At 65.8% G+C, this 55833-nt stretch carries 53 protein-coding genes, 6 tRNA genes and 1 pseudogene (1 of these 60 only partly in view); 30 read left to right on the top strand and 30 right to left on the bottom strand.

The genetic code is table 11. The annotated features are described in order from the left end of the window. A protein-coding gene (zwf, locus tag MMB92_RS10095) for a glucose-6-phosphate dehydrogenase (RefSeq protein ID WP_006491174.1) crosses the window boundary here: on the bottom strand, positions 1–845 show its 5' portion. Its footprint begins 625 nt before the window's first position; the window shows 845 of its 1470 coding nt (coding positions 1–845); its start codon is at positions 843–845; the stop codon falls past the left edge of the window. Between the two features lie 431 nt (positions 846–1276). Here zwf and MMB92_RS10090 point away from each other — a divergent pair, with 431 nt between their 5' ends. The 4 genes from MMB92_RS10090 (at position 1277) to ugpC (ending at position 5679) form a co-directional block, all read left to right on the top strand. Continuing rightward, positions 1277–2524 (top strand): extracellular solute-binding protein, encoded by a 1248-nt coding sequence (locus MMB92_RS10090; RefSeq protein WP_006491170.1) that lies wholly within the window; start codon positions 1277–1279, stop codon positions 2522–2524. A gap of 138 nt (positions 2525–2662) precedes the next feature. Continuing rightward, a complete protein-coding gene (locus MMB92_RS10085; protein ID WP_011544827.1) occupies positions 2663–3601 on the top strand; it encodes a sugar ABC transporter permease in 939 nt (312 codons plus the stop codon). Continuing rightward, positions 3591–4448: a carbohydrate ABC transporter permease gene (locus tag MMB92_RS10080; RefSeq protein WP_006496594.1), complete on the top strand. Its 858-nt coding sequence runs from the start codon at positions 3591–3593 to the stop codon at positions 4446–4448. Before MMB92_RS10085 ends, MMB92_RS10080 begins: the two co-directional genes overlap by 11 nt. Before the next feature lie 112 nt (positions 4449–4560). Continuing rightward, on the top strand, positions 4561–5679 hold the full coding sequence (gene ugpC, locus MMB92_RS10075) for a sn-glycerol-3-phosphate ABC transporter ATP-binding protein UgpC (RefSeq protein ID WP_006496593.1): 1119 nt from the start codon (positions 4561–4563) through the stop codon (positions 5677–5679). Positions 5680–5775: 96 nt separating this feature from the next. On the opposite strand, the gene MMB92_RS10070 is transcribed toward ugpC, so the two are convergent. From MMB92_RS10070 to trxB, 3 genes are all read right to left on the bottom strand, one after another. After that, on the bottom strand, positions 5776–6399 hold the full coding sequence (locus tag MMB92_RS10070) for a trimeric intracellular cation channel family protein (protein ID WP_006491172.1): 624 nt from the start codon (positions 6397–6399) through the stop codon (positions 5776–5778). Further along, positions 6386–7165, bottom strand: a complete 780-nt coding sequence (locus MMB92_RS10065) for a Smr/MutS family protein (protein ID WP_006496592.1) — start codon at positions 7163–7165, stop codon at positions 6386–6388. Before MMB92_RS10065 ends, MMB92_RS10070 begins: the two co-directional genes overlap by 14 nt. A gap of 135 nt (positions 7166–7300) precedes the next feature. Continuing rightward, positions 7301–8263, bottom strand: coding sequence for a thioredoxin-disulfide reductase (trxB, locus tag MMB92_RS10060; protein WP_006491171.1), 963 nt, complete (start codon positions 8261–8263; stop codon positions 7301–7303). 388 nt (positions 8264–8651) lie between these two features. Between trxB and MMB92_RS10055 the strand changes: the two genes are divergently transcribed. The 3 genes from MMB92_RS10055 to MMB92_RS10045 all read left to right on the top strand — a co-directional run bounded on the left by MMB92_RS10055 (position 8652) and on the right by MMB92_RS10045 (position 13187). Beyond that, the gene (locus tag MMB92_RS10055; RefSeq protein ID WP_006486612.1) at positions 8652–10961 is read left to right on the top strand and encodes a DNA translocase FtsK; all 2310 of its coding nucleotides are present in this window, start codon (positions 8652–8654) and stop codon (positions 10959–10961) included. A 46-nt stretch (positions 10962–11007) separates the two neighbouring features. Further along, positions 11008–11697 carry an outer membrane lipoprotein chaperone LolA gene (lolA, locus tag MMB92_RS10050; RefSeq protein ID WP_006486626.1) on the top strand — a complete coding sequence of 230 codons (690 nt, stop codon included), beginning with the start codon at positions 11008–11010 and terminating at the stop codon, positions 11695–11697. 179 nt (positions 11698–11876) lie between these two features. Next, positions 11877–13187, top strand: a complete 1311-nt coding sequence (locus MMB92_RS10045; protein ID WP_006486630.1) for a replication-associated recombination protein A — start codon at positions 11877–11879, stop codon at positions 13185–13187. Between the two features lie 42 nt (positions 13188–13229). On the opposite strand, the pseudogene MMB92_RS10040 reads toward MMB92_RS10045, so the two are convergent. Beyond that, positions 13230–13497 (bottom strand): annotated as a pseudogene (locus tag MMB92_RS10040) (DUF2164 domain-containing protein). A 248-nt stretch (positions 13498–13745) separates the two neighbouring features. On the opposite strand from MMB92_RS10040, the gene serS reads away from it, so the two are divergent. Further along, entirely contained in the window at positions 13746–15047 is a 1302-nt protein-coding gene (serS, locus tag MMB92_RS10035; protein ID WP_006486625.1) for a serine--tRNA ligase, read from the top strand. A gap of 117 nt (positions 15048–15164) precedes the next feature. Then, positions 15165–15255, top strand: a tRNA-Ser gene (locus tag MMB92_RS10030). Positions 15256–15489: 234 nt separating this feature from the next. Here MMB92_RS10030 and MMB92_RS10025 read toward each other — a convergent pair. Continuing rightward, the gene (locus MMB92_RS10025) at positions 15490–16650 is read right to left on the bottom strand and encodes an alkane 1-monooxygenase (RefSeq protein WP_006496590.1); all 1161 of its coding nucleotides are present in this window, start codon (positions 16648–16650) and stop codon (positions 15490–15492) included. A gap of 557 nt (positions 16651–17207) precedes the next feature. Between MMB92_RS10025 and MMB92_RS10020 the strand changes: the two genes are divergently transcribed. The 5 genes from MMB92_RS10020 to MMB92_RS10000 all read left to right on the top strand — a co-directional run bounded on the left by MMB92_RS10020 (position 17208) and on the right by MMB92_RS10000 (position 20490). Next, a complete protein-coding gene (locus tag MMB92_RS10020; RefSeq protein ID WP_226244688.1) occupies positions 17208–17831 on the top strand; it encodes a GNAT family N-acetyltransferase in 624 nt (207 codons plus the stop codon). Positions 17832–17999: 168 nt separating this feature from the next. Then, the gene (minC, locus tag MMB92_RS10015) at positions 18000–18785 is read left to right on the top strand and encodes a septum site-determining protein MinC (RefSeq protein WP_006496586.1); all 786 of its coding nucleotides are present in this window, start codon (positions 18000–18002) and stop codon (positions 18783–18785) included. 59 nt (positions 18786–18844) lie between these two features. Next, positions 18845–19660 (top strand): septum site-determining protein MinD, encoded by an 816-nt coding sequence (minD, locus tag MMB92_RS10010; protein ID WP_006486674.1) that lies wholly within the window; start codon positions 18845–18847, stop codon positions 19658–19660. A 12-nt stretch (positions 19661–19672) separates the two neighbouring features. Further along, positions 19673–19927, top strand: coding sequence for a cell division topological specificity factor MinE (gene minE / locus MMB92_RS10005; RefSeq protein ID WP_006486661.1), 255 nt, complete (start codon positions 19673–19675; stop codon positions 19925–19927). Positions 19928–20088: 161 nt separating this feature from the next. Next, a complete protein-coding gene (locus tag MMB92_RS10000) occupies positions 20089–20490 on the top strand; it encodes a YXWGXW repeat-containing protein (protein WP_006486632.1) in 402 nt (133 codons plus the stop codon). A gap of 116 nt (positions 20491–20606) precedes the next feature. On the opposite strand, the gene MMB92_RS09995 is transcribed toward MMB92_RS10000, so the two are convergent. Then, on the bottom strand, positions 20607–22163 hold the full coding sequence (locus tag MMB92_RS09995) for a chloride channel protein (RefSeq protein WP_059721560.1): 1557 nt from the start codon (positions 22161–22163) through the stop codon (positions 20607–20609). A 191-nt stretch (positions 22164–22354) separates the two neighbouring features. On the opposite strand from MMB92_RS09995, the gene waaC reads away from it, so the two are divergent. Beyond that, complete coding sequence (gene waaC, locus MMB92_RS09990; RefSeq protein ID WP_212190609.1) at positions 22355–23350, top strand: lipopolysaccharide heptosyltransferase I; 996 nt, start codon at positions 22355–22357, stop codon at positions 23348–23350. A gap of 16 nt (positions 23351–23366) precedes the next feature. Here the strand turns inward: waaC and MMB92_RS09985 are convergent, their stop codons facing one another. From MMB92_RS09985 to MMB92_RS09965, 5 genes are all read right to left on the bottom strand, one after another. Continuing rightward, positions 23367–23546: a hypothetical protein gene (locus tag MMB92_RS09985; RefSeq protein ID WP_006486620.1), complete on the bottom strand. Its 180-nt coding sequence runs from the start codon at positions 23544–23546 to the stop codon at positions 23367–23369. Between the two features lie 104 nt (positions 23547–23650). Further along, entirely contained in the window at positions 23651–24961 is a 1311-nt protein-coding gene (locus MMB92_RS09980) for an MFS transporter (RefSeq protein WP_006486616.1), read from the bottom strand. 305 nt (positions 24962–25266) lie between these two features. After that, positions 25267–25758, bottom strand: coding sequence for an energy transducer TonB (locus tag MMB92_RS09975; protein WP_006486614.1), 492 nt, complete (start codon positions 25756–25758; stop codon positions 25267–25269). 297 nt (positions 25759–26055) lie between these two features. Further along, on the bottom strand, positions 26056–26349 hold the full coding sequence (locus tag MMB92_RS09970) for a hypothetical protein (protein WP_006486651.1): 294 nt from the start codon (positions 26347–26349) through the stop codon (positions 26056–26058). A 230-nt stretch (positions 26350–26579) separates the two neighbouring features. Next, on the bottom strand, positions 26580–26975 hold the full coding sequence (locus tag MMB92_RS09965; RefSeq protein ID WP_006486642.1) for a hypothetical protein: 396 nt from the start codon (positions 26973–26975) through the stop codon (positions 26580–26582). 184 nt (positions 26976–27159) lie between these two features. Between MMB92_RS09965 and MMB92_RS09960 the strand changes: the two genes are divergently transcribed. From MMB92_RS09960 to MMB92_RS09945, 4 genes are all read left to right on the top strand, one after another. Further along, positions 27160–29832: a type VI secretion system Vgr family protein gene (locus MMB92_RS09960; RefSeq protein ID WP_060266561.1), complete on the top strand. Its 2673-nt coding sequence runs from the start codon at positions 27160–27162 to the stop codon at positions 29830–29832. Between the two features lie 32 nt (positions 29833–29864). After that, complete coding sequence (locus tag MMB92_RS09955) at positions 29865–31037, top strand: hypothetical protein (RefSeq protein WP_034200877.1); 1173 nt, start codon at positions 29865–29867, stop codon at positions 31035–31037. Beyond that, positions 31037–31921, top strand: a complete 885-nt coding sequence (locus MMB92_RS09950; RefSeq protein WP_034200876.1) for a hypothetical protein — start codon at positions 31037–31039, stop codon at positions 31919–31921. Before MMB92_RS09955 ends, MMB92_RS09950 begins: the two co-directional genes overlap by 1 nt. A 68-nt stretch (positions 31922–31989) precedes the next feature. Next, complete coding sequence (locus tag MMB92_RS09945) at positions 31990–32241, top strand: PAAR domain-containing protein (protein WP_306172189.1); 252 nt, start codon at positions 31990–31992, stop codon at positions 32239–32241. 140 nt (positions 32242–32381) lie between these two features. On the opposite strand, the gene MMB92_RS09940 is transcribed toward MMB92_RS09945, so the two are convergent. The 4 genes from MMB92_RS09940 to rph form a co-directional block, all read right to left on the bottom strand. Next, positions 32382–32469: transfer RNA gene (locus MMB92_RS09940), tRNA-Ser, on the bottom strand. Between the two features lie 44 nt (positions 32470–32513). Continuing rightward, the gene (gene hemW / locus MMB92_RS09935) at positions 32514–33728 is read right to left on the bottom strand and encodes a radical SAM family heme chaperone HemW (RefSeq protein ID WP_034200875.1); all 1215 of its coding nucleotides are present in this window, start codon (positions 33726–33728) and stop codon (positions 32514–32516) included. 34 nt (positions 33729–33762) lie between these two features. Then, a complete protein-coding gene (rdgB, locus tag MMB92_RS09930) occupies positions 33763–34389 on the bottom strand; it encodes an RdgB/HAM1 family non-canonical purine NTP pyrophosphatase (protein WP_006496578.1) in 627 nt (208 codons plus the stop codon). Continuing rightward, positions 34382–35122 (bottom strand): ribonuclease PH, encoded by a 741-nt coding sequence (rph, locus tag MMB92_RS09925; protein ID WP_006496577.1) that lies wholly within the window; start codon positions 35120–35122, stop codon positions 34382–34384. The genes rdgB and rph overlap by 8 nt, the downstream gene beginning before the upstream one ends. A gap of 174 nt (positions 35123–35296) precedes the next feature. Between rph and MMB92_RS09920 the strand changes: the two genes are divergently transcribed. From MMB92_RS09920 to MMB92_RS09905, 4 genes are all read left to right on the top strand, one after another. After that, on the top strand, positions 35297–36220 hold the full coding sequence (locus MMB92_RS09920) for a YicC/YloC family endoribonuclease (RefSeq protein ID WP_006486665.1): 924 nt from the start codon (positions 35297–35299) through the stop codon (positions 36218–36220). A gap of 7 nt (positions 36221–36227) precedes the next feature. Then, a complete protein-coding gene (gmk, locus tag MMB92_RS09915) occupies positions 36228–36911 on the top strand; it encodes a guanylate kinase (RefSeq protein WP_006486663.1) in 684 nt (227 codons plus the stop codon). Between the two features lie 58 nt (positions 36912–36969). Further along, the gene (gene rpoZ / locus MMB92_RS09910) at positions 36970–37173 is read left to right on the top strand and encodes a DNA-directed RNA polymerase subunit omega (RefSeq protein ID WP_006025620.1); all 204 of its coding nucleotides are present in this window, start codon (positions 36970–36972) and stop codon (positions 37171–37173) included. A gap of 63 nt (positions 37174–37236) precedes the next feature. Then, the gene (locus tag MMB92_RS09905; protein ID WP_006496576.1) at positions 37237–39603 is read left to right on the top strand and encodes a bifunctional (p)ppGpp synthetase/guanosine-3',5'-bis(diphosphate) 3'-pyrophosphohydrolase; all 2367 of its coding nucleotides are present in this window, start codon (positions 37237–37239) and stop codon (positions 39601–39603) included. Positions 39604–39794: 191 nt separating this feature from the next. On the opposite strand, the gene MMB92_RS09900 is transcribed toward MMB92_RS09905, so the two are convergent. The 3 genes from MMB92_RS09900 to MMB92_RS09890 all read right to left on the bottom strand — a co-directional run bounded on the left by MMB92_RS09900 (position 39795) and on the right by MMB92_RS09890 (position 40152). Further along, positions 39795–39871 (bottom strand) — tRNA-Arg (locus MMB92_RS09900). Between the two features lie 61 nt (positions 39872–39932). Further along, positions 39933–40009: transfer RNA gene (locus tag MMB92_RS09895), tRNA-Arg, on the bottom strand. Positions 40010–40075: 66 nt separating this feature from the next. Further along, a tRNA-Arg gene (locus tag MMB92_RS09890) sits at positions 40076–40152 on the bottom strand. A 129-nt stretch (positions 40153–40281) separates the two neighbouring features. On the opposite strand from MMB92_RS09890, the gene greB reads away from it, so the two are divergent. Further along, on the top strand, positions 40282–40845 hold the full coding sequence (greB, locus tag MMB92_RS09885) for a transcription elongation factor GreB (RefSeq protein ID WP_006486618.1): 564 nt from the start codon (positions 40282–40284) through the stop codon (positions 40843–40845). A gap of 82 nt (positions 40846–40927) precedes the next feature. On the opposite strand, the gene MMB92_RS09880 is transcribed toward greB, so the two are convergent. Together MMB92_RS09880 and MMB92_RS09875 are read right to left on the bottom strand one after the other, a co-directional pair. Continuing rightward, positions 40928–42079, bottom strand: coding sequence for a porin (locus MMB92_RS09880; RefSeq protein WP_277562690.1), 1152 nt, complete (start codon positions 42077–42079; stop codon positions 40928–40930). 502 nt (positions 42080–42581) lie between these two features. Next, entirely contained in the window at positions 42582–42848 is a 267-nt protein-coding gene (locus tag MMB92_RS09875; protein WP_006486644.1) for a hypothetical protein, read from the bottom strand. Positions 42849–43241: 393 nt separating this feature from the next. Here MMB92_RS09875 and MMB92_RS09870 point away from each other — a divergent pair, with 393 nt between their 5' ends. Next, positions 43242–43445, top strand: coding sequence for a cold-shock protein (locus MMB92_RS09870; protein WP_006476615.1), 204 nt, complete (start codon positions 43242–43244; stop codon positions 43443–43445). Between the two features lie 141 nt (positions 43446–43586). Beyond that, positions 43587–44714, top strand: coding sequence for an exonuclease domain-containing protein (locus tag MMB92_RS09865; protein ID WP_006496574.1), 1128 nt, complete (start codon positions 43587–43589; stop codon positions 44712–44714). Between the two features lie 13 nt (positions 44715–44727). On the opposite strand, the gene MMB92_RS09860 is transcribed toward MMB92_RS09865, so the two are convergent. Continuing rightward, positions 44728–45321 carry a chorismate mutase gene (locus MMB92_RS09860; RefSeq protein ID WP_006486628.1) on the bottom strand — a complete coding sequence of 198 codons (594 nt, stop codon included), beginning with the start codon at positions 45319–45321 and terminating at the stop codon, positions 44728–44730. A 223-nt stretch (positions 45322–45544) separates the two neighbouring features. Next, positions 45545–45649 (bottom strand): chorismate mutase, encoded by a 105-nt coding sequence (locus MMB92_RS09855; protein ID WP_162484450.1) that lies wholly within the window; start codon positions 45647–45649, stop codon positions 45545–45547. A gap of 240 nt (positions 45650–45889) precedes the next feature. On the opposite strand from MMB92_RS09855, the gene MMB92_RS09850 reads away from it, so the two are divergent. The 4 genes from MMB92_RS09850 (at position 45890) to MMB92_RS09835 (ending at position 50509) form a co-directional block, all read left to right on the top strand. Then, entirely contained in the window at positions 45890–46279 is a 390-nt protein-coding gene (locus MMB92_RS09850) for a DUF2946 domain-containing protein (RefSeq protein WP_006496571.1), read from the top strand. 128 nt (positions 46280–46407) lie between these two features. Then, positions 46408–48771, top strand: coding sequence for a TonB-dependent receptor (locus MMB92_RS09845; protein ID WP_006494161.1), 2364 nt, complete (start codon positions 46408–46410; stop codon positions 48769–48771). Further along, positions 48759–50027, top strand: a complete 1269-nt coding sequence (locus MMB92_RS09840; RefSeq protein WP_277562676.1) for a sialidase family protein — start codon at positions 48759–48761, stop codon at positions 50025–50027. Before MMB92_RS09845 ends, MMB92_RS09840 begins: the two co-directional genes overlap by 13 nt. Then, positions 50024–50509, top strand: coding sequence for a TlpA disulfide reductase family protein (locus tag MMB92_RS09835; protein ID WP_058902076.1), 486 nt, complete (start codon positions 50024–50026; stop codon positions 50507–50509). Before MMB92_RS09840 ends, MMB92_RS09835 begins: the two co-directional genes overlap by 4 nt. Positions 50510–50588: 79 nt before the next feature. Here MMB92_RS09835 and MMB92_RS09830 read toward each other — a convergent pair whose 3' ends face one another. From MMB92_RS09830 to MMB92_RS09800, 7 genes are all read right to left on the bottom strand, one after another. Then, on the bottom strand, positions 50589–50843 hold the full coding sequence (locus tag MMB92_RS09830; RefSeq protein WP_006476609.1) for a GlsB/YeaQ/YmgE family stress response membrane protein: 255 nt from the start codon (positions 50841–50843) through the stop codon (positions 50589–50591). Between the two features lie 263 nt (positions 50844–51106). Next, positions 51107–51319, bottom strand: coding sequence for a hypothetical protein (locus MMB92_RS09825; RefSeq protein WP_060213678.1), 213 nt, complete (start codon positions 51317–51319; stop codon positions 51107–51109). Then, positions 51316–53058, bottom strand: coding sequence for an FAD-dependent oxidoreductase (locus MMB92_RS09820; protein WP_277562675.1), 1743 nt, complete (start codon positions 53056–53058; stop codon positions 51316–51318). The genes MMB92_RS09825 and MMB92_RS09820 overlap by 4 nt, the downstream gene beginning before the upstream one ends. Before the next feature lie 153 nt (positions 53059–53211). After that, positions 53212–54021 (bottom strand): LuxR C-terminal-related transcriptional regulator, encoded by an 810-nt coding sequence (locus MMB92_RS09815; RefSeq protein ID WP_006485728.1) that lies wholly within the window; start codon positions 54019–54021, stop codon positions 53212–53214. Between the two features lie 169 nt (positions 54022–54190). Continuing rightward, positions 54191–54266, bottom strand: a tRNA-Thr gene (locus MMB92_RS09810). Positions 54267–54472: 206 nt separating this feature from the next. Next, positions 54473–55486, bottom strand: a complete 1014-nt coding sequence (locus MMB92_RS09805) for a class 1 fructose-bisphosphatase (protein ID WP_080323305.1) — start codon at positions 55484–55486, stop codon at positions 54473–54475. A gap of 223 nt (positions 55487–55709) precedes the next feature. After that, positions 55710–55833 (bottom strand): transposase (locus tag MMB92_RS09800; RefSeq protein ID WP_143329487.1); only part of this gene is annotated, 124 nt, incomplete at its 5' end.

Raw genomic sequence — 55833 nt, 5'->3', positions numbered from 1 at the left:
ACCTTGCCGATGTCGCGCGGATCGACCGGCTTCAGCGCGCGCAGCACGCGCAGCTTCTCGTCACGCACCGAGTCGGAATCCATCGAGTGCGGCGGCTCCATCGCGACGATCGACAGCAGCTGCAGCAGGTGGTTCTGCACCATGTCGCGCAGCGCGCCCGTATTGTCGTAGAAATCGCCGCGCGCCTCGACGCCGAGCTCTTCCGCGATCGTGATCTGGATGCTCTCGACCCATTCGCGGCGCCACAGCGGCTCGAACAGCGCGTTGCCGAAGCGCAGCGCGAGCAGGTTCTGTACCGGCTCCTTGCCGAGGTAGTGGTCGATCCGGTAGATCTGGCCTTCCGCGAAGATCTCGCCGACCGCGTCGTTGATCGCGTTCGACGACTTCAGGTCGTAGCCGAGCGGCTTCTCGAGCACGATGCGCGAGCCTTCGTTCAGGCCGACCGACGCGAGCGCCTTGCAGATGGGCACGAACAGCGACGGGCCGGTCGCGAGATAGAACACGCGGATGCCGGGCAGCGATGCGATCGCGTCGCGCAGCACGACGTAGTCCTCCGCACGGCCGAGATCGAGCTTCACGTATTCGATGCGCTCGAGAAACGACTTCCATGCCGCGTCGTCGAACGCGTTGCCGGCCGCCTTCGCCGCATGCGGCTTCACGTGCGTATCGACCCATTCGAGATAGCCTGCCCGATCCGATTCGTGCCGCGCGACGGCCACGATCCGGCCGCCGTCCGCCAGCATGTTCGCGCGGTGCGCTTCGAACAGCGCGGGCAGGATCTTGCGCATCGACAAATCGCCGGTGCCGCCGAAAAGTACGAAGGTAAAGCTGGAATCGGTATGCATGTGTCTCCGCCGTGTTGGGGGTGCTGGGAAGCGATCCGTAGTGCGATAAAAATATTTTTGACACTGAATTGTAGTTTAACTACAATCCGCCGCAAGGGGTAGCACCTGGGTGAAGAAAAAAAGAAGTGCGGTCGATGAACTGCGCGAGCTTCGCCTTCGGGAACGCCTTGTGCCGAATGGTATCGGACATTGACGGAGCGCATCATCGCGCGCCGTCGCCCCCGGGCTCGCGCCGCGGCATCGCGGTGGGCCAGAAACACAAAGAGGAGACACGCCGTTGAATCTCGATTCACGCTTTCTGTAAGAGCCCGGCCGGTCATCGGCCCCGTACGCTGCATGCGTCCCGCGGCTCGATTTCCCCGTCGTTTATCAAGAAGCCGGTTCCCCGTCGGGGAACCTCACGAGTTGATTCAGTCTGGAGGAGATAAGTAATGAAAGTTCGCTCGATCATGGGCGCGCTCTGCGCCGCGGGTCTGATGGCTGGCGCCGTGGCGGCGCAGGCAGCCGAGAACGTAACCGTGCTGCACTGGTGGACCTCGGGCGGCGAGTCGAAGGCCGTCGGCGTGCTGAAGGACGACCTGCAGAAGCAGGGCTACGTGTGGAAGGACTTCGCGGTCGCGGGCGGCGCCGGCGCCGCGGCGATGACCGCGCTGAAGACCAAGGTGATCAGCGGCGATTCCCCGTCGGCCGCGCAGATCAAGGGCCCGCTGATCCAGGACTGGGCCGACCAGGGCGTGCTCGTCAACATCGATTCGGCCGCCGGCGACTGGAAGCAGAACCTGCCGCCGGAAATCGACAAGATCATCAAGTACAAGGGCCATACGGTCGCCGCGCCGTTCTCGGTGCACCGCGTCAACTGGCTGTACATCAACAAGGCCGCGCTCGACAAGGTCGGCGCGAAGGTGCCGACCACCTGGCCCGAATTCTTCGCGGTGGCCGACAAGCTGAAGGCCGCGGGCATCCAGCCGGTCGCGATGGGCGGCCAGCCGTGGCAGGACCTGACGCTGTGGGAAGACGTCGTGCTGTCGCAGGGCCCGGCGTTCTACAAGAAGGCGCTGGTCGACCTCGACCAGGCGACGCTGACGTCGCCGCAGATGCTGTCGGTGTTCGACACGGTGCGCAAGATCCAGGGCTACTTCGACACCGGCCGTAACGGCCGCGACTGGAACCTCGCGACCGCGATGGTCATCAACGGCAAGGCCGGCATGCAGTTCATGGGCGACTGGGCGAAGGGCGAATTCGAGAACGCCGGCAAGAAGGCGGGCAAGGACTACGTCTGCGCGCCGGTGCCGGGCACCGCGAATTCGTACACGTTCAACGTCGATTCGTTCGTGTTCTTCCAGCAGAAGGGCGAGAAGAACGCGACGCCGGGCCAGCTCGCGCTCGCGAAGACGATCATGACGCCGGACTTCCAGGAGCAGTTCAGCCTGCTGAAGGGCTCGGTGCCGGTGCGTCTCGGCGTGAAGATGGACAAGTTCGACGACTGCGCGAAGAAGTCGTATGCCGACGAGCAGACCGCGATCAAGTCGGGCGGCTTCGTGCCGTCGCTCGCGCACGGCATGGCGCAAGGCGACGCGACCGCCGGCGCGATCACCGACGTCGTGACGAAGTTCATGAACTCGCAGCAGGATTCGAAGAGCGCGGTCGCCGCGCTCGCGAAGGCCGCGAAGGTCAAGTAACGCGCGCCAGGCGCCCGGCCGGACACGCTTCATCGGCCGGGCGTTTTTGCATGTGTAGCAAACGGGCTCGCCCGCGGGTCCGTGCCGTACCCGGCGCCGGCCCGGCCTGCGCCGCCCTCGTTCCAGGAGTCGAATCAAGTGGCTGCCCCTCTTAGCGGAAACGGATCCGGCGCTGCCGCCGCACGGCGTACGTCGCCGATGTCGGCCTTCGCCGATCGCTGGATCCCGAAGCTCGTGCTCGCGCCGAGCGTCGCGATCGCCGTGGTGTTCATCTACGGCTTCATCCTGATTACCGGCTATCTGTCGCTGACCCGTTCGCGGCTGTTGCCCAACTACGAATTCGACGGCTTCGGCCGTTACACGGACCTGTTCCAGAACGACGTGTGGTGGACCTCCGCCGCGAACCTCGGCTGGTTCGGGATTCCGTTCATCGCGATCTGCGTCGGGCTCGGGCTGTTCCTCGCGATCCTGCTCGACCAGCGGATCCGCAACGAAGGCGCGCTGCGCGCGATCTTCCTGTACCCGATGGCGCTGTCGTTCATCGTCACCGGCACCGCGTGGCAGTGGATCCTGAACCCGGGCCTCGGCCTCGAGAAGGTGATGCACGACTGGGGCTGGACGAGCTTCTCGTTCGGCTGGCTCGACGATCCGGACAAGGCGATCTTCTGCGTGGTGATCGCGGCCGTGTGGCAGTCGACCGGCTTCGTGATGGCGCTGTTCCTCGCGGGGCTGCGCGGCGTCGACGGCGAGATCTTCAAGGCCGCGCAGGTCGACGGCGCGACGCTGCCCACCATCTACCGCAAGATCGTGATCCCGAGCATGCGCCCGGTGTTCTTCTCGGTGCTGCTGATCCTTTGCCACATCACGATCAAGACCTTCGACCTCGTCGTCGCGCTGACCGCGGGCGGCCCGGGCACGTCGTCGTCGCTGCCGGCCATGTTCATGTACACGTTTTCGTTCAACCGCGGCCAGCTCGGGCTCGGCGCGGCGTCCTCGGTGATGATGCTCGCGACCGTGGTCGCGGTGCTGGTGCCGCTGATGTATATGGAATCGAGGAGCACCCGCAATGCAGCCTAAGATGACGATCAGCCGGGCAGTGATCTATGCGGCACTGATCCTGTTCGCGCTGTATTTCCTGTTCCCGATCTACGTGATGCTGTCGACGTCGTTCAAGGACCTCGACCAGCTGCGCACCGGCAACCTGCTGACGCCGCCCACCACGTGGACCGTCGAGCCGTGGGTGAAGGCCTGGAGCGGCGCCTGTACCGGCGTGCGCTGCGACGGGATGAAGCCGTTCTTCCTGAACTCGCTGCAGATGGTGATCCCGGCCGTGCTGATCTCGTCGCTGATCGGCGCGTTCAACGGCTACGTGCTCACGCACTGGCGCTTTCGCGGCGCGGACGCGCTGTTCACGATGATGCTGGTCGGCTGCTTCATTCCGTTCCAGGTGATCCTGCTGCCGATGGCGCGCCTGCAGGGGATGCTCGGCCTCGCCAACACGATTCCGGGCCTCGTGTTCGTGCACGTCGTGTACGGGATCGCGTTCACGACGATGTTCTTCCGCAACTTCTACGTGAGCGTGCCGGCCGAACTCGTGAAGGCCGCGCGCATCGACGGCGCGGGCTTCTTCACGATCTTCACGAAGATCCTGCTGCCGGTGTCGCTGCCGATCTTCATGGTGTGCCTGATCTGGCAATTCACGCAGATCTGGAACGACTTCCTGTTCGGGATCGTGTTCTCCGGCGTCGATTCGATGCCGATCACGGTCGCGCTGAACAACCTCGTCAACACGTCGACGGGCGTGAAGGAATACAACGTCGACATGGCCGGCGCGATCATCGCCGCGCTGCCGACGCTGCTCGTCTACATCGTCGCCGGCCGCTACTTCGTGCGCGGGCTGACGGCAGGCGCGGTGAAGGGGTAAGCGCGGCTTCATCCGATACGACGAACCGGCCGCGCAGGACGCGCGGCGCATCGAAACGAACCCGACGCGGCGCCCGAGCGCGCCGCGCGAGACGAGACAGAGGATTCACAGCATGGCAAGCCTTTCCATCCGTGACGTGTACAAGACCTACCCGAACGGGGTGCCGGTCCTGAAGGGTGTCGACATCGAGATCGAGGACGGACAGTTCCTGATTCTGGTCGGCGGCTCGGGCTGCGGGAAATCGACGCTGCTCAACATGATCGCCGGGCTCGAGACCGTCACGAGCGGCGAGATCTGCATCGACGGCAAGGTCGTCAACGACCTGTCGCCGAAGGATCGCGACATCGCGATGGTGTTCCAGTCGTACGCGCTGTATCCGTCGATGACGGTGCGCGAGAACATTTCGTTCGGGCTGAACATCCGCAAGGTGCCGAAGAGCGAGCAGCAGCAGATCGTCGACCGCGTGTCGGCGATGCTGCAGATCCAGCACCTGCTCGACCGCAAGCCGGGCCAGCTGTCGGGCGGCCAGCGGCAGCGCGTCGCGATGGGCCGCGCGCTCGCGCGCGATCCGTCGCTGTTCCTGTTCGACGAACCGCTGTCGAACCTCGACGCGAAGCTGCGCATCGAGATGCGCGCGGAAATCAAGCTGCTGCACCAGCGTCTCGGCACGACGATCGTCTACGTGACGCACGACCAGATCGAGGCGATGACGCTCGGCGACCGGATCGCGGTGATGAAGGACGGCGTGGTCCAGCAGTTCGGCGCGCCGCAGGAGATCTACGATTCGCCGTCGAACCTGTTCGTCGCGGGCTTCATCGGCGCGCCGCCGATGAACTTCATCAACGGCAAGCTGGTCGAGCAGGGCGGCGGAATCGCGCTCGAGATCGACACGGGCCTCGCGCGCAGCGCGCTGATCCTGCCGTTCGACGCGGCGAAGCTGAAGTCGCACGTCGGCCGCGAGGTGATCCTGGGCCTGCGTCCGGAACGCATCACCGACGCACGCAACGCGCACAACGGCGAGGCATCGAACCTGCAGCCGATCGACGTGCGCGTCGACGTGACCGAGCCGACCGGGCCGGACACGCACGTGTTCGCGCAGGTGAACGGCAAGCGGATCGTGAGCCGCGTGCATCCGGCCGCGAACCCGCAGCCGGGGCAGACGCAGTCGCTGCTGTTCGACGTGTCGAAGGCCGTGCTGTTCGATCCGGCATCGGAAGAGCGGATCGCGTGACGCGGCGCTTGCGTTGAACGAAACAGAAAGGGGCCGTATCGAACGGCCCCTTTTTTCGTTTCGGCGCTGCGGCTGACGCGTCCGCGGACGCGTCGGTCAATGCGGCAACCGCACGTCGAACTTGAACGTCGCGAGCCGCGCGACGAGGATGAAGCCGGTCGCGAGCAGCACGCTGTACACCGAGTCGAACTGCAGCCACACGAGCAGCAGGTAGAACCAGCAACCGACGAACGCGCAGGTCGCGTACGGCCGCGAATCGCGCAGGATCAGCGGAATGTCGTTGCACAGCACGTCGCGGACGATCCCGCCGACCACACCGGTAATCACGCCCATCATCACCGCGATGAAGCGCGGCATCTCGGCGTCGAGCGCGATCGCCGTGCCCGAGATGCTGAAGATGCCGAGCCCGATCGCATCGGCGATCAGCAGCAGCCGTTCGGCCGACAGCCGCGACAGCATGCGCAGCACGAACGGCGCGAACAGCGCGAGCACGAAGATAGCGATCACGTAGTCGTCGTGCACGACCCAGTAGAACGGCCGGCGCTCGAGCAGGATGTCGCGCAGCGTGCCGCCGCCGAACGCGGTCGCGAGCGCGACGACGAACGTGCCGACCGAATCGAGACGGTTCTTGCGCGCCTCGATGAACCCCGAAATCGCGAAGGCCAGCGTGGCGATCGCCTCCAGTACCGCGATCGCGAGCGTCAGCCTAGGATGCGGCACGCGGCCCCCGGTCGGCCGGCGCCGCGTGCGGCTGCAGCAGCACGAGCACCGCGCCCGCGCCGCCGTCGTGGCCGCGCGCCTCGCAGAATGCGATCACTTCTTCCTTCTGCACGAGCCATGCGCGCACCTTGCCCTTCAGCACGGGTTCCTTGCCGATCGAGCCGAGCCCCTTGCCATGGATCACGCGCAGGCAGCGCAGCCCTTTCTTGCCGGCTTCGCGGATGAATTCGGCGAGCGCATCGCGCGCCTCGTCGCGCCGCATCCCGTGCAGATCGATCTGCGCCTGCACGATCCACGCACCGCTTCTCAGCTTGCGCACGACGTCGCGGCTGATGCCGGGGCGGTGGTAATACAGCGAGTCGTCGCTGTCGAGCAGCGTCTCGGGATCGAATTCGTCGGACAGCGTCGCGTTCAGCACGGCTTCCTCGTCGCGCTGCGTCTGTTTCGGCACCGGGTCGGGCGGCATGCGGCCGGACGACGCGCGTGGCGGCGCGTTCAGCGGCCGGATCGTGCCGATTTCGTTGCGGAACAGGTTTGCGTCGGCTTCCGCCTTGCGCTCGGCCTGCGCGGCTTCGATGCGCGCGCGTTCGCGACGGTCGGCTTCGCCTTGCAGCGACTTGCGCAACGCGCCGAGGCCCGCGAGGCCCTGGCCGCGCAACGCGGCCGCATCGAGGGCGGGCGGCGGCGCCTCGGGCGCCGGGGTCACGGGACGGGCAGCGATCTTCCGCTTCGCGGGATCGCTCGGATGGGGCTGGTTCTTCGCCATGATTCGATAACAGGGCAGGCGCGTTCGGGCGCGCGGGCACAAAAAAGCCGCTGCGCGGCGGCAGCGGCTTTCCGGTCGAGCCCGCTTCGCGGCAGCGGACGCCATTGTAGCGCCCGCCGCGAAAAGGCTTCCGGCTTACTTCTTGTCGTGCAGGCTTTCGAGGTAGCGCTGCGCGTCGAGCGCGGCCATGCAGCCCGTGCCCGCGCTGGTGATCGCCTGGCGGTACACGTTGTCCTGCACGTCGCCCGCGGCGAACACGCCCGGCACGCTCGTCGACGTCGCATTGCCCTGCAGGCCGCTCTTCGTCAGGATGTAGCCGTCCTTCATCTCCAGCTGGCCCTGGAACAGGTCGGTGTTCGGCTTGTGGCCGATCGCGACGAACACGCCCTGCACCTGCAGGTCTTCCGTCGCGCCGGTCTTCACGTTCTTGATGCGCAGGCCCGTGACGCCCGACTCCTCGCCCGTCACCTCGTCGAGCACGTGATCCCACTTGATGTCGACGACGCCTTCCTTTTGCTTCTCCAGCAGGCGGTCGATCAGGATCGGCTCCGCGCGGAACTTGTCGCGGCGGTGGATCACGGTGACCTTCTTCGCGATGCCGGTGAGGTAAAGCGCTTCCTCGACGGCCGTATTGCCGCCGCCGATCACCGCGACTTCCTGGTTGCGATAGAAGAAGCCGTCGCAGGTCGCGCAGGCCGACACGCCCTTGCCCATGAACGCTTCCTCGGACGGCAGGCCGAGATACTGGGCGGACGCGCCGGTCGCGATGATCAGCGAATCGCACGTGTACTCGCCCGAGTCGCCGATCAGGCGGATCGGCTTTTCGTGCAGTTTCGCGGTGTGGATGTGGTCGAAGACGATTTCGGTGTTGAAGCGCTCGGCGTGCTCCTGGAAGCGCGCCATCAGCTCCGGACCCTGCACGCCTTTCGCGTCGGCCGGCCAGTTTTCGACGTCGGTCGTGGTCATCAGCTGGCCGCCCTGCGCGATGCCGGTGATCAGCACCGGGGACAGGTTGGCGCGTGCCGCGTAGACGGCAGCCGTGTAGCCGGCGGGGCCGGAACCGAGAATCAGGACTTTGGCGTGTTTGGGCGTGGACATGTGCGAATCCGTAAAAGGCGGCCGCGGCGGGCGGGGTGGGGCTCGCCGTACGATCCGGGATTGACCGGGATGCCGTCATAGATGGGTATCAGACGCGCATTATAAAGGCCCCGTTGCTGCGCTGCCGAACGAGAGTTTCAATCGTGCCGATAGCGTTTCGCGGCGCCTCGCCCATACGGGGCCGCGGGCCGGACGGCAGGCGGCCGGGGTGGCGGCGCGTTGCCGCACGCGCGGACATCCGCCCGGCTTGCGGCCGTCGGCGGCGCCGGTTCGGCGCTCCGTCCCCGTGATGTAACCGTCATTTACACTTGGCGGCGCGGTGCAGCGTTTACAATAAGCGCGATCGAACGACAGGCGGGCGCACGGCCCGTCCTCTTTATACGGATTCATGGCAAAAGCTCCTTATTCCGCCCAGGCACAGGCGTTGCCGCACCGGATGTCGAAGCTCCTCACGGAGATCCGCTGGATTCTCCAGGTCGCGCTCTGCGCCTTTCTGGTGATGGCCCTGCTGAGCTACAGCCGGCGCGATCCGAGCTGGACGCACGCCGCCCAGGTCGATCACATCTCGAACTGGGCCGGCCGCGTCGGCGCGTGGACGGCCGACATCATCCTGCTGCTGTTCGGCCTGTCGGCCTACTGGCTGATCGTGCCGCTCGGGCGGCGCATCGCCGTCAACTACCGCCGCATCACGCGCCACGAGGCGATTCCGGACGAACCGGAGCGGCCGATCGGCTGGCTCACCGAAATCTTTGCGTTCGTGCTGGTCGTGCTCGCGTGCGACGGCATCGAGGCGCTGCGCATGTGGTCGCTGAAGGTGCAGTTGCCGCGTGCGCCGGGCGGCGTCGTCGGCGAAGCCGTCGCGGGCGCGATGTCGCATGCGTTCGGCTTCACGGGCGGCACGCTGTTGCTGCTGATCGCGCTCGCGATCGGCCTGTCGCTGTATTTCCGCTTCTCGTGGCTGTCGGTCGCCGAGCGCGTCGGCGGGGCGATCCTGTCCGCCGTCAACGTCGCGAAGCTGCGCCGCGAGGCCGAGCGCGACCGCAAGCTCGGCGAGGCCGCGGCGGTGCGCCGCGAAGGCAAGGTCGAAGAGGAGCGCGTGCGCATCGAGGACCACGAGCCGGTGACGATCGTGCCGCCGGTCGTCACGCCGGCGAAGTCCGAGCGCGTCGAGCGCGAGCGCCAGGTGCCGCTGTTTACCGACCTGCCGGGCGATTCGACGCTGCCGCCGGTGTCGCTGCTCGACCCCGCGCCGAAGACGCAGGAAGCGATTTCCGCCGATACGCTCGAATTCACGTCGCGCCTGATCGAGAAGAAGCTGAAGGACTTCGGCGTCGAGGCGAGCGTCGTCGCCGCGTATCCGGGCCCGGTCGTCACGCGCTACGAGATCGAGCCGGCCACCGGCGTGAAGGGCAGCCAGATCGTCAACCTCGCGAAGGATCTCGCGCGTTCGCTGTCGCTCGTGTCGATCCGCGTCGTCGAGACGATTCCCGGCAAGAACTACATGGCGCTCGAGCTGCCGAACCAGCGCCGCCAGACGGTGCACCTGTCCGAGATCATCGGCTCCGAGGTGTATGCGGCCGCGTCGTCGGCGCTGACGCTGAGCCTCGGCAAGGACATCGGCGGCAAGCCGGTGTGCGCGGATCTCGCGAAGATGCCGCACCTGCTGGTGGCCGGTACGACCGGCTCGGGCAAGTCGGTCGGGATCAACGCGATGATCCTGTCGCTGCTGTACAAGGCCACCGCCGAACAGGTGCGCCTGATCCTGATCGATCCGAAGATGCTCGAAATGAGCGTCTACGAAGGCATTCCGCACCTGCTGTGCCCGGTCGTCACCGACATGCGCCAGGCCGGCCATGCGCTGAACTGGACCGTCGCGGAGATGGAGCGCCGCTACAAGCTGATGAGCAAGCTCGGCGTGCGCAACCTCGCGGGCTACAACAACAAGATCGACGACGCGGCGAAGCGCGAGGAGAAGATCCCGAACCCGTTCAGCCTGACGCCGGAAGATCCCGAGCCGCTCGGCCGCCTGCCGAACATCGTCGTCGTGATCGACGAGCTGGCCGACCTGATGATGGTCGTCGGCAAGAAGGTCGAGGAACTGATCGCGCGGATCGCGCAGAAGGCACGTGCGGCCGGCATCCACCTGATCCTCGCGACCCAGCGTCCGTCGGTCGACGTGATTACCGGCCTGATCAAGGCGAACGTGCCGACGCGGATCGCGTTCCAGGTGTCGTCGAAGATCGACTCGCGCACGATTCTCGACCAGATGGGCGCCGAATCGCTGCTCGGGATGGGCGACATGCTGTACCTGCCGCCGGGCACCGGGCTGCCGGTGCGCGTGCATGGCGCGTTCGTCGCCGACGACGAAGTGCATCGCGTCGTCGAGAAGCTCAAGGAGCAGGGCGAGCCGAACTACGTCGAGGGCCTGCTCGAAGGCGGCACCGCCGACGGCGACGAGGGCTCGGCCGGCGCGGGAACCGGCGAAGGCGGCGGCGAGTCTGATCCGCTGTACGACCAGGCGGTCGAGATCGTCATCAAGAACCGCCGCGCGTCGATCTCGCTCGTGCAGCGTCACCTGCGGATCGGCTACAACCGCGCGGCGCGGCTGCTCGAGCAGATGGAGCAGTCGGGGCTCGTGTCGGCGATGTCGTCGAGCGGCAACCGCGAAATTCTTGTGCCGGCGCGCGACGCGGAATGAGTCCGCGGCGCCCGCAGCGCCGTCCACCCAGGGAGAAAACCGCAATATGCAGCAACTTTCGTTCGTCCCTTTCCTTCGTTCGACGCGGCGCTGGCTCGGCGCGGCGCTCGCCGGCGCATCGCTGATGCTCGCGGCGACGCACGCGTTCGCGGGCGGCACCGAGCAACTGAAGGCCTTCGTGTCGCAGGTGCGTTCGGCGAAGGGCGATTTCACGCAGCAGATCGTCAAGGCGCCGGCCAAGGGCGCGAGCGCCGCACAGGCCGCACCGAAGCCCACCGACAATTCGAGCGGCACGTTCGTGTTCGCGCGTCCGGGCAAGTTCATCTGGACGTACCAGAAGCCGTACCAGCAGGTGCTGCAGGCCGACGGCGACAAGCTCTACGTGTACGACCGCGACCTGAACCAGGTCACCGAGCGCAAGCTGAACGGCGCGCTGGGCGCGAGCCCCGCCGCGATCCTGTTCGGCAGCAACGATCTCGACAAGAACTACACGCTGCGCGATGCCGGCGAGAAGGGCGGCATCGAGTGGCTCGAGATGCTGCCGAAGGCGCAGGACACGCAGTTCCAGCGGATCGGCATCGGCTTCCGCAACGGCACGCTCGCCGCGATGGAGCTGCACGACGTGTTCGGCAACGTCACGCTCTTGACCTTCACGAACATCCAGACGAACCCGGCGCTGAAGGGCGATACGTTCAAGTTCGTCGTGCCGAAGGGCGCGGACGTGATCAACGGCTGACCGGCGCCGCGCGCCGTTCTCCTGCAACGGGCCTGCCGGCGACGGCAGGCCCGTGTCGTTTCCGGGCGCGGGTAACAGGCGTGGGCACCCCCGGGCCCGGCGGCGCGCTCGCGCGGCTGTCATAATGTCGGGTCCGGCGGCCGGTTCGGCCGCTATCGTTTGATGTGGAGCGAGGGTTCATGTCCGACCTGTTTCAAGTCGAGCCGCGCCGCCCGCTCGCCGAGGCGCTGCGGCCCAAAACGCTCGCCGAGGTGATCGGCCAGACGCATTTGCTGGGCGAAGGCAAGCCGCTGCGGCTCGCGTTCGAATCGGGCAAGCCGCATTCGATGATCCTGTGGGGGCCACCCGGCGTCGGCAAGACGACGCTCGCACGGCTCACCGCGCTCGCGTTCGACTGCGAGTTCATCGCGCTGTCCGCGGTGCTCGGCGGCGTGAAGGACATCCGCGAGTCGATGGAGCAGGCGAAGGACACGCTGAACCGCACCGGTCGCCACACGATCCTGTTCGTCGACGAGATCCACCGGTTCAACAAGGGGCAGCAGGACGCGCTGCTGCCGTTCGTCGAATCGGGTCTCGTCACCTTCATCGGCGCGACGACCGAAAACCCGAGTTTCGAAGTCAATTCGGCGTTGCTGTCGCGCGCGCAGGTGTACGTGCTGAAATCGTTGAACGACGACGAGATGCGTCAGTTGCTCAAGCGCGCGCAGGAAATCGCGCTCGACGGCCTCGCGTTCGACGACAAGGCGATCGACACGCTGGTCGGCTACGCGGACGGCGACGCGCGCCGCTTTCTGAACCTGCTCGAACAGGCGCAGACGGCGGCGACGTCGGCCGGGGTCGCGACGATCGATGCCGATTTCGTCAGCAGCGCGATGACGCTGAACGCGCGGCGCTTCGACAAGGGCGGCGACAACTTCTACGACCAGATTTCGGCGCTGCACAAGTCGGTCCGCGGCTCGAGCCCGGACGGCGCGCTGTACTGGTTCTGCCGGATGATCGACGGCGGCGCGGATCCGAAGTATCTCGCGCGGCGCATCGTGCGGATGGCGTGGGAAGACATCGGGCTGGCCGACCCGCGCGCGTTGCAGGTGGCGAACGACGCGGCCGAGACCTACGAACGGCTCGGCTCGCCGGAAGGCGAACTTGCGCTCGGGCAGGCCGTGATCTATCTCGCGTGCGCGGCGAAGAGCAACGCCGGCTACAACGCGTTCAACCAGGCGATGGCGTTCGTGAAGCAGGACAAGTCGCGCGAGGTGCCCGTGCACCTGCGCAATGCGCCGACCAAGCTGATGAAGGAACTCGGCTACGGCCACGCGTATCGTTACGCGCACGACGAGCCGAACGCGTACGCGGCCGGCGAGACGTACCTGCCGGACGGGATGCGCGAGCCGCGCTGGTATCAGCCGGTGCCGCGCGGGCTCGAATCGAAGATCGCCGAGAAGCTCGCCTGGCTGCGCGAGCTCGATCGCGAAGCCGGCAAGAAGGACTGACGAGGCCGCGCGGGCCGGTTCGGCCTGCGCCTCGCGGACGCGTCAGCGCTTGCGGCCCGGCTGCTGCTTCCAGTATTCGAACGGTTCTTCGTGGCATTCGATGTCGAGTTCGGCGATCCCGCGCGTGCAGGCGCTCCTGCGCGTCGGCGATCGCGAGGTTGTAGATCGCCGGCGCGATTTCCTGGACGAAGAAATGCAGCAGCGCGCCGGCCTGGATGTTGCCGATCGGCTCGTCCATGTTTTCTGTGAAATAACGTTGCAGCGACGCGATCGCACGGTCGCGTACATCCTTGTCGAGTTCGATGGTCATCGGATTCCCTGGCGTGCTGTGATACGGAGCCGGCGCGCCGCCTGAATCGGTTGGCGCCAGCCGGCGCGGGCGGTTTGCGATCCGCCATGGCGCGTCGCGCGGCAATTCGCCGGCCGCCGACGCGCAGACCGGCAATGCGATACTGCCATGCTCGCCCCATTTGCGGCATTGTCCGTCCGGACGGTGCCGTGGCGGCCGCGCGGTGCGTTAGAATTCCCGTCTTACACAACGATTTTCCAAGTCCTCCCATGCTCGACATCCAGTTGCTGCGCAAAGACCTCGACGGCGTCGCCAAGCGCCTCGCCGATCGCGGCTACACCCTCGACGTCGCCGCGTTCTCCGCACTCGAAGCGGAACGCCGCGCGATCCAGACCCACACCGAAGAGCTCCAGGCGCGCCGCAACAGCCTGTCGAAGCAGATCGGCGCGATGAAGGGGAAGGGCGAGGACACGTCGGCCGTGATGGCCGAAGTCAGCGGGATCGGCGACGACATGAAGGCGTCGGAAGCCAAGCTCGGCGAGATCCAGGCGCGCCTGTCCGACCTGATGCTGGGCATGCCGAACGTCGCGCACGAAAGCGTGCCGGTCGGCAAGGACGAAGCCGACAACGTCGAGGTGCGCCGCTGGGGCACGCCGCGCCAGTTCGACTTCGAGGTGAAGGATCACGTCGACGTCGGCACGCCGCTCGGCCTCGATTTCGAGACGGGCGCGAAGCTCGCCGGTGCGCGCTTCACGATGCTGCGCGGCCCGATCGCGCGCCTGCACCGCGCCCTCGCGCAGTTCATGATCGACACGCACACGCAGCAGCACGGCTATACCGAAACGTACACGCCGTACATCGTGAACCCGGAGATCCTGTACGGCACGGGCCAGTTGCCGAAGTTCGCGGACGACATGTTCCGCGTCGAGAAGGGCGGCGCGGAAAACACGGTCACGCAATACCTGATCTCCACGTCCGAGATTTCGCTGACGAACACCGTGCGCGAGTCGATCGTCGACGGCGCCGCGCTGCCGATCAAGCTCACCGCGCATTCTCCGTGCTTCCGCTCGGAAGCCGGTTCGTACGGCCGCGACACGCGCGGGATGATCCGTCAGCACCAGTTCGACAAGGTCGAGATGGTGCAGGTCGTCGCGCCGGAAACGTCGTACGCGGCGCTCGACGAGATGGTCGGCCACGCGGAAGCGATCCTGCAGAAGCTCGGCCTGCCGTACCGCGTGATCACGCTGTGCACGGGCGACATGGGCTTCTCGGCCGCGAAGACGTTCGACCTCGAGGTGTGGCTGCCCGCGCAGAACACCTATCGCGAGATCTCGAGCTGCTCGAACACCGAGGCGTTCCAGGCGCGCCGGATGCAGGCGCGCTTCCGCAACGCGCAGGGCAAGCCGGAGCTCGTGCATACGCTGAACGGTTCGGGTCTGGCGGTCGGCCGCACGCTCGTCGCGGTGCTGGAGAATTACCAGAACGCGGACGGCTCGGTCACGGTGCCGGAAGTACTGCGTCCGTACATGGGCGGCATGGAGCGGATCGACGCGCCGGCACAGACGTCGTAACGCGGGTCTTTCGAAGCCCTCGCAAAAAAATTTGCAGAAAGGGCTTGTCAGCCGCGAAGTGATCGTCTTATAATCTTTTTCTCGCGGAAACGACCAGCCGCGAAATGCAGTAAGGAAGGAGAGGTGGCAGAGTGGTCGAATGTACCTGACTCGAAATCAGGCGTACGGTTTCCCCGTACCGTGGGTTCGAATCCCACCCTCTCCGCCAAAATACGAAGCCCCTTGATCCGGCAGGATCAAGGGGTTTTTCGTTTTGGGCCGGCGGCGCGCCCGGATCGGGTCGCATCTTCGATGCAGCCCGGCTGCATGATGAACACCATCGCCCCGTGACGAACCGGTCGTCGGAAGTCCTGACAGTCGTTGCATGGCTGCCGCACCGCGCACGCGTGCAAAACCGGCAGCCGGTGCGCCGACCAGTTTCTACGCAGCCCTCACAGAACCATCACGCCGCCGCCGGATACTGCGCCAGCACCCTGTCGCGGATCGACGGCTTGATATTCGACTGCGCCATGTCGCCGCGATAGTGGGCGACGACGCGCGGGTTCATCACGCGATACCAGAGCGGCGGCACGTACGCGAACAGGATCATCGTCGCGTAGCCGGCCGGCAATTGCGGCGCATCGTCGAAGTGGCGCAGCGCCTGGTACGAGCGCGTCGGATTCGCGTGATGGTCGGCGTGTCGCTGCAACTGGTACAGGAACAGGTTCGTGACGACGTGATTGCTGTTCCACGAATGCTGCGGCGTGCAGCGTTCGTAGCGGCCGCTCGGCAGCTTGCGACGGCCCAGCCCGTAGTGCTCGACGTAGTTCACGACTTCGAGCAGCGACGCGCCGTAGACGGCCTGGATCACGAGGAACGGAATCACGACCTTGCCGGCCATCGCGATCGCGATGCCCCACACGACGGCGGTCATCGCCCACGCGTGCAGCACTTCGTTGCGCCAGGTCCACGGCGACTGCCCGAGCCGTTCGAGGCGCGCCTTTTCGAGCCGCCACGCCGAGCGGATGCTGCCGGTCACCGTGCGCGGCAGGAACGCCCAGAACGACTCGCCGTAGCGCGCGCTCGCCGGATCCTCGGCCGTCGCGACGCGCACGTGATGGCCGCGGTTGTGCTCGACGTAGAAGTGGCCGTACGCGACCGGCGCGAGCGTGATCTTCGCGAGCCAGCGTTCGAAGCGGTCGGTCTTGTGCCCGAGTTCGTGCGCGGTATTGATCGAGATCCCGGTCGCGGCGCCGAGCGACAGCGCGAAGCCGACATAGTCGTACCACGCGAGCGCATGCGTGCCGACGATCCACACGCACATGAAGAACGCGACGTATTCGACGAAGGTCGCGAGATAGACGATGTACCGGTAATAGCGCTCGCGTTCGAGATGCGGCACGACGGCCTCGGGCGGATTGTCGCGATCGTCGCCGATCAGCGTGTCGAGGATCGGGATCACGCCGAACGCGAACAGCGGGCCGAACCACCAGAACACATGCAGGCCCGTCGACAGCGCGAGCTGTGCAGCGAGGATCGGCAGCGTGATCGTCAGCGCGCCGAGCAGCCACAGGTAACGCTTGCCATCCGACCAGCCCGAAGCCGATTCGTCGGTCATTGCCATTGTCTCCCTCCAGTCGGCCGGCCCGCGGGCGGCCGCATGCAAGATTGTTCGAATCCTCGTGGTCCGCGACGTGCGCGGCGGCCTCCGGATCGTCGCCCGGTTCTGCCTGTTATACGACCGGTGCGCGCGCTTGCCAAACCCCGGCGCTAGGCGCGGCGCTCCAAACGGCGGGGTGCGCGCACCGCGCGCCGGGAAGGGCCGACACGCGCCGATTGAAACATGCAGGCGAGGGCGGATCGACCCGCACGGAGCGTCGCGTTCGTCGGATGAATGGCCCGGCGCGCGGCGAGCGCATGCCGGGTGATGGGGGCTGCAACAAATGTTGCGTCGCAATAAAGACGGTGACGAAGGATTGGCGCAGCGTGTTTTTCGTTTGCTTATATTACGCAGCATTACGGCCGCCGCGCGGCCATTCAGCGCGACTTGAAACCGGGTGGCCATGCATGGCAAGGAGAACGGGGCGATGCGCCAAATGAGGACGGCACGTTCACCGTCCGACCGCCTGCGTCGATGCACCGATGCTGCACCTGCACACCGATCGGCGCGTGTCGTCGCTGATGACACTTGCTGCCTTTCGATCCGCGCCGCCATTTGAAAATTACGATTTGACTCATGCCCCGCTTTCGGTTGAAGCTAATAGCTTGCTGTCCGAAGGGGGCTGTGCCTGCATGAGTTCGACCTTGACCGTTCGTCGTATCGCTGCCGATCAGGGCGGCGTGTATCGCGAACTCCGCGCTGCATCGCTGCGTGAGCCCTACGCGCCCGGCGAAGCGCCGGAGGCCGAATTGCTGACCGTCGAAGCGGACGCAGCGTCGGCGATCGCCGCGCAGCGCGCCGTGTCCGACGAGTCGACGACTTTCCTGCTGTACACCGAAGGCCATCCGGCCGGCATGATCGGCGCGTATTTCGACAACACGCCCGATCGGCGCGCGTTCGTCAGCGAACTGTGGGTCGCGCACGCGGTGCGTCACCTGCGCGGCGGCGTGCTGCTGCTGGAGACGGCCACCGCGTGGCTCGCCGAGCGCGGCGCCACCGACGTCTACGCATGGATCGCCGATGCGAACCGCAACGCGATCCGCTTCTACGAGCGCGCGGGTTTCGGCAACACCGGCGAACATGCGCCGATCGCCCGGATGCCCGGCGCGATGAAATCGCTGTTCGTATCGCAGGTGAAGCACTGACGCGACGGCGAAACGCCAGCCGCGCGGCGCGATGACAGCCCGGTCGCCCGCCTGCCTGCCCCCTGCCGGTCGCGCGTCCGCCCGGGCCGCCGCGACCCCGAGTCCCAAAAATAATGGCTGCACGCGTGGACGCCTGTAAAATACGCAAAAATTTTTTGCAGAGTGTCCATGTCGCTTAAAAAATCGCCATTCTTCGAGCTGCGCAGCGGATCGGTCGATACGTTGCTGTTCACCGTGAAGACGACCGATCTCGATGCGTTGCGTACCGAACTGGTCAAGCGCTTCGAAGCGACTCCCGAGTTTTTCGCCGACGATGTCGTCGCGATCGACGTCCGCCGCCTGGCTGACGGCGAACGCGTCGCGCTCGCGGACATCCGCCAGATGCTGAACGACGTGCGGATGCGTCCGGTGGGCGTCGTCGCACTGGCAACGCAGGGCTGGGCGGGGGAAGCCGGCCTGCCGTTGCTGGAGGCGCGCGATCGCCGCGCGCCGGCCGCGAAACCTGCGGACGAAGCGGAACCGGCGGCTGTGCCAGCCGTCGAGGCCGCCGCCGCTCCGGCAGCCGCAGCGGCGCCCGAACAGTCGTCGGATCCCGCGCCGACGCTCTTGCAGGCCGGTGGCCAGACGCTGGTGATCGATCGGCCGTTGCGTTCGGGGCAGCAGATTTACGCGAAAGGAGACCTCGTGGTGCTCGCGCCGGTCAGTCACGGCGCGGAAATCATCGCGGAAGGCAATATCCACATCTACGCGCCGTTGCGCGGCCGCGCCCTCGCGGGCGTGCACGGCAATCACGACGCGCGCATTTTCTGCACGTGTCTCGAACCGGAACTGATTTCGATCGCGGGTATCTATCGAACGACCGAGAACCCGCTGCCCGCCGACGTACTGGGCAAATCGGTGCAGATCCGGCTCGAAGAGGAAAAACTGATGATCGAACCGCTGCGCCTGACGTGATTCACGCGGTGCGCTCCGGATCGGTCGGCTCTCATTGACGAACACAGGGTATTGGGTAAATGGCAAAAATCATCGTGGTGACCTCGGGCAAGGGCGGCGTGGGCAAGACGACGACGAGCGCGAGCTTCGCGTCGGGTCTCGCGCTGCGCGGCCACAAGACGGCCGTGATCGACTTCGACGTCGGCCTGCGCAACCTCGATCTCATCATGGGCTGCGAGCGTCGCGTCGTGTATGACCTCGTGAACGTGATCCAGGGCGAAGCGAACCTGAACCAGGCGCTGATCAAAGACAAGAAGTGCGAGAACCTGTTCATCCTGCCGGCGTCGCAGACGCGCGACAAGGATGCGCTGACGCGCGACGGCGTCGAGAAGGTGCTGAACGACCTCGTCGCGATGGACTTCGAATACATCGTCTGCGATTCGCCGGCCGGTATCGAGGCCGGCGCGCTGCACGCGATGTACTTCGCCGATGAAGCGCTGATCGTCACGAACCCGGAAGTGTCGTCGGTGCGCGACTCGGACCGCATTCTCGGCATCCTGTCGTCGAAGACGAAACGCGCGACGGAAGGCAAGGAGCCGATCAAGGAACACCTGCTGATCACGCGTTACAGCCCGAAGCGCGTGAGCGAAGGCGAGATGCTGTCGCTCGAGGACATCAGCGAGATCCTGCGCATCAAGCTGATCGGCGTGGTGCCCGAGTCGGAAGCCGTGCTGCACGCGTCGAACCAGGGTCTGCCGGCCGTGCATATCGACGGCACCGACGTCGCGGAAGCGTACAAGGACGTCGTCTCGCGCTTCCTCGGCGAGGACAAGCCGCTGCGCTTCACCGATTACCAGAAGCCGGGCCTGCTGCAGCGCCTCTTCGGCAGCAAGTAACGGAGGCCGCCCATGTCCATCCTTTCGTTTCTCCTCGGCGAGAAGAAGAAGTCCGCATCGGTCGCGAAGGAGCGCCTGCAGCTCATCATCGCGCACGAGCGGGTCGGCGGCCGGCCGCCGGCCGATTACCTGCCGGCGCTGCAGAAAGAGCTGGTCGCGGTCATCTCGAAGTACGTCCATATTTCGAACGATGACATCCGCGTGAGCCTCGAGCGCCAGGACGATCTCGAAGTCCTCGAAGTGAAGATCGAGATCCCGCAAGCCTGACGCTTGGCGCGTGTCCCTCCGCACGGCGGCGTCCGCCGCCGTGCGCGTCTTACGCCCTGTTGCACTTTCGGGCACGCCGTAACACGGCGCCTGTCGGCCGTAATCGACCTTCCCGCATTGAACGAATACGCTCGCGTGACTTGTTCAACCAGGAGGTTCCGATGGCTGTCCCTACCGTTTCCCGTCGTATCGTTTCGCTCGCGCTGTTCGCCGCGGGCCTGTCGGCCGTCGTCGCCCCGTTTGCCGCGCAGGCCGACGAGATTCTCGTCGGCACGCCCGTGGTCGCGCCGCAGGGCCGCATGGTGATCGCGGAGCCGGTCGCCGTGCGCACCGAGGAAATCGTCGTCGTCGCGCCGAATGCGCCACCGCCCGTGCGCTACGAGGTCGTACCGGCCATGCGCGTGGGCTATGTGTGGGAGCGCGGACACTGGCGCTGGGATCATGGCCGCTACGTATGGATCGGCGGCCACTGGGAAACCGAGCGCGTCGGCATGCAATGGGTGCCGGGGCATTGGGACCAGCGCGGTCCGAACTGGTTCTGGACGCGTGGCCACTGGGCCTGATGGAGGCGCGCGATGAAAAGAACCGCAATCGCCATCGTGCTCGTCGCGATCACGCTGGCCGGGTGCATCGTCGTGCCGGCGCGGCCGGTCTACTACCGGCCGGCGCCCGTCGTGATCTATTGAGCGTCGCGCGGGCCGTGCTGTTGCGCCGGACCGTTCGCGTCGGTCGCAGCCGGTCCGGCATCGTGCGGCGCCGGCGCATGCGCGGCGCTGTCGGCTGCCGCAGCGGCGGCCGGCTCGCTGCCATCTTCGTCGCGCAGCGTGTCGAGCGGATCGGCAGGGGCCGCGTTCGCGTCCTGGGGTTCGGTCACATCGGTCACGTTGCTCGCAGCGGCCGCCGCGGTTGCCGCGGCCGGTGCGGCGGCCGCGACGGGCGGCGCGAGATAGCGCTGCGCGAGCGTTTCGTAGAGCGGCGGCGCGAAAAAGCGCGAGACGCGGCTTGATACCAGTGCGGTCGCCATCAGCGAAATCACCAGCGCATGACCGTTGATCATTTCCATCACGATCACGAACGACGTGATCGGCGACTGCGTGACGGCGGCCAGATAGCCGACCATCGCGAGCGCGATCAGCATCGGCAGGCTCATGTTGGTGAACACCGCATGCAGCAGATTGCCGAAGCCGGCGCCGATCGACAGCGACGGCGCGAAGATCCCGCCCGGGATGCCCGGCAGATACGACGCGACCATCGACACCATCTTCAGGAACGGATAGAACACCGACAGCTGCTGGCTGCCGTCGAGCAGGCCGCGCGCTTCGGCGTAGCCGCTGCCGAACGTCGTGCCGCCGGACACGAGCCCCACGACGGCGATCGCGAAGCCGCACAGCGCGGCGAACGTGACCGGCCGCTCGCGATACAGGCCCAGCAGTTGCGCGGGCAGCCAACGCCCCGTGTTGAGCAGCAGCCAGCAGAACAGGCCGCCCGCGATGCCCGTCACGATCGCGGTGACCAGCACCGCGACCGCCAGCAGTTTCGGGAAATGGAGGCCCGTGTCGATCGTGCCGAAATACGTGTAGTTGCCGTTCAGGCCGAGCGCGACCACGCCGGCGAGGATGATCGCGGTGATCAATACGCCGCTGGCGCGCGCGGAGAAGCTGCGGGTCAGCTCCTCGATCGCGAACACGATGCCGGCGAGCGGCGTATTGAATGCGGCCGACAGCCCGGCCGCCGCGCCGGCCAGCACCAGCTGGCGTTCGATCTGCGCGTTCGAGCGCGGGTAGAAGCGCCGCAGGTTGAACATCAGCGCCGCGCCGACCTGTACCGTCGGCCCTTCGCGACCGATCGTGAAGCCGCCGAGGATGCCGAGGAACGAGATCAGTACCTTGCCGAACAGGATGCGCAGCGTCAGCAGCCGGGCGCCGAATGCGCTCGGGCGCGCATGCAGCGTCGCGATCACCTGCGGGATGCCGCTGCCCTCGGCGCCGCGGAAGAAACGGCGCGTGACCCACACCGACATCGCGGCGATCGCCGGCGTCAGCAGCAGCGGCAGCCAGACGGCGTGATCGCGCATCGCGCGGAAAGTCTCGTAGCCCCAGTCGATCAACCGGGCGTACAGTACGGCGGCGAGGCCGACGACGATCGCGCCGAGCCAGAAAACACCATATTGGCGCCAGATTCGCAGCGAGCGGCGGGTGAGGGCGGGGAACAGCGAGGGAAGGGCGGGGCGCGGCATTGGCTCGGGCCGGAGGCAAAGAATGAATTATAAAAAGAACCGGATGCCAGCGGGGACGACAAACGCCCGCAAGGCGCGACAAAAATTCACAAAAGAGATGCAATTTGTTGCAAATGTAATGTTGACGTAATGTATGCGCACCGCAACCGTCGTTAGCATGCCGAATGGCCAGTCAGGAATACCCGCACATCGTGAAACGCATTCTTATCGTAAAAGTGACGTCGCTCGGCGACGTCGTCGAGACGCTGCCCGTCGTCGCCGACCTGCATCGCGCCTTTCCCGGCGTGTCGGTCGACTGGGCCGTGGACGAATCGTGTGCGGAGATCGTGCGCTGGCATCCGGGAGTGAGCACCGTCCTGTGCGCGCCGCTGCGTCGCTTCAAGAAAATGCGCAACGCCGGCGACCTGAAGGCGATCTCGGCCTCGATCGGTGCGCTGCGTGCGCACCGCTACGACGCGGTCATCGATCTGCACGGCGTCTACAAGAGCGCGATCATTGCGGCGCTGGCGCGCGCCGGGCGCCGCGTCGGTTACCGGACCCCGGATCTCGGCGAGACAGGGGCGCGTTTCGTGTATTCGCATCGTTTTGGCCCGAAGCCTGCATGCGATGCGTGGCACGGCATGCGCATCAGCGCGGGCGAAGCGCTCGGCTATGCGCCCGAGGGTATCGCCTCGTACGGGATCGAACCGCCCGACGTCACGTTGCCGCCCGCAGTTACCGAGGGTGCGCCGTTCATGCTGCTGTTCCACGCGACGTCGAATTCCGACAAGAAATGGCCGACCGGCCATTGGGTTGAACTGGCTACCCGGATGATGGCGCGCGGCTTGCGCGTGCTGCTGCCATGGGGCTCGTCGTCCGAGCATCGCGACGCGCAGGAGATCGCGATGCAGGCGCCTGGCGCGGTCGTGCTGCCGGCCATGTCGCTGGGCGAACTCGCCGCGACGATGAGCCGGGCGGCGCTGGTCATCGGTGTTGATACGGGGATGGTGCATCTGTCGCACGCGCTGCGGCGTCCGACGGTGATGATTTTCGTGGCCACCTCGCGCGCCCACTTCGGCATCGGCGGCGCACCGCACGCGCTGTCGATCGGTGAGTCCGGCGCCGCGCCGAGCGTGGACGACGCGATGAAGGCAATCGATACCGTGGGACCGGTCTACGACGTGTTGCCGGTGCGGGCGGTAGCCTGACGGCTGCCGGGCGGAGTTACGCCAGCAGCGCCTCGACCGTGACGACGGCGGCGATCGCCGCGAGATTCGCCAGCAGCGCCTCGAACACGAGGCCGCGCCAGGTCTTTGGCCGGAACCGCAGCGCGAGCAGCAACGCGCCACCCAGCGCGAGCGCGAGGATCAGGACGAGGTCGGCATTGGCGAGGCGGATATTCATCGCGGCGGCTCCTGTCGGGGCGGAATCCCCGGGCGCGCAACGACGCGCCCAGAATCGAGTATAGAGAGCCGCCGCCGCTGCACAACCCGGGTCGCCCCGGAGGGTCAGACGAGCGATGCGTCGCGCGTTTCGCGCATCAGCAGTACGCCGATCAGGCTGATCGCCGCCGCGACCGACACGTAACCGCCGACCCACGACAGGCCGCCGCGCGCAGCCAGCAGTTGCGCGATATACGGTGCGATCGACGCGCCGAGAATCCCGCCGAGGTTGTACGCGACGCCCGCGCCCGTATAGCGGACGTTGGTCGGGAACAGTTCCGGCAGCAGCGCGCCCATCGGTGCGAACGTCACGCCCATCAGGAACAGCTCGATCGTCAGGAACAGCGCAACGAGCGGCATCGACCCGCTGCCGAGCAGCGGCTCCATCGCGAACCCCGACAGCAGCGCGGCGATCGCGCCGACGACCAGCACCGGCTTGCGGCCGAAGCGGTCCGACGCCCATGCGGACAGCGGCGTCGCGAGCCCCATGAAGACGACCGCGAAACACAGCAGGCCGAGGAAGCTCTGGCGCGGAATATGCAGCGCCGACACGCCGTACGACAGCGAGAACACCGTCGAGATGTAGAACAGCGTGTAGCAGACGACCATCGCGAGCGCACCGAGCAGCGTCGGCTGCCAGTGCTGCGTGACGAGCGTCGCGACCGGCACGCGCACGCGCTCGTTGCGCTCGAGGGCCGCCTGGAACGCGGGCGTTTCGGTGATCTTGAGCCGCACGTACAGCCCGAGCGCGACGAGCACCGCGCTGACGAGGAACGGAATGCGCCAGCCCCAGCTGCGGAACTGCTCGTCGGACAGCGACAGCGCGAGCGCGAAGAACAGCCCGTTCGACATCAGGAAGCCGACCGACGGCCCCAGTTGCGGGAACATCCCGAACCAGCCGCGCTTGCCCTGCGGCGCATGCTCGGTCGCGAGCAGCGCCGCGCCGCCCCATTCGCCGCCCAGGCCGATCCCCTGACCGAAGCGCAGCACGCACAGCAGCACCGGCGCGAGCGCGCCGATCGCGTCGTAGCCGGGCACGAAGCCGATTGCGGTGGTGGACACGCCCATCACGAGCAGCGAGGCGACGAGCGTCGACTTGCGGCCGATACGGTCGCCGAAGTGCCCGAACAGGAACGAGCCGATCGGGCGTGCGATGAACGCGATGCCGAACGTGACGAATGCGGACAGCGCCTGCGCCGTCGCGGAGCCGTGCGGGAAGAACACGGGGCCGATGACGAGCGCGGCGGCCGTCGCGTACACGTAGAAGTCGTAGAACTCGATCGCGGTGCCGATGAAGCTCGCGAACACGATGCGCCGGTGGCTGACGGCGCCGGCCGAACCGGTTGCGTGTGCAACGGCCGGGGGGGATGCGGACATGGATGTCTCCGTTTTGTCGTTGGGGCGGTCGGCTGAGCGTGCGTTCGGGCAGGCGACGGCCTGCCGGGTGCAGCCGAGCAGAGGATGATGCGGATGACGCGGTGGCGGCGTGGACGCGCGCCGTGGCGCGGACGTCACCCGCCGGTCGACGATGGAGACGGGTACGTCGCCGCCGCCCGGTGCCGGCGTGGTCGGCTCGCTTGCCGGGTGGGGCGCGCGAACGCACGCGCGGCGTGATGGCCGCGCGAGTGCGGAAAATTATAGCCAGCGCCGCCGCTCACCGGCAATCGGGCTGCGGCGGCGCGTCAATCGATCGATTGCGCCTGCGCGGAGGCGGTGCTTTGCAGCTGGAAGTGGCCGTCGTCGTTGAAGAGCCAGCCTTCCATCAGTTCGAGCCGGCCGTTGCCGTCGAGCAGCCGCGACGGCGGGGCCGGCAGCGGTGCCGAGCGGCGCAGCGACGCGAGCGCGAGCGCTTCCGCTTCGCTGTCGCCGTTGCTGCGGTAGACGGATGCGTTCACCACGCGGCCGCTGCCATCGACGGTGAAGGCGACGACGACGAGCGAACGCAGCATCGCCTGCGGTGTGCCGTGCAGCATGCCGGACGGATTGCGTTCGGCGACACGATGGGCAACCTCGACGCGATACTGGTCGAGGCTGCCGCTGCGGGTGACCGACGGAATCGTCAGGACCGAGCGTAGCGACGAGGGCGGCGTGATCGTGCACGCGGCAAGCAGGGCGACGACGGCCAGCGTCGCAACACGAAGCCGCGCGACGCGCGGACGGAGAAGGGGGCGCATGAGGTGATGGCCAGGAGGGACGATAAAAAAATGATAGGCGTACCGGCGCGCGGCGATATGGGGAGAAACGCATAGCGCGCGGGACCGGTCGCTGCTATCGCTGATGATGACGGCCGGGTGCCGCGTCGTGCCGTGTACATCGCGATGTGACGCGACAGGTGACAGCGTGCGCGGTGGACGCGCCTGTTGGAGGGTTGAAAGCGATGGCGTGCAGCGTTCGTCCGGCCGGGCGACGCGGTCATCTGATGCGGCAACCTCGGCTTGCCGCGCGCACGCTGGCAAGCGATGCCGGCCGGCTCAGAAGCCGTGCGTGACGAGCGACAGTACCGACAGGTCGGGATGCGTGCCGTCGATGATGCTCTTGCCGATGTGCACGGCTTCGCGGGTGGCCTCGTCGAGGCTCGCGAAGCTTTCCTCGCCGTCCGCGTGGAACGGCACCGCATGGCCGGGCAGCGCGGGATTCACGCCCGGATGGCACACGTAGCCGGTGTAGGTATAGCGCGTGTCGCTGCCGGGCATCGCGGCCGGCACGACATGGATCTCGAAGCCTTCGTAATCGACGGGTTCCGTCGCGCTCGACAGGTCGGTCATGGCGATCTCCGTGTGCCGCGCGCAGGGTGGCGCGTGCGGCATCGAATACGCGGCGGCGTTCGTGTCGCCGTGTTGAACGAATTCTAGGCGATGGCGGGGCGGGCCGGGAGGCGTCCGGCGCGGTGTGACGCAACGACGGGCCGCTGCCGGGCCCGTGGCTCAGATGCCGCGCGAGGTTCGGCACGAACGCGCGTGCCGTTCCGATTGACGGATTCGCGCGCCGCGCTGCGTCATTGTTTGCAGCGCGCGTTCTTGCGCTGCACGACGATGATCACCGGGTATTTCTGGCCATGATCGAGCTCCACGCGCGCCACGACCGTCAGCGTCGCTGGATCGGAATCGTCGTACACGCTGACCTGTTCGTTGCGCAGATAGGTCACGCCGGTACAGTTCGACGTGCGTCCGTCGTCGCCGACCTTGCACTGGAGGTCGTTGTCCTTCAGGTAGTTGTAGGGCGACGGGCTCGCGAGGTATTCGCTCAGGCCGCGCGGCGAGCCGCCGACGCCGGTCACGTACGCAATCGCGCACGACGCCTGCGCGTCGCTGCCGGAGGCGGTGTCGGCCGCTGCATGCATGCTGGCGGCGGCCAGCACGGCGACGAGCGACGAGACGAGGAAGGGCTTCATGACGTGGATTTCCCGTTTCGCGAATCGGAGCGCCGGATTGTAACGGCATCCGGCGGGGCGCGTCGGGAAGTGCGGGGCACGGCCACGGGGCTGGTCGACGATTTGACTGTAGAATCGCGGCCTGAGAGCGCCAGCCATCATCTGGTGAAAAAACGACGGCAAAAGAAACAATAGAGGGATTGGAATGAGTGCGCAGGACATCGTGCGGGCGTTTCAAGGAGGCTTGATCCAGCAGGACCGCCTGCTGAAACTCGACACTCCGCTCGGGCCCGATGTGTTGTTGCCGCAGCGTGCGGCGGGACTTTCGCGCATCGGCCGGCATTACGACTTCACGCTCGATGTGCTGTCGACACGCAGCGACGTCAAGCTGAAGAGCCTGATTGGACAGCCCGTTACCCTGTGGATCCAGCAGCCGAAACAGTCGTATCTGCCCCGACACGGTTATGTCTATATGGTGCGACGGCTCGGATCGGAAGGTGGTCTGACCAGCTACCAGCTCGCCTTCGCGTCATGGATGCATTTCCTCAAGTTTCGCCGCGATCAGCGTATCTGGCAGGACAAGCCGGTCGACGAAATCCTGCGGGACGTGTTCAATGCGCACCCGCAGGCGAAAGGCCGATTCGAGTTCGCGCTGTCGAAGCCGCTGTCGCCTCGATCGTATTGCACCCAGTACGAGGACGACTGGCGATTCGCGCACCGGCTGATGGAGGAAGAAGGCCTGTTCGGCATCTGGAAGCAGGCCGACGACGGCCAGTCCCATACCTTGATCGTGACGGACAGCGTGGATACTTGCGCGCCGCTTGCCGCGAGGACCGTACAATTTTCCCATTATGGCGCGAACAGCGAGGTCGATGCGCTGGTTCGATGGTCCGACTGGCGCATGCTGCATAGTGCCGCGCTTACTACGCGTACCTTCGACTACAAGAGGCCGTCACCCCTTGCGAATCCGAAGGGCACGCACATTCCAACCGTATCGCACGAACTGCCCGAGCAGCTCGAGATGTATGAGTATACGGGCCCGTACACTTATCTGAAGCAGGAGCGTGGCGATCACCTGACCAAGGTGCGGATGGAAGAGTGGGAATCGCGTGCCAAGCGGTTCTACGGAGCGGGTGGCTTACGCGGCATCGATGCGGGCGTTTGGTTCGAACTCGTGGGGCACCCCGAGCACGACCGGGAATCAGCCGACCGGCGACAGTTCGTCGTCGTTGAGACGGCTTGGCTGATCCAGAACAACCTGCCAGGCTCGAGCCATCACGCGAACTGCGCACACAGCCTGCGGCACCGGATCGACGAAGCGGTCGCGGAGCATGGTGGAGAGCCAGTCGGGGCGAGCGTGCCACATCACGACGGTTCCGAGGGCTTCTTCCTGACGGAAATCGAGGCGCAGCGCAAATCCGTTCCATATCGCAGTCCGTTCGAACACCGCAAACCGGTCATGCAGATGCAGACGGCTACCGTGGTGGGCCAGAAGGGCAACGCAATCCATACGGACGAGATGGGACGCGTCAAGGTGCAGTTCCACTGGGACCGCGTCGGCCAGCGCGACGAGCGCAGCTCGTGCTGGATGCGTGTCAGCCAGCCATGGGGCGGCCAGGGATTCGGGATGATTCATGTGCCGCGGATCGGGGACGAAGTCATTGTTTCGTTCCTGGACGGATGCCCGGACCGACCCGTCATCACGGGCCGCGTGACCAACGGCATCAACGTCGTACAGTGGAAGCTGCCGGACAACCAGGCACTGTCGGGCCTGCGATCGCGCGATCTCGGCGGTGTGCAGGCGAACCAAGTCGTGGCTGACGATACGCCGGGCCGGTTGCAGGTGCAGGTGTCGAGCGACCACGAACAGTCGCGCCTCGTGGTCGGTTACAACACGCGTATCGACGGCCATGCGGGGCGCGCGAGTGGGCGCGGGACCGGATGGGAGCTGGCCACCGACGCATGGGGCGTGCTGCGTGCGAATCGTGGCATGCTGGTGACGACCGAGGCGCGTACCGGCGCGAGCGCTCCGGTGAAGGACCTTGGCGAGACGGTGCAGCGTCTGGTGCAGGCGCGCGAGTTGCACGACACGCTTGCCAGGGCGGCGATCCAGGCCCAGGCCCAGGACGGGCAGGATCAGCCTGCGGTGATCGATGCGCTTCGGAAACAAGGTGACGAAATCAGCGGGCAGGGCGGCGGAGATTACCCGGAGCTGTCGAAGCCGCATCTGGTCATTGCGTCGCCGGCCGGAATCGAAGCGACCACGGCGGGCAGTACGCACATTTCGAGCGCCGAGCATACGGCGCTCACCGGCGGCGGCCATGTCAGCGTGAGCAGCGGCAGCAGCCTGCTGGCCACCGCCCGCAACGCGATCCGTCTCTTCGCCTACAAGTTTGGCATCCGGATGATCTCCTATGCCGGCGACATCGACATCAAGGCGCTGCAGAAGAACCTGAATCTGCTGGCGAAGCTGGATATCACGCAGAGCGCGAACCGGATCACGATCCGCGCGACCGAGGAGGTGATGCTTCACGGTGGCGACAGCTATATCAGCCTGAAGAGCGGCAAGATCACGGTCGGCGGCGAGTTGTACGAGGTCAATGCCCAGGCGCAAAACATGCCGCCGAAACCCATGGGCGTGAGCCCGAACGGGTTACCTGACGTTCAGGCGAACGATCAGCGGTTCAGGGTGCTGTCTCCGACTGGCAAGCCGCTTCCCGGAGTCGACTATCGGCTTACGACGCCGTCCGGCGGCCACATCTTCACGACGGACGGTCTGGGGCGCTCGCCGATGGTGAATACTGCAGAACAGGAAAATGCGGAGTTCCAGTTGCACTGGGACGACTTTGCAGCGGCGTCCGACCGCGCAGGTGCGTAACGGAACACGGGAACCCGACTAGGGGGAAGGCTTTGGCAGACAATCTGAAGGCAACAGCGCAGACCAACCCGGAATCGAAGGTCTGCGTGGACGCGCAGTGCAATTGCAACATCATCTGGTCGCTCGCGCAGCAGTTCTCCATGCGGCAGATTGTGACGAATGCGCGTTCGCACAATCACATGCCCGATTATCGTGAAGGCGAAGGGCACGTGTCAGGGCAGCAAATCGAGACGCAGGCGCCGGCATTCGTCAGCGACCCGGAGGTCAGGGCGCGCCGTATCGCCGCCGCCTATGCGCGGGTGTTTCTCGAACAGTTCCACCTCGGCGATACCAGCAAGATCGGCCGCTTTTACTGGCTGGGACTCGGTGCGTTCGCATCGAAGCAGGTCGCCGCGACGCTCGCGCTGTGGCAGGTGCGATATGCCGGGCGCTGGACCGAATTGCGGGCTGGGCTAGGCCGCGGCAATCTCTGGCTCTTCAACGACGTGCTGGCGTGGTTCTACGCGTATGCCGCCGGGTCTGATACGTTCGACAAGTGCGTGCAATCGCGTGACAGCACCCAGTTCGTCAAGCAGGTCGCGGTCAACTTTACTCGGCAGGTTGGATACGACGAAGCGATCGACAAGGTACCGTTCGAAATCGACGGAGAAACCGGCGCCAAGAAAAAGCAACTGGGCTATCTCAAGTCCACGCCGATTATTGTTGCCGGATTCAACAAGGTAAAGCAGTGGGAAGCGGGCGATGAGCAAAGCCGGGCGATCTGGGCTTTCCAGCATCTGATTTTGATTGCGCAACACGAGCAGGGCGAGGTGTTGCAGGGGCTGATTTACGAAAACAAGAAGTTCAAGCGATGGCTTGGCGTGCAGCGTGGCGCACTGGCGTCTTCGGACGATACGGCGATCAACAACTCGGTCCAGTCGATGCAGCACGGCCTGTCGGACGGTTCCGAGATTGCGCTGGCGCCGGTCATTCGCGCGCTGGTTCCCAGCCTTCAACTCGTGCTCACGGCCGATGATAAGACTGACAGCATCGAATTCAGATCGGACGCGCCGGACCGTCTGGTTCTGGAGGACTATCAGAAGCGCATGGACTGGATCCAGACGGCAGCAACGAAGTACGACGGGTTGATGCAGGGACCCAGGAGGCAAGTCATGCTCGATTATCTCGGAACGATCAAAAGCTGGGGCGACAGACCCGATACCTGATGAAAAAGACTCATTTCCTTGTACTGATTCTCGGGGCGTTCCTGCTCGGCGTCGTGCTCTCATCGCACAACGGGAATGCCCGCTCAACCCTCGACAACCGCAACGGCATGAATCCATCACTTACAGTTATCCGGCTCGGCGATCCCAAGGACTCTGATCTCAACGGTCCGGGCGCGTCTGTCGACACTCATCCGTCCGGCACGAGCTTTTATCAGCATGAGTGGATGCGCGGCAATCTCGGCACGGTGAAGTTCGTGCAGGGAACGCATGGTTTCGTGCTGGACAACGTGCTGTCCGCGGTGGGTTCCGCGGACAAGGACGTGCCGGGCGGCATCTACACGTGGAATATCAATTTCGGCGTCAGTCCCGAGCAGGCCGACACGCACGAGGCCGCACTGGCGCGCATGACGAAACTGTTTCAGGATCTGCGCGCGAACGGCTGGGTCCGGTACATCGACGTCAGCAATCCGCGCCTGACCGGCAAGCAGGCGTGGGACTACATGAAAACGTATTCGATCTATTCCCTCGATTCTGGCTACACGCCGACGATCGAGGAGTGGAAGGCCGCCGTGAAGGAAATGCCGAGATGGGTTTTTTATGCAGATGGCGCCTATCTGGAGATTTCACTGTCGGAGCGAAACATGGGCGGCTTTGTCGGGAAGACGACCTATCTTCTGACGGCTCGCATTAGGAACGAGTATGCGTTCTACGGGCTGGGGTATTTCCCCGGGAACGCTGAAAAAATTCGTAACTGGAAGGCGTTGTTGCCCGCGGAACTGCAGAAGTACCATGCGAAGCGCATTGCTACCGAGGCTGCCCTGAAGGGGCAGGGCTATACGATCGACACGGCCTATCAGGATCCGCCGATCCAGGCGTTGAAGTGACGTGTCCGCCCATTCGTGACGAGGTGATGCAGGTGAGGCGAGCGACAGTAGGCGGGAAGGCGCAGATCGTGGTCGGCGACACGACCAGTCATGGCGGGCGGGTGATTTCCGGCAGCCCTTCTTCGACGTGGGGACGCGACGCAATTCCGATCGCGCGCAAAGGCGACAAGGTGACCTGTCCGATTTGCGCACCTCATGTCTTCGAGATCGCGGAGGGTTGTTCGATCAGTCTGGATTTTGGTGCACCGGTCGCGCTGGAAGGGCACACGACGACGTGCGGCGCGGTGCTGCTGGCCGAGTCCGGCGGTGCCGAGTCGTGAACGGAATCGTTGATCGCCGCGTGACCACGCACGCGAACCGCGTCGACGACGCGCCGTGAGTGGCGCAGGCGGATGTGCTCAGCACCGGATAACTGTCGGAAACGAAAAACGGGCCAAGCGGCCCGTTTCCTTTGAAACCCTGGCGGAAGCGGTGAGATTCGAACTCACGGACAGTTTCCCGTCGCTGGTTTTCAAGACCAGTGCCTTAAACCGCTCGGCCACGCTTCCACACGAGGCGGCATTGTAACCGAAATGCCGCCTCGTTCATTCGTTCAGTCGTCGCGCAGGAACAATTCCTGCAGGTCGTTGAGGAAACGCTGGCCGAGCGGCGTCGGCGCGATTTGCGTGAAATCGCGCGTGATCAGTCCGCGCCGCTCCGCTTCCTTCAGCGCCGGCTCGATCGTGCTCATCGGCAGGCCGGTGCGTTCCGCGAAGCTGTGCACGGGGAAGCCCTCGACGAGCCGCAGCGTGTTCAGCATGAATTCGAACGGCAGGTCGCGCGCGCCGACTTCGCGCTCTTCCTGCACGGCCGCGCCGGCCTTCGCCCGCTCGATGAAGGTCGCCGGATGCTTGTAGCGTGCCTGCCGCAGGATCCGGTTCGGGAACGACAGCTTCGTATGGGCGCCCGCGCCGATGCCGAGATAGTCGCCGAAGCGCCAGTAGTTCAGGTTGTGCTTGCACTGATGATTCGGCTTCGCGTACGCGGACACTTCGTAGCGCCCGTAGCCGGCTTCGGCCGTGCGCGCATGGATCCATTCCTGCATGTCGGCCGACGCGTCGTCGTCGGGGACCACCGGCGGGAACTTCGCGAACAGCGTATTCGGCTCGAGCGTCAGGTGATACAGCGACAGGTGCGGCGGCGCGAACGACAGCGCGGTCTCGATGTCGGTGCGGCATTCGTCGAGCGTCTGGTTCGGCAATGCGAACATCAGGTCGAGGTTGAAGTTGTCGAAGTTCTTCGCAGCGATCTCGACGGCCGCGCGTGCCTGCGCGGTGTCGTGAATCCGGCCGAGCGCCTTCAGGTGCCCCTCGTTGAAGCTCTGGATGCCGACCGACAGGCGGTTCACGCCGCTTGCGCGGAACTGCGCGAACTTCGCGGCTTCGAACGTGCCCGGATTCGCCTCGAGCGTGATCTCGGCATCGGCGTCGAGCGGCAAGAGCGCGCGCACGTCGGACAGCATCCGGTCGAGACCGGCCGCCGACAGCAGGCTCGGCGTGCCGCCGCCGATGAACACGGTATGCACCTGCCGGCCCCACACGAGCGGCAGCGCCTGCTCGAGATCGGCGCGCAACGCGTCGAGATACTCGGTTTCCGGAAACCGCTCGCCTTTCCATTCGTGCGAGTTGAAATCGCAGTACGGGCACTTGCGCACGCACCACGGGAAATGCACGTACAGCGCGAGCGGCGGCAGCGACGTGAGGCGCACCTGGCCGGGCGACGTGAAGGTCGCGACGACGCGCGCGCCGGTTTCCGCGGCCTGGCTCATGCGACCTCCCGCAGCGAATGGGTGTCGGGTACGGTCATGCTTCCTCCGCGAGCCGCGCGAGCAACGCCTTCAGCGCCAGCGCGCGATGGCTGTGCGTGTTCTTCACGGCGGGCTCGAGTTCGGCGGCCGTCGCGCCGAGCGACGGCAGGTAGAAATACGGGTCGTAGCCGAATCCGTGTTCGCCGCGCGGCGTGTCGACGATCTCGCCGGCCCAGCGACCTTCGGCGAACAGCGGCTCCGGGTCGTCCGCATGGCGGACGAGCGCGAGCACGCAACAGTAGTATGCGCGCCGGTCGTCGATGCCGCGCAGTTGCTCGACGAGATACGCGTTGTTCGCCGCGTCGCCCTTGTCGCGGCCCGCGCGCTGCGCGTAGCGGGCCGAATAGACGCCCGGCGCGCCGCGCAGCACGCGCACGCACAGGCCCGAATCGTCGGCGATCGCCGGCAGCCCGGTGAGCCGCGACGCGTGACGCGCCTTGGTCAGCGCGTTCTCGATGAACGTGCCGAACGGCTCTTCCGCCTCGGGCACCGCGAGGTCGCCCTGCGGGACGATCTCGATGCCGACCGTCGAGAACAGCGCGGTGAATTCGCGCAGCTTGCCCGGGTTGTTCGACGCGAGAACGATGCGCGACAGCGGCGCGACGGTGCGGTCGTCAGGCATGGCTCGCACCCAGGACGTCTTTCTGCAACTGCACGAGCTCGGCGATCCCGCCCTGCGCGAGGTCGAGCAGCGCATTCATCTCGGCGCGCGAGAACGGCACGCCTTCGGCCGTGCCCTGGACTTCGACGAAGCCGCCCGCGCCCGTCATCACGACGTTCATGTCGGTGTCGCAGCGCGAATCTTCCGCGTAGTCGAGGTCGAGCACCGGTGCGCCTTCGTACACGCCGACCGAAATCGCGGCGACGTGATCGGTGATCGGCGAGCGCGTGAGCTTGCCGGCCGCGATCAGCGTCGACACGGCGTCGTGCGCGGCGACGAACGCGCCGGTGATGCTGGCCGTGCGCGTGCCACCGTCGGCCTGGATCACGTCGCAGTCGATGTGGATGGTGCGCGGGCCGAGCGCCTCGAGATCGAACACCGCGCGCAGCGCGCGGCCGATCAGGCGCTGAATTTCCTGGGTGCGGCCCGTCTGCTTGCCGCGCGCGGCTTCACGGTCGCTGCGCGTGTGGGTCGCGCGCGGCAGCATCCCGTATTCGGCGGTCAGCCAGCCTTGCCCGCGCTCGCGCAGGAATTCGGGCACGCGCTCGGCGACGCTCGCGGTGCAGAGCACCTTGGTGTCGCCGAATTCGACCAGCACGGAGCCTTCGGCGTGTTTCGTGTAGTGGCGCGTGAGGGCGACCTTGCGCAGTTCGTCGGCGCGGCGGCCGCTCGGGCGGGAAACGGAAGACGTCATGGGGAAATCGCGGAAGAAGAGGAAACCCCGATTTTAGCGCCGAACGGCGGGCGCGCCCGGCGGGGTGGTCCGCAAAAATGGGATAATGCGCGCTTGCCGCCCCGCGCTTTCCGATGCGCCGGGCGCCTCGACATATCCCCCCGCCCGCGAGGGCACCAGACGGCGAGACGAACCATGATCTACAGCATGACGGGCTACGCGAGCGCCACGCGCGAACTCGTGACGGCCACCGGCAACGGCGGCACCAGCGTGTCGGTCGAACTGCGCACCGTGAACTCGCGCTTCCTCGATCTCAATTTCCGGATGCCGGACGACGTGCGCGCGTGCGAACCCGCGCTGCGCGAAATGCTGATGAACAAGCTGTCGCGCGGCAAGGTCGACGTGCGCATCAACCTGCAGCGCGGCGAGCAGAGCATCGGCGCGGGCGCGCTGAACCAGTCGGCGCTCGGCCAGCTTGCCGAGCTCGAGCGCGCGGTGCTCGATTCGTTCCCGGGCGTCGGCCGCCTGCGCGCGGGCGAAATCCTGCGCTGGCCCGGCGTGCTCGCCGAGAGCGGCGTGTCCGCGGAAGCGATCCGCGACGCGGTGCTCGCCTGCGGCAAGGAAGCGATCGGCGAGCTCGTCGTCGTGCGTTCGCGCGAAGGCGCGCAACTGGCGACGATGCTGCTGTCGAACGTTACCGAGATGGAGGCGATCGTCGCGCGCATCACGCCGCTCGTGCCGGAGCTGATCGCGAAGCACCAGCAGAAGATCGTCGAGCGGCTGCAGGAAGCGCTCGGCCTCGCGGCGCCGGAAGGCGGCTCGACGGTCGTCACGCGCGAGGAAGCCGCGGAGCGCATCCGTCAGGAAGTGACGATGTACGGGATCCGGATCGACATCGCGGAGGAGCTGTCGCGGCTCACCGCGCACCTGAACGAAACGCGTCACGTGATCGAGAAGGGCGGCCGCGTCGGCAAGCGTCTCGACTTCATGATGCAGGAACTGAATCGCGAAGCGAACACGCTCGGCTCGAAGGCGGCGGCGAAGGAACTCGCCGATGCGTCGATGGCGCTGAAGCTGCTGATCGAGCAGATGCGCGAGCAAGTGCAAAACCTGGAGTAACAGCAACATGACCGACCTTAACCGCGACGGCCACGCGTCGCATTCGCTGCATGGCGGCGTCTATCCCGGCAACCTGTTCATGGTCGTCGCGCCGTCGGGCGCCGGCAAGTCGACGCTCGTGAACGCGCTGCTGTCGAAGGACAGCGACATCTGCCTGTCGATCTCGTACACGACGCGCAAGCCGCGCCCGGGCGAGCAGGACGGCCAGCACTACCACTTCACGACCGTCGAGGATTTCCGCGCGCGTCACGCGGCGCACGAATTCCTCGAGAGCGCGGAAGTGCACGGCAACTACTACGGCACGTCGCGCGTCTGGATCGAAGAGCAGATGAAGAACGGTCACGACGTGCTGCTCGAAATCGACTGGCAGGGTGCGTTGCAGGTGAAGAAGCAGTTCCGCAACGCGGTCGGCATCTTCATCCTGCCGCCGTCGCTCGATGCGCTCGAGGAGCGCCTGAAGAAGCGCGGCCAGGATGAACCGAACGTGATCACGCGACGCCTGCTGGCCGCCGGCAGCGAGATTGCGCACGCGTCGGAAGCGGAATACGTGGTGATCAACGAGAATTTCGAGCGTGCGCTCGCGGAACTCGAATGCATCGTCGCGGCGACGCGCCTGCGTTTTGCTTCGCAGTACGCGCGACACACGGAGCTGTTCATCGACCTCGGCGTCCATCTGCCCCACGCGGAATGACGCGGGGCACGAGGGACATAAGGTAGAATAAGGACTATATTCAGAAGGAATTACCAACATGGCTCGCATTACCGTCGAAGACTGCCTGAAGCAAATCCCGAACCGCTTCGAACTGGCGCTCGCCGCCACCTATCGCGCGCGGCAGCTCGCGCAAGGCCATACGCCGAAAATCGAAAGCCGCGACAAGCCGACCGTCGTCGCGCTGCGCGAAATCGCTGCCGGCCAGGTCGGCGTCGAGATGCTGAAGAAGGTGCCGGTGTAACGCGCATCCGGCCCGTTCCAGCCATGTAGTCCACGCGCGCAACGACTCGACCTGGAGGCGAATATGAGCACCACCCCATCGTCCGCCTCCGCGGATTCGACCACCGAAGCCACGGCCCAGTCGCCTGCGCGCCAGTACATCGACGCGGTCCTCGAACAGTCCTTCCGGCATCTGTTCGGGCCGACCGCCACGCCGGAGCAGCCGCGCAAGCACGGCGTCGTTTCGATCGCGAAACTGACCGCCGCGCTTGCCGAGTATCTCGGTCCGGACGAAATCAAAGAGGTCAAGGCGGCGTTCCACTTCAGCGACGAAGCCCACCTCGGTCAATATCGCCAGAGCGGCGAGCCCTACATCACCCATCCCGTCGCCGTCGCGGAAATCTGCGCCGGCTGGAAGCTCGACGCGCAGGCCGTGATGGCCGCGTTGCTGCACGACGTGATGGAAGACCAGGGCGTGACCAAGAACGAGCTGGCCGAGCGATTCGGCCCGAAGGTCGCCGAGCTGGTCGACGGCCTGTCGAAGCTCGACAAGATGGAATTCCGCAGCCGCGAGGAAGCGCAGGCGGAAAACTTCCGCAAGATGCTGCTCGCGATGGCGCGCGACGTGCGCGTCATTCTCGTCAAGCTCGCCGATCGCCTGCACAACATGCGCACGCTCGGCGCGGTGCCGATGGAAAAGCGCCGCCGCGTCGCGCGGGAAACGCTCGACATCTACGCACCGATCGCGCACCGGCTCGGGTTGAACAACACGTATCGCGAGCTGCAGGACATGAGCTTCGCGAACTTCAACCCGCATCGCTACGCGACGCTCGAGAAAGCCGTGAAGGCCGCGCGCGGCAATCGCCGCGAAGTGATCAGCAAGATCCTCGAGGCCGCGCAGCGCGCGATGGCCGACGCGAAGATCGACGCCGAGATCACCGGCCGCGAGAAAACCATCTACAGCGTCTATCGCAAGATGCGCGACAAGCAGTTGTCGTTCTCGCAGGTGCTCGACGTGTACGGCTTCCGTGTCGTCGTCGACAGCCCGCTCGACTGCTACACGTGCATCGGCGCGCTGCACGCGCTGTACAAGCCGGTGCCCGGCAAGTTCAAGGATTACATCGCGATCCCGAAGATCAACGGCTATCAGTCGCTGCACACGACGCTGGTCGGCCCGTTCGGCGCGCCGATCGAGTTCCAGGTGCGTACGCGCAAGATGCACGAGATCGCCGAGGCGGGCGTCGCCGCGCACTGGCTGTACAAGAACGGCAGCGCGGATCTCAGCGACGTGCAGAAGCGCGCGCACCAGTGGCTGAAGTCGCTGCTCGACATCCAGAGCGAGGCCGGCGATTCGAGCGAATTCCTCGAGCACGTGAAGATCGACCTGTTCCCCGATGCGGTCTACGTGTTCACGCCGAAGTCGAAGATCATGGCGCTGCCGCGCGGCGCGACGGCGCTCGATTTCGCGTATTCGATCCACAGCGATCTCGGCAACCAGTGCGTGGCCGTGAAGATCAACAACGAGCTGCTGCCGCTGCGCACCGAATTGAAGAGCGGCGACATCGTCGAGGTGATCACCGCGCCGTATTCGAAGCCGAACCCCGCGTGGCTGGGCTTCGTGCGTACCGGCAAGGCGCGCTCGGCGATCCGTCACTACCTGAAGACGATGCGCCTGAACGAGTCCGTGCAGCTGGGCGAGCGGCTCGTCGACCAGAGCCTGAAGGGCTATGGTCTCGCGCTGGCCGACGTCGAGCCGGAAGTGTGGGAGAAGCTCGTGCAGTGGACGGGCAACAAGAGCCGTCAGGAAATCTTCGCGGACATCGGTCTCGGCCGTCGCGTCGCCGCGGTGATGGCCAAGCGCATCGAGGTGCTGATGAGCGGCCGCGATGCGGACGACGATCTGCCGAAGTCCGAGCGGCATCCCGCGCATCATGCGCCGCCGGTCGTGATCACCGGCACCGAAGGGATGTCCGTGCAGTTGTCCGCATGCTGTCGGCCGATTCCGGGTGACGCGATCATGGGTTACATCGGCATCGGTCTGGGCATGGCGATTCATACGACGGATTGCCGGGTCGCGCAGCGCATCCATCGCCGCGATCCGGGCCGCTGGATCGACGTCGAATGGGCGCCGCAGCCGGGCCGTCTGTTCGATGTCGCGGTGAAGGCGCTCGTGAAGAATACGAAGGGCATCTTCGCGCGCGTCGCCGCGGACATCACGTCGGCCGACGCGAACATCGTCCATATCGCGATGGACGAGGATCTGACGCACGAATCGACGGTGCTGCGCTTCGTGATCCAGGTCAGCGACCGCGTGCACCTCGCGAACGTGATGCGGCGCGTGAGAACCAATCCGGACGTGATGCGGATCATGCGCGAGCGCTCGACTGACGACGGTGCGCATGCGCGCCATGACGGCGGGATGCGAATCGAGCGCGAGCGGCAGGATTACTGACGCTGACGCGCACCCTCGCGGGTGAATGCGTTGATCGACGGACGGCGGCCGATGGCCGCCGTTTTCATTGGGGCCGGCGAAAGCGCGCGCGACGTTGCCGGTGCTTTGCCCAAGGCGTGCGGATGATGGCGCGAACGAAGGAGGGGGCGCAAAAAGAAAAAGGGCTTTCCCGGAGGAAAGCCCTTTTAAGGTGGCGCGGCTGGCAGGATTCGAACCCACGACCCCTTGGTTCGTAGCCAAGTACTCTATCCAACTGAGCTACAGCCGCACGCAAAACGGTACTGCTTCAACTGTCGGAACCTTCTGCGATGGGAAGGCCCCCAAAAAAGTGGCGCGGCTGGCAGGATTCGAACCCACGACCCCTTGGTTCGTAGCCAAGTACTCTATCCAACTGAGCTACAGCCGCACGCAACAACAAACTTCTACTGCTTCGAACTGAAAGGGCCTTCGGTTGGGAAGGCCCTCGAAAAAGTGGCGCGGCTGGCAGGATTCGAACCCACGACCCCTTGGTTCGTAGCCAAGTACTCTATCCAACTGAGCTACAGCCGCACGCAGAAGCGGAAGTATAGCAGAGTCGTATAAAAAGGGAAGCCTTATTCGCGAATTAGGGTGCATGACCTTGGCCGGCCCCCTTCGTGTACCCTTGGGGGGATCAGTCATCCACGTTGAATCTGCATCATGAACAAGGCGTTTGTCAAAGAGTCGGACGGTGACGACGACGATCTCGACCCGGCTCAACCCGCGATTCCGGCGGGCGCGAAGAACTACATCACGCCGGCCGGCCACAAGCGGCTGAGGGACGAGCTGCTGAACCTGATCGACGTCGAGCGTCCCGAAGTCGTGCGGCTCGTGTCGTGGGCCGCATCGAACGGTGACCGGTCGGAGAACGGTGACTACATCTACGGCAAGCGGCGGCTTCGCGAGATCGATCGCCGCATCCGCTTCCTGACGAAGCGGCTCGACCTCGCGGAAGTCGTCGACGCGAGCCGACAGGAGAATGTCGACCAGGTGTTTTTCGGCGCGACGGTCGATTACGAGACGCCGGACGGCGAGGATCATACGGTGACGATCGTCGGGATCGACGAGGTCGATCTCGACCGCGGCTGCGTCAGCTGGATTTCGCCGGTCGCGCGTGCGCTGATCAAGGCGAAGATCGGCGATACCGTCACGCTGATGACGCCGGCGGGCCCCCAGCCGATCGACATACTCGACGTCCGGTATCCGGCACGGGGCGACGCCTGAGCGTCGACGGTGCGGCACGGCAAAGAAAAAGCGCCCCGACGGGGCGCTTTTCCGTTCCGGTGTATGGTGCGGTGCCGGTGGCTCAGAAACGGTGACGCAGGCCGGCGGTCACGGCGATCTGCTTGTTGCTCGACGAAGCGCCACCGAGGCCATTGACATAGGCGCCGATGCCCAGGCTGTCCGTGCTGACGCGCTGATACACGCCTTGCACATACACGTCGGTCCGCTTGGACAGCGCATAGTCGGTCTGCAGGTTGAACTGATTCCAGCCCGGATGACGGCCGTCCAGGAAGCCCGCGGTGTACGTGTACGACCCGGCCAGCGACAACGCCGGCGTGAGCGCGTAGCGCGCGTTCACTTCGTAGTTGTTGAAGCGGGCAAACGTGCCGTTGAGACCCAGGCCGGTCGACACGCCCGACGCACCGGCAGAGATGCCGAGCGCCCGGTTCACGCGCGATTGCGTGAAGACGAAGCCGGCCGTTGCCGGACCGAACGTGTAGTTCAGGCCACCGCCGAACACGCGCTGACGCTTGCCGACGAACGTGTTGTCGCCTGCCACCGCGCCGGCGCCGTTGGTGACCGCGGCCGACGTGAGCCCCGAGATGTCGTTGTTCAACTGCAGATAGCCGGCGCCGATATTGAAGCCGGCGTAGGTGTACGACACCCCCGCGCTGTATGCACGGTTGTTCGAGAACTGGCTGCTGTTCGAGAAGCCGTACAACGCGCCGAACTTCAGCCCGCCGAAATTGACGCTCGTATATTTGACGGCGTTGTTGATCCGGAACGAATTGTTCAGGTTGTCGTTGTCGAACGGGTGGGCAAACTGGGTGCCGCCGAATTGCGTGCCGGTCAGCGACAGCGGGCCGATATAGTCGACGACGCTATCGTATTGGCGACCGAGTGTGATGGCGCCGAACTGCTCCTGTGACAGGCCGACGAATGCCTGGCGGCCGAACTCGCGGCCATTCTGGCCGAGCGTGCCGTTGGCGATGTTGAAGCCGTTTTCCAGCACGAAGATCGCTTTCAGGCCGCCGCCGAGATCTTCCGTGCCGCGCAGACCCCAGCGACTCCCGTTGATCTGGCCGCTGCGTTCGGACCACGAGCTGTGGCCGCCCTGATTGTTCGTATAGGTGATGCCTGCGTCGATCAGGCCGTACAGCGTAACGCTGCTTTGAGCATGGGCTGCGGTAACGAATACACCCGACAACGCGGTGACGATCAGGGTTTTTTTCATGGATCTGTCTCCAAACAGGATGATGTCGATCGAACCTGCGGCGGACTGGCCGTGTTTTGCTTGACGCTGTAGCCGGTCCCGCAGAACGGCGGTGCGCTTATCAGAAAGCCATGTGCAGTGTACGGAGGGCGCGAAGCGGGGACGGCTCACACTTTAAGAAACAATGTATTTTGGAATCCGCAAAAATCGAAAAAAGCGCGCAAACGGTTGCTCCGCAAGGGTTTGCGGCGGTGCAGCGAAATGAAATGGAACTCAGGACTACGTAACGGGCGTTGCGCGATTGCGACAGACGGTCAGCAACGGGCGGCGGCAGCTATAGCGCGATTATTGACACATCGGCAATAGAGGTTTGTGTGGAGCATGGATAATGAAAGGTAGTTCTCTCGTTATACTGCGATCTCTGCTTTCCGAAGCAGACTTTTTCGTTGACGGAAAAGATCTCCAAACCTTTGTCGGCGCGACTTCCCAGTCGCGCTTTTTTTTTGCCCTGCTGCCCGGTGCGCTACTGCGTGTACGAGCGGCGCTTGCGCTTGCCCGCGGGCACGGCTTCTTCTGCCTCGATCGGCGGCGGCGTATAGGTCCAGTCTTCCATCACGTAGTGACGGGCATCGAGAGGCGATGCGAGCAGGTTCTGCCAGTGATCGCCGTGCCACGTCATATCGAATTCGGTGTCGCACGGCGCTTCGCGCGCGGACTCGGCCAGGGCGCGGGACTTGCGACGTACGCGTCCGAGCCGGCTCGCGAAGCGCTTGATTCCGTCCAGCCACATGACCCTCTCCTTCCTTTCGGTGTTGATTCAGGATCGCAACGTCCCCGCATTTCTGCAACCCGGAAAAAACCCGAGGATTTTACCGAATCGATTTGTCCCCGGTAGGAATTTCACGCCCCGGATTATTGGCGATCCGGTCCCGGTAATATTGACAGGTTTTTGATGCGAATCAATTAATCAAAGGCGATGGTGTACCGATTCCAGTGCTATTAGCGTCTTTTCGATAAAACGGTCGCCAAAAATTTCCTTGACGCACCCGGATTGTCCAATTTATAAAGTCAGCACTCCGTCCTCGGGCGGCGTGCTGGTGCGGGTGCTGGCGCAATGTTTCGGGATTTCGGGTAACGGCTATAAAAATAGCTTTTTTGATCTTATCGAGTGGGGAACGAAGACATGGATACCGGTATCGTGAAATGGTTTAACGATGCTAAAGGTTTTGGCTTTATTACGTCGGACAATGGCGGTGAAGATTTGTTTGCGCACTTTTCCGAAATCCGGATGGACGGCTTCAAGACGCTGAAGGAAAACCAGCGTGTCTCGTTCGACGTCAAGGTCGGCCCGAAAGGCAAGCAGGCAGCGAATATCCAGGCGGTCTGACGCGCCACGCATCGCCGATCACGTCCGGCCCCCGCATCGCGGGGGCTTTTTGTTTTCCGGGGACGGAGCAAACCGGTCCGGGCTGGTCGCGAGTACGCCCGCCGGTGCATACTCACGGAAGCATCGTTTCCCAGTCTTTTCATGTCCGATTCCCGTCCGTCCGATCCCGCCAGCGAACAGCCGCTCGTCTTCGTCGACCTCGAAACCACCGGCGGCTCGTCCGCCGACCACCGCATCACCGAAATCGGCGTGGTCGAAATCGGACCGCTCGGCGTGTCGACGTGGACGAGTCTCGTCAATCCGGGGCAGGCGATCCCGCCGTTCATCCAGCAACTGACGGGCATCTCCGACGCGATGGTGCGCGACGCGCCGACGTTCGCGTCGCTCGCGCCGGCGTTGTTCGAGCGGCTCGACGGGAAGCTGTTCGTCGCGCACAACGCGAGCTTCGACCGCGGTTTCCTGCGCGCCGAGTTCGAGCGCGCCGGGCTGGCCTTCAATCCCGATGTGCTCTGCACGGTGCGGCTGTCGCGCGCGCTGTTTCCGCGCGAATCGCGGCACGGGCTCGATGCGCTGATCGAACGGCATGGGCTCGTTCCGGCCGCGCGCCACCGGGCGCTGGCCGATGCCGACCTGCTCTGGCAGTTCTGGCGCCAGTTGCACGAGATCGTGCCGCTCGAGCGGCTGCGCGACCAGATCGCGCGGACGACGCGTCACTTCCGTCTGGGCGGCGATCTGACCGAGGCGTGGCTGGATACCGCGCCGGCAGGGTGCGGCGCGTATGCGTTGTTCGGGGAGCGTGACGAAGCGCTGTATGTCGGCCGCAGCGTGCGCGTGCGGCAGCGGCTGCGCGCGCTGTTGACCGGCGAACGCCGGTCGTCGAAGGAAATGAGGCTGGCGCAGCAGGTGCGCCGTGTCGAATGGCGCGAGACCGGCAACGAGCTGGGGGCGATGCTCGCCGAAGCGCAATGGATTGCCCGGTTGCGCCCGTCGTACAACCGGCGCCCCACGGCCGACGCTACCCGCGCGGGTGGCGCGCCCTGGCCGTTCGAAGGCGCCGTCGCGTTCGAGGCGAACGGCGAGCGCCGCCTGTTTCATGTGATCGACGGCTGGTGCTATCTCGGTTCGGCGGAATCGCTCGATGCGGCCGCGCGGCTCGTGGCCGACGCGGCGGCCAGTGTGTTCGAACCCTTCACCCATCGCCTGCTGCAGACGCATCTCGCGCGCGGCCTGCAGGTGATTCCGCTCATGGCGCTCACGCCGGCGGATTGAGCGCCACGGCGCGTCAGCCGATCGCGCTGGCTCCGCCGGCGGAGCAGACGTGCGACAGCGCGGTATCGAGTGCCTGCGTCTGCGTGGAATCGTAGCGGGTGAGCGTCTTCCAGTTCGCGATGCTGCGCGCGAGCCGCGCCTGGCAATCGGGCGCCGCGCGTAGCGGGGCGACCTGCGCGAGACCGGTCAGCATTTTCTGCGTCAGCCGATCGAGCGCCGGCCGCGTGCTGGTCGCGAGATCGGGCGGTGTGCCTTCCGGCGGCCGCGTCGTGCGCCAGGTCGCGAACAGTGCATTCTGCACGTCCTTGCTCGCCGTGATCTGGTCCTCGAAGAACGTACGGGCGAACGCGGGATCGATGCCGGCCTGAACGGCGCGCTGTTCGACCGCCGTGAGCAGGGCCGCTTCGCGCGGCCGGTCCTCGATGGCCTTGTGATTCGCCCATTTCCAGCGCGCGACCGGTTCGGCGAGCGCGAGGCGCTGCGACGCGAGCGCCACGATGTTGGTGAGGGCGGTGTCGTCGCCGTCTGCCCGGGCGGGATGCGGAGACGAAAGGAGGGCGACGCCGAGCGCGGCGACAGCGAGGCTGGCACGAATGGCTTGCTTCATCGGAACGATCGGGAGACCCGGGCGGGCCGGACGTGGAAAACCAGAAGGATAGACGAAGACAGTCGCGCGGCGTAGCGTCGCGACAGGAGAATCAGCAGGCGAGCTGATCCGGCACCGTCAGGCTGTTGCGGCCCGGGTGCGAGGCGAATTGCGCGCGAAGCGCACGGATGAACCGCACGATAGCGATGATAGACACGTGGCGGTTACAGAACCGAACTGGCGTTCACTTCGGCGAGTACAGCTTGTGCTGCTCGTCGAAGAATGCCCGAACGTGCTCGGGCAGCTCGGCGAGGAATTCCACGCCGACGGGTTCCGGATCCGGGCTCATCACTTGCTCGGGCGGTGGCATGCGAGTGGGTCTTTCGTCCATGATCGTTTCTCCAGCAGGTTCAATGATTATCAACCTCGCGCTCGGATTTATGCCAGCGGCGAATCGTTAGATTTTGTCTCTGTTGTATTAACGGCACATGCGCTCCGGCGCGCGGTGCGATGCCCGGTATTGCACGCTGCACGATCGGCAACAATCGGGCCGCTTGTTATACTTGCGCGCACTTTTTCCTGGACCGCGATGAGACGAACGACGCGATGGATCGGCCTCGTATGGCTGGCGCTGGTACTGAACGTACTGTCGCCCGTCGTCGGCTACGCGCGTCTCGCGTCGAGCGGCTCCGGCGCACTCACGCTCGAGTTGTGCAGTGCAGCGGGCGCCCGTCAGGTCGTGCTCGCACAAGCGGGCGACGACCGCGACACGTCGTCGTTCGACCATGCCGGCGTCCCGCACTGCGTGTACTGCCCCGGCTTCGCGGCGAACGTCGCGCTGGGCACGAGCCAGCCCGCGATGCCGGGCTTCGTGCGGACGTTCGCGTATCGGGTGGCCGCGCCGGTCGTTCCCGATGTACCCCGCAAGGGCATCCGTCTCGCGCAGCCGCGCGCCCCGCCTGAAAACCTCCCGATCTGATTGATGTCGTCCGCGCGCCCTGGTGGCGCGCGAGCCGCCCGTGGCCCCGGTCCGCGCGTCGCGTCGTTCGTGCGCGGCTCGCGCACCCGTGTCCGGCGGCGTCCGATCACGTTTTCAGGAATTCACTCATGTCGTCTACCTTTGCCGCGCGGCCGTCGCGCGGCCGGCTCGCGCTCGCATGCGCGACCGCTTTCGCATGGCCGGCCGCTCACGCGGCTTCGACCGACGATGCACGCGCCGAGGCCGCCCGCGGCGGCGGCGCCGATCGTTCCGCCATCGCCACGCCGGCTTCCGCCGGTGTCGCGGCATCGGCCACACCGGCCGGCGACACGCTGAGCGCCGTCAGCGTGACCGCGCAGCGGCAACCGGTCGACCCGGATACGCCGGCCGTCGTCACGTCGATCACCCGCGAGCAGATCGATGCGCACACCAACGTCACCACCGAGGACGCGCTGAAGTACGCGCCGAACCTGATGGTCCGCAAGCGCTACATCGGCGACCGCAACAGCATCTTCGCGGGCCGCGACTTCAACGAACTGCAGAGCGCGCGCGGGCTCGTCTATGCCGACGGTGTGCTGCTGTCGAACCTGCTCGGGTCGAGCTACGCGTACCCGCCGCGCTGGTCGCTGATTCCGCCCGACGACATCGCGCGCGTCGACGTGCTCTATGGCCCCTTTTCCGCGCTGTATCCGGGCAATTCGATCGGCTCGACCGTGCTGCTCACCACGCGCCGCCCGGAACAGCTCGAGGCGTCGCTGTCGACGCAGTTTTTCACGCAGCGCTACCACGACGGCTACGGCTTTGCCGATAGCCTCGGCGGCAATCATCAGACCGCGCGGATCGCGAACCGCGTCGGCCGGTTCTGGTTCGCGCTGTCGCTCGACCGGCTGGAGAACAACGGCCAGCCGATGCAGTATGCGAGCCCCGCTTCGGCCTACAACCCGAGGCTGGGCGCCGCCGTGCCCGTGACGGGCGCCGCGACCGACATCGGCCCCAACGGCAAGCCGCGGACCATCGTCGGCGCGCAGACGATCGAGCGGACCGAGCAGCTCAACGAGACGGTCCGGATGGGCTATGCGTTCACCGATCACGTCGATGCGACGCTGACGCTCGGGCATTGGGAGAACCATTACCGGCAGCACGGCGAGACCTTCCTGCGCGATGCGACGGGCAATCCGGTCTACGGCGGCAACGTGTCGATCGGCGGGCAGAACATGACCGTCGCGCCGAACGCGTTCGCGCCGCAGCGTGGCGATCAGGAGAACTGGCTGTACGCGCTCGGGCTGAACGGCCGGCTCGATTCCGGCTGGCGGTTGTCGGGCGTGGTATCCGCGTACGACGTGTCGCGCGACGTGCTGCGCGCGGCCTCGACCGTGCAGGGTGGGGCCGGCACGCTGTTCCAGGGCGACGGCACCGGCTGGCGCACGCTCGACCTGAAGGCCGAGGCGCCGGAAGTGAAAGGCCATACGTTCACGTTCGGCTATCACTACGACAACTACTTCCTGCGCAACGTCACGTACAACACCGCCGACTGGCTGGCCGGGCCGACCACGTCGCTCGCGAGCGTCTATCGTGGCGACACGCGCACGCAGGCGCTGTTCGGGCAGGACGCGTGGCGCTTCGCGCCGGGCTGGCTCGCGACGCTCGGGCTGCGCTACGAGCGCTGGGATGCGTACGGCGGCGCGCTCGGCAATGCGAAAGGCACGCTCGGCTATGCGGACCGGAGCGCGAATGCGCTGTCGCCGAAAGTCGCGCTGCAGTGGGACGCGACGGAAGTCTGGCGCTTCCGGCTGTCGTTCGCGACCGGCACGCGGTTTCCGACGGTCGGCGAGCTGTTCCAGGGCACGATTTCGAACAACGCGATCGTCAACAACAATCCGAACCTGCGGCCCGAAAAGGCGATCGACTGGGATTTCACGGCCGAACGCGACGTGGGCGTCGGCGTCGTGCGCGCCAGCGTGTTCCAGAGCGACCTGCGCGATTCGATCTACAGCCAGACGACGGCGTCGGGCGCGACGACCGTCACCAACATCTCGAACGTCGACCGCGTGCGCGTGCGTGGCGTCGAGCTCGCGTTCAGCGGCGAGAACGTCGGGCTGCGCGGGCTCAACCTCGACGCGAACGTGTCGGCGAGCAACGCGCAGATCCTTGCCGATGCCGCGAACCCGGCCTACGTCGGGTCGCGTTTCCCGCGCATTCCGCGCATGCGCGCGAACCTGCTCGCGTCGTATCGCTTCGACGAGCACTGGCTCGCGAGCGTCGGCGTGCGCTACTCGGGCCGCCAGTACAACACGCTCGACAACAGCGACGTGAATCCGGACGTCTACGGCGGCACGAGCTCGTTCACGGTCGTCGATCTGAAGGCACGCTACCGCTTCGATCGTCACTGGACCGCGTCGGCCGGCATCGACAACCTGACGGACCGCCGCTACTACACGTTTCACCCGTATCCGGGCCGCACTTTCTATGGAGAACTGAAATGGTCGCTGTGAGATCGTTCGCGGCGGGCTGCGCGCTGTGGCTCGCGGCGCTCTCGACCGCCGGCGCGCATGATGCGTCCGGCGTGCCGAAAGCCGCCGATCCGCACGCCGCGCACATGAGCATGCAGGCGACGCCCGCGCAGCAGAAGCAGCCGCTCGCGACGGGCGCCGCGTTCGATGCGCGTCATCGGCTGTGGGTCGCATGGGTCGAAGGCGCGCATGTCGTCGTCGCGCATTCCGACGACGCCGGGCGCACGCTGTCCGCGCCCGTCACCGTCAATGCGATGCCCGAGCCGATCTACACGAGCGCCGAGAATCGCCCGAAGCTCGCGACGAGCCCGGACGGGCCCGCGGTGTACGTGTCGTGGTCGATGCCGCTCGATGCGCCGTACACCGGCATGGTGCGCTTCTCGCGCTCGCTCGACGGCGGCGCGACGTGGAGCGTGCCCGTGACCGTGCATCGCGACCGGCAGGCGATCACGCACCGCTTCGACATGATGGCCGTCGATCCCGCCGGCAACATCGCGATCGCATGGATCGACAAGCGTGATCTCGTCGCGGCGAAGGCGGCCGGGCAGACGTACGAAGGCGCGGCCGTCTACTACGCGGTGTCACGCGACGGCGGCGCGTCGTTCGACCCCGAGCGCAAGGTGACCGACCACACCTGCGAATGCTGCCGGATCGCGATGGCGATCGATCCGGCCGGGCGCATCGAGGCCGTGTGGCGCAACGTGTTCCCGGGGCAGATCCGCGATCACGCGCTCGCGGCGCTGCCCGTATCGGCGTCCGAGCCGGTCCTGCCGATACGCGCGACGTTCTCGAACTGGCACGTCGAGGCGTGCCCCGAACACGGGCCGGCGCTCGCGATCACGCCGGACGGCACGCGACATGTGGCGTGGTTCGGCGTCGTCGACGGTCGCGCCGACGTGTTCTATTCGCGCATCGGCGCCGATGGCCTGCCGCGCGGTACACCGTGGGCATTCGGCGCGAATCCCGCGGTGCCCGGCGAGCAGGCGTCGCATGCGGCGCTCGTCGCGCACGGCGACGTCGTGTGGCTCGCTTGGAAGGCGTTCGACGGCGACACGATGCAGATCAAGCTGCGTCGGTCGGATGACCGCGGCGAGCACTGGTCGGCGCCGCGCGTGATCGCGTCGACGGCGGGCGCGAGCGACAACCCGCAATTGCTCGACGATGCGGGCCGCATCTACCTGTCGTGGCGCACGCGCAACGACGGCTATCGGCTGATCGCCGTGGAGGGAGTGCAATGAAGCGGCTGATGGCATGGCTCGGCATCGTGCTCGCGAGCCTGCCCGCATGGGCGGGCGGCGGTGCATTGCAGCCGTTGCGCGCGGCGGACGTCGCGCGCCTGTACGCGGCGGCGCGCGAGCGGCCGCTGGCGGTCGAGATCTGGTCGCTCGATTGCGGATACTGTCGCGAGAACGCCGCGCATCTGGTCGCGTGGCAGCGCCGTCATCCGGGCGTGCAGCTCGCGATGGTCGCGATGGATGCGTACGACGACAACGGTGCGGCGATCGCGCAGGCGCTGGCGCAGATGAATCTGCCGCCGCAGGTCGCGCAGTATGCGAACGCGGAGCCGATGCCCGAGCGGCTGCGAACGGCGCTCGATGCGGGATGGCGAGGGGAGATGCCGCGCACCGTGTGGATCGGGCGCGAGGGCGTGCGTGACGCGCGCAGCGGCTTGCTGACGGCCGACGTGCTCGACGGCTGGCTGCAGCACGCGAAGCGGTGACGCAGCGGGCGGCGCGCGGCGAACCGGCCGCGCGCCGGCCCGATGCGAAAACGCGCCCGAAGGCGCGTGGAGAGAAACGTCAGGCCGCTCGCCTGAATAGCCGGATCACGAACAGCAGGATCACCGCGCCGATGACCGCGACGATCACCGAACCGATGAAGCCGCTGCCGATGCTGATGCCGAGCAACCCGGCAAGCCAGCCGCCGATCACCGCGCCGACGATCCCGACGATGATGTCGACGATCAGCCCGAAGCCGCCGCCCTTCACGAGCAAGCCGGCAAGCCAGCCGGCGATCGCGCCGATGATGAGCCACATAATCAAGCCATGAGTCATGGTGGTCCTCTCCTTGGGTTGAGTCGAAATGACCGCGTACCGGCCGCCGCGCGCCGCAAGCTGGTTGAAAGCGGCTGCGACCGCCGCGCCGCCCACGCAATGTAACGCGATAGACGGGTCAGAATCGTTAAGTAATGTTATGCACCCTTAAGCAGATTTTCCAGGTGATTTGTCTGCGTACGGCACGATTCGTGCGCATGCGACGCATGGCGAAATGAATTTGTAAGAATCGGGTCGCCGCTGCGGCTGATCGGTCGAACGCGTTATCTCTCGTGCGTCGTCGTGGACAGGGTGGCCTCCGGCAGTCCGTCGGCTGCGTCGGCAATCAGCCGCGCGACGGTCGCGGCATCGTCGATCGCCTCGATCGACAGCAGCGCCAAACGGGCGAGGAAGAGCGACGCATCGGCTTCACCGATCCGGGTCATCGTGTGGCACAGATCGGTGTAGAGCGTGTCGCGTTCGGTGTCCGTCATCATGCGGTCTCCTGAAGATCGGTTTCGATCGAAGCGTGCGGATGGAGCGCGCGATCGAGTGCGGCGCTCACGTCGTCGGCCCGCGCATTGTGCCAGCGACCGAGCACGTGCCCGTCCGGACGCACGAGATAGACGGTGCCGTCGCGTGCGCCGTACATGTCGAACAGCCGCCCGTCGTCGTCGTGGCCGCGGCAGGCCGGATGCCGTACGGTCGCCGCATGCCGGGCGAGCGTGACGAGCGCGAACGGTATGTGCGCTGCCTGCAGGCGTGGCTCGAGCGCGGCGAGCGATGGATCGGGCACGCCGTCCGCCGTGAAGCAGAACGCGGTGAAGCGCGGCGCGACGAGATCGGTCAGGTGGCCGCGGTGCGTATCGTCGCCATGCGCCCCGTACAGCGTCAACGGACACTCGGGGAGCACCGTGCCGGGCGCCGGGCCGGCCGCGAAGGTGTCGCGTTCGGCCGTGTTGAGCGGCGACCTGGCATACGCGATGGCCGATGTCTGGCGCGGGTTGATCAGCGAACGCAGTGCCGGATGCCGGACCGCGAGCGTCAGCACGGCCTTGCGCATCAGCGCGAACGCAAACGACGGCGGCGCCATGAACTCGGTGCTCTTCGTGCCGTAGCGCAGGTTCTCGTGCGCCGCGAACACGCGCTCGTCCGAGTAGCTGTCGAGCAGCGCGTCCGACGCGATGCCGCGGATCACGTACGCGAGCTTCCACGCGACATTGTCGGCATCGTCGATGCCCGAATTCGCGCCGCGTACGCCGAAGATCGGCACGAGATGCGCGGCATCGCCGCAGAACAGCACGCGGTCGTGCCGGTAGCGTTCGAGCGTCAGCGCGTTCGCCTTGTAGATCGTGATCCAGATGGGCGACCACGCGCCGCGCTCGCCCATCATGTCGAGCAGGTCCTGCACGCGCGGGATCACGTTCTCCGGCTTCACGGCCGCTGCGGGATCCTCGTCGTCACGCAACTGGTAGTCGATCCGCCATACGTTGTCGGGCTGCTTGTGGACGAGCACGGTGGAGCCCGGATTCGACGACGGATCGAAGTAGGCCAGGCGTTCGGTCGGCCGGTCGCTGTCGAGCGCGATGTCGACGATCACGTAGCGGCCCTCGTAGGTCGTGCCGCGCAGCGGCAGGCCGAGCGCGTCGCGCATCGTGCTGCGGCCGCCGTCGCACGCAACGACCCAGTCGGCATCAAATGCATAGCCGCCGAGCGGCGTGTCGACGTCGATGCGTACACCATCCGGCAGCCGCGTCACGCCGGTCACCTTCGTCTGCCAGCGGATCTCGATCAGGTCGGGCTGGCGCAGCGCGGCATCGAGCAGGAATTGTTCGATGTGATATTGCGCGAGATTCACCATCGGCGGCAGCTTCTGGTTCGCGTCCTGCGGCATCGTGAAATGCAGCACTTCGTCGCGCCGGTAGAAACTGCGGCCGCCGGTCCATGGCAGCCCCGTGCGCAGGAAATCGTCGAGCGCGCCGAGCCGCTCGACGATCTCGAGGCTGCGGCGCGAGATGCAGATGGCGCGGCTGCCGTGGCAGACCGAATCGTCGGCTTCGATCAGCACGCTGCGGATGCCGTGATTCGCGAGGCCGAGCGCGACGGCGAGGCCCACGGGGCCGCCGCCGACGATCGCGACGCGATGCCGGCGCGTGTCGATGCCGCCGTCACGCTCCGGCAGATGCGCGGGATGGCGCTCGGCGACGAACGGGTAGGGCTTGAAGTCGATATCCATCGTTGGCTTCCAGGGTGGTCCGGTTCGACGTGCCCGCATCGGTGAAGCGATGTGGGCAGCTGGTCGATCCAGTATGGAAGCCGGTCGTGCCGCCGTTGTCCCCATTTCGGGTACGGCGGCGGTCGCGCTACGCCCGGTGTGAGCCGACGCGTTTCAGGGCTGCATGCACAGCGCGAACAGTTCTCGCTGGCTCGAAATGCCGAGGCGCCGATACGCGCGTTTCTGGTAGGTCACGACGCTCGACGCCTTTACGCCCATCGTCTCGCCGATGTCATGTGCGGTCTGGCCTTCGAGCACGCCGCGCAACACGTCGAGTTCGCGCTTCGACAATGCCGGGCACGCATGGCGCAGTCGCGCGAGCATGCGTTGCGGGATGCCGATCTGCGCCGCGCCGGCCAGCGCGTAGTGATGCTTGGCGGCCTGCGCGATCAGCGGCGCGAGCGCCTCGATCGTCGCGATCTCGCGCGGCTGGAATGCGCCGCTGCGATGCGCGCGATACAGGTTGATCGACAGCCAGGTTGCATCGTCGGGCTGCATCAGCAACGCGAGCCGGTCGGACACGTCGGGGCCGCGATAGCACGCCGCGCGATACGCTTCGTGATCGATCTCGTCGCCGGCCTGCTGGTGCAGCAGCACGCCGTGCCGGTGCGTGCCGCGCCGGGCGGCCGAGACGATCGGCTGGTTGCCGTCGAGTGCGTAGAAGTGTCGCGCGTACGTGTCGGCGACGTCGCGCAGATAGCGGCCGCCGCGATGATCGGCGACGGACAGCGTGCGCGGGCGGTTGCCGAACTCGTACGCGAAGATCGTGCACTGCGTGATCGACAGTGCATCGTCGAACAGCCTCAGGATTTCGCCGGCGAACGCGTCGGGCTCGTTGCCGCCGATCGCGGCGACGAGGCGCGTCGCGCGGGACACGTCCAGTTGCGCGGAGAAAGTCGGTCGCTCGAGACGCCAGGTGCGCATGGTGCGGGGAGAGGGCGGAATGGTCCGGCGATTGTAATCGGCGGGACGCGGCGCGGGAGTCGGGAGATGCCCGCAAACGAGGGTGAGTCGGAAAGCGGACGGGCGCACGATTTCGGCGCCGGAAAAGAGAAAAGGTCTGACAAGCGATGCTTGTCAGACCTTTATGTCTTGGTGCCGGAGATAGGAGTCGAACCTACGACCTTCGCATTACGAATGCGCTGCTCTACCAACTGAGCTACACCGGCAGCAGAGAAATGAAATTATATGGTGAAATCCGCGATCTTGGCAATAGGTTTTGCGAAATTTTTTCAGCTTGCTGCGGCTGCTTCGCGAAACCCTCGATCCGGCGGACTTTCCGCTTTCACTTCACTGCGATGCAACCCGTTAGGGCCACATCGCGAAGGCGCGATTGTACTGATGTCTCGCACCCTCGTCCAGTGCTGCAGTGCAATTATTTTGCTTCGTCGTGATAGCGGGTCACGCGCTCGACTTCGTTCTTCGAACCGAGGAACACGGGCACGCGCTGGTGCAGGCCGGTCGGCTGCACTTCCATGATGCGCTGCGTGCCGGTCGTCGCGGCGCCGCCTGCCTGTTCGACGATGAACGACATCGGGTTCGCTTCGTACATCAGGCGCAGCTTGCCCGGACGATCGGGCGTGCGCTTGTCGGCCGGGTACATGAAGATGCCGCCGCGATTCAGGATCCGGTGCACGTCGGCCACCATCGACGCGATCCAGCGCATGTTGAAGTTGTCGCCGCGCGGGCCGTCCTTGCCGGCGTTCAGCTCGTCGACGTAGCGCTTGACCGGGTCGTACCAGTGGCGCGCGTTCGATGCGTTGATCGCGTATTCGCGCGTGTCGGCCGGGATCTGCATGTTGCTCTGCGTGAGCACCCACGAGCCGACTTCGCGGTCGAGCGTGAAGCAGTTCACGCCGTTGCCGGTCGTCAGCACGAACACCGTCTGCGGGCCGTAGACGGCGTAGCCGGCCGCGACCTGCTGCGTGCCGGGTTGCAGGAACGATTCCTCGGTCGCCTGCTTGCCGTCCGGGCAGCGCAGCACCGAGAAGATCGTGCCGATCGACACGTTCACGTCGATGTTCGACGAGCCGTCGAGCGGATCGAACACGAGCAGGTATTCGCCGCGCGGGTAGTTCGCCGGGATCGGGAAGAACGTTTCCATTTCTTCCGACGCCATCGCGGCGAGGTTGCCACCCCATTCGTTCGCGTCGAGCAGGATTTCGTTCGACAGGATGTCGAGCTTCTTCTGCACTTCGCCCTGGACGTTCTCGCTGCCGGCGGTGCCGAGCGCTTCGCCGAGCGCGCCCTTCGACACGTTGTAGCTGATCGCCTTGCACGCGCGGGCGACGACTTCGATCAGCAGGCGCAGGTCGGCGGGGAGGTTGTTGGTCTCACGTTGCTGTTCGATCAGGAACTTCGACAGCGTGGTGCGGCGGGCAATGGACATGACAGACTCCGAAAGGCCAAAGAATCCTTGAATGGCCGCAATTTTACCCGTCGCGCCTCCGGTGCCGCCGGCTTTTTTCGTCCGGTTACATGGCCGGGTGGCCGAAGCGGCGCGGTATCGGGCGGCGACGCCGGGCGGGGTGCGCCTCGCCGCGGTGGCCGCCCGAGCGGTCCGACCCCGCGAGCGCGTGCGGTTGCAGCCGTGCTCGTGCAATAAAAAAGGTTCATCGTGGATTACCGGGGAACGCGGCGCGGATCTTGAGGAAGAAGTATTCCTCGTCGCGGTACCCGTAAGCCCTGCGCTTGATGACCTTGATAGTGTTGTTGATTCCCTCGACGACGCTGGTA

This window comes from Burkholderia sp. IO2 (assembly GCF_029522185.1).
GTDB lineage: Bacteria > Pseudomonadota > Gammaproteobacteria > Burkholderiales > Burkholderiaceae > Burkholderia > Burkholderia cenocepacia.
Note: the sequence above shows the minus strand (reverse complement) of the source record. Positions and strands in the feature narration are given on the sequence as shown.

Coding starts and splice junctions, on each gene's coding strand:
- MMB92_RS10090 (WP_006491170.1), top strand. CDS start 1,277: ATGAAAGTTCGCTCGATCATGGGCGCGCTCTGCGCCGCGGGTCTGATG.
- MMB92_RS10080 (WP_006496594.1), top strand. CDS start 3,591: ATGCAGCCTAAGATGACGATCAGCCGGGCAGTGATCTATGCGGCACTG.
- ugpC (WP_006496593.1), top strand. CDS start 4,561: ATGGCAAGCCTTTCCATCCGTGACGTGTACAAGACCTACCCGAACGGG.
- MMB92_RS10065 (WP_006496592.1), bottom strand. CDS start 7,165: ATGGCGAAGAACCAGCCCCATCCGAGCGATCCCGCGAAGCGGAAGATC.
- trxB (WP_006491171.1), bottom strand. CDS start 8,263: ATGTCCACGCCCAAACACGCCAAAGTCCTGATTCTCGGTTCCGGCCCC.
- MMB92_RS10055 (WP_006486612.1), top strand. CDS start 8,652: ATGGCAAAAGCTCCTTATTCCGCCCAGGCACAGGCGTTGCCGCACCGG.
- lolA (WP_006486626.1), top strand. CDS start 11,008: ATGCAGCAACTTTCGTTCGTCCCTTTCCTTCGTTCGACGCGGCGCTGG.
- MMB92_RS10045 (WP_006486630.1), top strand. CDS start 11,877: ATGTCCGACCTGTTTCAAGTCGAGCCGCGCCGCCCGCTCGCCGAGGCG.
- serS (WP_006486625.1), top strand. CDS start 13,746: ATGCTCGACATCCAGTTGCTGCGCAAAGACCTCGACGGCGTCGCCAAG.
- MMB92_RS10025 (WP_006496590.1), bottom strand. CDS start 16,650: ATGGCAATGACCGACGAATCGGCTTCGGGCTGGTCGGATGGCAAGCGT.
- MMB92_RS10020 (WP_226244688.1), top strand. CDS start 17,208: ATGACACTTGCTGCCTTTCGATCCGCGCCGCCATTTGAAAATTACGAT.
- minC (WP_006496586.1), top strand. CDS start 18,000: ATGTCGCTTAAAAAATCGCCATTCTTCGAGCTGCGCAGCGGATCGGTC.
- minD (WP_006486674.1), top strand. CDS start 18,845: ATGGCAAAAATCATCGTGGTGACCTCGGGCAAGGGCGGCGTGGGCAAG.
- minE (WP_006486661.1), top strand. CDS start 19,673: ATGTCCATCCTTTCGTTTCTCCTCGGCGAGAAGAAGAAGTCCGCATCG.
- MMB92_RS10000 (WP_006486632.1), top strand. CDS start 20,089: ATGGCTGTCCCTACCGTTTCCCGTCGTATCGTTTCGCTCGCGCTGTTC.
- MMB92_RS09995 (WP_059721560.1), bottom strand. CDS start 22,163: ATGCCGCGCCCCGCCCTTCCCTCGCTGTTCCCCGCCCTCACCCGCCGC.
- MMB92_RS09985 (WP_006486620.1), bottom strand. CDS start 23,546: ATGAATATCCGCCTCGCCAATGCCGACCTCGTCCTGATCCTCGCGCTC.
- MMB92_RS09980 (WP_006486616.1), bottom strand. CDS start 24,961: ATGTCCGCATCCCCCCCGGCCGTTGCACACGCAACCGGTTCGGCCGGC.
- MMB92_RS09975 (WP_006486614.1), bottom strand. CDS start 25,758: ATGCGCCCCCTTCTCCGTCCGCGCGTCGCGCGGCTTCGTGTTGCGACG.
- MMB92_RS09970 (WP_006486651.1), bottom strand. CDS start 26,349: ATGACCGACCTGTCGAGCGCGACGGAACCCGTCGATTACGAAGGCTTC.
- MMB92_RS09965 (WP_006486642.1), bottom strand. CDS start 26,975: ATGAAGCCCTTCCTCGTCTCGTCGCTCGTCGCCGTGCTGGCCGCCGCC.
- MMB92_RS09960 (WP_060266561.1), top strand. CDS start 27,160: ATGAGTGCGCAGGACATCGTGCGGGCGTTTCAAGGAGGCTTGATCCAG.
- MMB92_RS09950 (WP_034200876.1), top strand. CDS start 31,037: ATGAAAAAGACTCATTTCCTTGTACTGATTCTCGGGGCGTTCCTGCTC.
- hemW (WP_034200875.1), bottom strand. CDS start 33,728: ATGAGCCAGGCCGCGGAAACCGGCGCGCGCGTCGTCGCGACCTTCACG.
- rdgB (WP_006496578.1), bottom strand. CDS start 34,389: ATGCCTGACGACCGCACCGTCGCGCCGCTGTCGCGCATCGTTCTCGCG.
- rph (WP_006496577.1), bottom strand. CDS start 35,122: ATGACGTCTTCCGTTTCCCGCCCGAGCGGCCGCCGCGCCGACGAACTG.
- MMB92_RS09920 (WP_006486665.1), top strand. CDS start 35,297: ATGATCTACAGCATGACGGGCTACGCGAGCGCCACGCGCGAACTCGTG.
- gmk (WP_006486663.1), top strand. CDS start 36,228: ATGACCGACCTTAACCGCGACGGCCACGCGTCGCATTCGCTGCATGGC.
- rpoZ (WP_006025620.1), top strand. CDS start 36,970: ATGGCTCGCATTACCGTCGAAGACTGCCTGAAGCAAATCCCGAACCGC.
- MMB92_RS09905 (WP_006496576.1), top strand. CDS start 37,237: ATGAGCACCACCCCATCGTCCGCCTCCGCGGATTCGACCACCGAAGCC.
- greB (WP_006486618.1), top strand. CDS start 40,282: ATGAACAAGGCGTTTGTCAAAGAGTCGGACGGTGACGACGACGATCTC.
- MMB92_RS09880 (WP_277562690.1), bottom strand. CDS start 42,079: ATGAAAAAAACCCTGATCGTCACCGCGTTGTCGGGTGTATTCGTTACC.
- MMB92_RS09875 (WP_006486644.1), bottom strand. CDS start 42,848: ATGTGGCTGGACGGAATCAAGCGCTTCGCGAGCCGGCTCGGACGCGTA.
- MMB92_RS09870 (WP_006476615.1), top strand. CDS start 43,242: ATGGATACCGGTATCGTGAAATGGTTTAACGATGCTAAAGGTTTTGGC.
- MMB92_RS09865 (WP_006496574.1), top strand. CDS start 43,587: ATGTCCGATTCCCGTCCGTCCGATCCCGCCAGCGAACAGCCGCTCGTC.
- MMB92_RS09860 (WP_006486628.1), bottom strand. CDS start 45,321: ATGAAGCAAGCCATTCGTGCCAGCCTCGCTGTCGCCGCGCTCGGCGTC.
- MMB92_RS09855 (WP_162484450.1), bottom strand. CDS start 45,649: ATGAGCCCGGATCCGGAACCCGTCGGCGTGGAATTCCTCGCCGAGCTG.
- MMB92_RS09850 (WP_006496571.1), top strand. CDS start 45,890: ATGAGACGAACGACGCGATGGATCGGCCTCGTATGGCTGGCGCTGGTA.
- MMB92_RS09845 (WP_006494161.1), top strand. CDS start 46,408: ATGTCGTCTACCTTTGCCGCGCGGCCGTCGCGCGGCCGGCTCGCGCTC.
- MMB92_RS09840 (WP_277562676.1), top strand. CDS start 48,759: ATGGTCGCTGTGAGATCGTTCGCGGCGGGCTGCGCGCTGTGGCTCGCG.
- MMB92_RS09835 (WP_058902076.1), top strand. CDS start 50,024: ATGAAGCGGCTGATGGCATGGCTCGGCATCGTGCTCGCGAGCCTGCCC.
- MMB92_RS09830 (WP_006476609.1), bottom strand. CDS start 50,843: ATGACTCATGGCTTGATTATGTGGCTCATCATCGGCGCGATCGCCGGC.
- MMB92_RS09825 (WP_060213678.1), bottom strand. CDS start 51,319: ATGATGACGGACACCGAACGCGACACGCTCTACACCGATCTGTGCCAC.
- MMB92_RS09820 (WP_277562675.1), bottom strand. CDS start 53,058: ATGGATATCGACTTCAAGCCCTACCCGTTCGTCGCCGAGCGCCATCCC.
- MMB92_RS09815 (WP_006485728.1), bottom strand. CDS start 54,021: ATGCGCACCTGGCGTCTCGAGCGACCGACTTTCTCCGCGCAACTGGAC.
- MMB92_RS09805 (WP_080323305.1), bottom strand. CDS start 55,486: ATGTCCATTGCCCGCCGCACCACGCTGTCGAAGTTCCTGATCGAACAG.